Here is a 56,942-nt window from a genome sequence, read left to right on the forward strand (position 1 = left end):
GATGTGAACGATCTCGCCTCGACCTGCCACCGGTTGCCGCCCTCCGCTCGTTTCCGTCGAATCCACCTCAACAGCCTTCCCCCGACACCCCCGGATTAGACCTCTGCACCGCGACCCGGGGTGCGCCGGTCGGCTCAGGCTGTCGGTACCGGCTCGCCCCGGTGCCGCGCGACGTGTTCGACCAGGGAGATCAGCACGGTCTTGCCGGACTGCCGATCGCGGGCGTCGCAGAGCACCATCGGCACGTCCGGGTCCAGATCCAGGGCCCGGCGCACGGCCTCCAGGCTGAACCGCCGGGCGTCGTCGAAGCAGTTCACCCCCACCACGAACGGGATGCCCCGCTGCTCGAAGTAGTCGATCGAGGGGAAACAGTCGGCCAGCCGTCGGGTGTCGGCGAGCACCACCGCGCCGAGCGCCCCGAAGGCCAGTTCGTCCCAGAGGAACCAGAACCGGTCCTGTCCCGGGGTACCGAAGAGGTAGAGCTGGAGGTCGTCGTTGATGGTGATCCGTCCGAAGTCCATCGCCACCGTGGTGGTCGTCTTGGTCTCCACTCCGGAGAGATCGTCGGTGTCGATGCCGGCGTCCGTCAGGATCTCCTCGGTCTGCAACGGCCGGACCTCGCTCAACGCGCTCACCAGCGTCGTCTTGCCGGCACCGAAGCCGCCGGCGATGAGGATCTTCAGCGCGATGGGAACCCGGTTGCCCCGTCGCTCGCCGTCATAACGCACGGAGTCCATCGACCACCGCCTTGAGGATGTCGTTGTCGGGTAGGTACGTGGCGCGCGGTGGCTGGTGCACGGCGACCAGTCCGCGGGACAACAGATCACCGAGCAGCACCCGGACCACGCCGATCGCCAGGTCGAGGTCCGCGGCGAGCTCCACGACCGGGGTACCGCGGCCGGCCAGTTCCACCAGCAGCCGGTGCTCAGGATGCAGCTCCGGGTAGGCCGCGAGGTCCGGATCCGGCTTCGCCAACACGTACGCGACCAGATCGAGCCCGTCGGTGCTGGGGCGGGCCCGCCCGCCGGTCAGCGTGTACGGCCGCACCACCGGCCCGGCATCTTCATCGAGCCACTCATGCCGGTGCCCGGGTAGCTCAGTCCGCATCGGCGGTACCCGCAGCCGCCCGGGCCGGCGCCCCCAGGTTCTCGCCCACCCGGGTCACCAGCATCGCCATCTCGTACGCCACCAGACCGATGTCCGCGTCGGCGTCGCTGGCGACCGCCAGGCACGCGCCCTGGCCCGCCGCGGTGACGAAGAGGTACGCGGACTCCATCTCCACGACGGTCTGCCGCACCGGTCCACCGGTGAGGTGCCGGCTCGCGCCCCGGGCCAGGCTGGACAGGCCGGACGCCAGCGCACAGAGGTGCTCGGCATCGGCGGTGCCCAGGCCCGCGGAGGAGCCCAGCAGGAGTCCGTCGGCCGACAGCACCACGGCCTGCCGCGCGGTCGGCACCCGCTCCAGCAGATCGTCCAGCAACCAGTCGAGATCTGCGTTCTGCCTCGTCGACTGCATCAGGCGTCCCTCTCAGTCACGGTCGGGGAATTCGCCGGCGCCGATTCGGTGGCCGGCAGGGCGCCGGGCGGCGCGGTGCTGCTGTCTTGACCCACCGGGCCCGTTCCGGCCGGCTCGGGAGCCGGCACGGCGGAGCCGGCCCGGTCGGTCGGGTCAGCCGCAGCCGCACCGGACCGGTGGTTCGGCTGCGGCGGCGACGGCTCGGTCTGGTCGGTCCCGCTGCCGGGGACCGGTCCGCCCGGGTCAGGGTTCGGGGTTCGGGCGGCGGCCAGCCGACCCGCGCGGTGCCCGCCTGCAACGCCGACATGACCCGACGTGCCTCCTCCGGGCTGCGCGGCGCCGGATCACGCTGCGGCCGGGACAGGGTCCGGACGCGACCACCGGTTGTCGGACGGTCGGGCCGTCGATCGCGGCCGTCCGTGCGGGCCGGGCGGTCATCGCCGGCAGTTGCACGGTGGGCGCGTCCAGCGCGGGGTCGGCACCGGGCACGTCCCGGTGCCCGGAGACCGGTCCGGCCGGCGCGTCGGCACCGCTTCCGGGTGAATCGGTGCCCGACGGCCGCGCCGATGCGGGTTGAGGTTCCGGTCCGGCCCGGACGACGGGAGCCACCTCGGCGCTGGACGGGGCGCCGTTGCCGGAATCGGTGCTCGACGGCGCCGGCTCGGCGCTGGGCGATGCGGCGGCGGTGCCGCGGCTGCGGATCCGCCGGGGCAGGCCATCGGCCTCCGCCGGCCCGACCGTCGAGCTGCCGACCTGGGTCCGGGCCGTCGTGTCGCCGACCGGGCCGCCTCCGGCCGGGCCACCGGCGGATGCGGCCGCGTCGCGCGGGACGGTGCGGCTTCGGGGCCGGGGCACCGTGGTCAGTCGGGTCGCCCGGGCCAGTCTGCGCTGCTCCGGCGTGGCGCCCTTGTCGTCGCCCGCCAGCGCCTCCGGGCCGGGCAACGGCGACGGTTCCTCCGTGATCAGTTCGGTCGGGATGAGCACCACGGCGGTGAGGCCGGTTCCCTTCGACCGTCGCAAGCGGACCCGGACGTCATGCCGGGCGGCCAGTCGCGCCACCACGAACAGACCGAGCCGGACGGTCTCGCTGGGATCGAACTCCGGCGACCGGGCCAGCTTCCGGTTCGCCTCGTCGATGGCCGCCTCGCTCATGCCGAGACCCTCGTCGGTGACGGAGAGGGCATAGCCGTGCGCCACGTGTTCACCGGAGATCTCGACCCGGGAGTCGGGTGGGGAGAACGCGGTGGCGTTCTCGATCAACTCGGCGAGCAGGTGGATGATGTCCCCCACCACCCGGCCGACCGTGCCGGCGGGCTGCACCGTGGTGATGTCGACCCGGTCGTACGACTCGACCTCGGAGATCGCCCCTCGGATGAGGTCCACCATGGCGACCGGGTTGCGCCAGCCTCGACCCGGTGCGGCACCGGCGAGGATGACCAGATCCTCCGCGTGTCGACGCAGTCGGGTGGCGAGGTGGTCGACGCGGAACAGTTCGGCCAGGTGGTCGGGGTCCTCCGCGTCGCGTTCGAGCCGGTCAAGCAGCGCGATCTGCCGGTGCACCAGCCCCTGACTGCGGCGCGCGATGTTCAGGAAGACGTCGTTGAGACCACGCCGCAGGCTCACCTCGACCATGGCCGAACGGATGGCGACCTTGTGCACCTCGGTGAACGCCTGCGCGACCTGGCCGATCTCGTCGGCGCCCCGGTCGGCCACCGATGCCTCCCGAGCCAGGTCGACCTGCTCACCCTTGCGCAGCCGGTCCACCACCTCCGGCAGGCGCCGCTCGGCGTCGGCGAGCGTGCCGCGTACCAGGGTCAGCCGTTGGGCGAGAGAGCGGCCGACCCGGACCGCCACCACCAGCGAGAGCACGACGGCGATCAGGCCGAGCAGTCCCGCCGCGGCCAGCCGCACCAGGGTCCGTACCGCCATCGGCACCGACCGGTCGGCCAGGCCGTCCGCCTGGGTCAGTTCGAAGTCCCGCAGCGACTGCTGCACCGTGTCGTAGCTCGTCTGCCACACCTGCGGGTCGAGCCTGAGCCGGGCCGACGGATCCGCGGCGACGACGTCGTCCTGCATCTCCCGGAGCCGGCCGAACGCCTCCTGCTCGGTCAGCCGCTGGTACGCGGTCCGGTCCGCCTCGGGCAGGTCGGCCACCGCGGCCTCGGCCAGGAACCGCTGATTACCGATGCCCTGCACGAGCAGGGTGTGCTCACCCTCGGCGAACCGGCCGGCCGTCAACACACCGGCCAGCAGCGCGTCGGTCTGGCCCAGCAGTTCCCGCGAGCGACCGAGGCTGGTCAGCGCCAACGCCTCACGGTTGAGGTCGTGGTCCGGAAGGTTGGCCAGGGCGGTGAAGGTCTGGAAGGCGGAGGTGATCATTCCGCTGTAGAGGCCGACCGCACCGGCGCGGTCGAGATCCCGACGATCGATGAAGCCGCGCCCGGCCGGCAGCGCGTCCAGCTCGCCGATGAAGCGATCGAGCCGAGCTTCGAGCAGCTCTCCGGCGGCGTCCCGCAACTGCTCCCCACTGACCCGCCGACGCAACTCGGCGATTGCCGCGTCGGTGCGGGCCCGTTGTTCCACCAGGGCCGGTAGCACGCAGTTGGCCGGCGGCTGTCCACACTCGGTGCGCGGCGAGGCGAGATGGACCACGGAGAGCCGTCGTTCCCGTTGCAGCTCGGCCACCACGGTCTCACCCGGCCGGCCGAGGTCGTACAGGAGAGTACGGGCGGCGAGCAGGTCGAGCGCCGGCCCGAAAGTGAGCGTGGTCGCGAAGATCCACAGTGCCAGCAGCGCGGTCACCGGCACGACGACCAACGCGGTCAGTTTCGAGCGGATCGGCCAGTCGCGGGTGTTCAATCGGACCTCGCCCGGAAGGGTGGCTGGAAGGGCTCCGGCACAGCCGGGCAGCGCCGTCGCCGGGGCGCACCCCGGTTGTCCCGCCGGGACGCCGGCTCGGGCGCCTTGGGCAGGATACGTAATCCGCGCCGGTCGCACTACCGTCCGTCGAGACGACCGGTACGTTGCCGAACGTCCCGGCGACGAACCGCCTGTCGGTTTCCGCCCCGCCGGCCGCCAGGTCGGGCCAGGAAAGTGCTCCGAAACGGGATTGGCGATCAGTGCGTGGCGGGAATACCTGCAGGCGAAGGAGGAGCCATGTCGCCCACGCAGATAATCGTCATCGTCATCGTCATCCTGGTGGTCGCCGCCATCGCCGCCGCCGTCGTCGTGGCCGGCCGCCGCCGGGCGCTCCGGCAGCGTTTCGGCCCCGAGTACGACCACGTCGTCGCCGAGCAGGACAGCCGCAGCGCCGCCGAGCGCGAGTTGCGGGACCGGGAACGCCGGCACGCCGAACTCGAACTGGTCCCGCTCACGCCCGAGTCCCAGGCCCGGTACACCGAGGCGTGGGAGGAGCTTCAGGTACGTTTCGTCGACTCCCCTGCCGAGACCGTCGGGCAGGCCGACGAACTGGTCAGTCGACTCATCGCCGAACGCGGATACCCCACCGGTGAGTTCGACGACCAGATCGCCCATCTCTCCGTCGAACACGCGCGCACGCTGGGTCACTACCGCGACGCGCACGAGATCCATCTGCGCAACTCCCGGGGCGAGGCCAGCACCGAGGATCTCCGCCAGGCCGTCGTCCACTACCGCGCTCTCTTCAGCGACCTGCTCGGCGACGAGCCGCCGGTCGCTGCCGGGACGCCGGACCAACGCCACCCCGATGCCGCCCACGACGCCACCAACCGCTGAGGAGATCACCATGCGGCAGGAAGAGCAGCAGCTCAACAACGACCACCCGGAGGCCGTACGCTCCGCCCCGGTGGCGGTGCCGACCACCGAGGACGACCGGGAGCCGGGCGACGAGGTCGACACCGTCGACGAGCCGACGGATCGGGACCGGTCGGAGGCCGACCGCGGCCGCCCCTGGGACGGCCGTCCCGGCTCCGATGGCGAGCGCACCGAGTTCCACGAGCCCGGTCCGGTGCCGACCACCTTCGGCGCGACCACGGTCGGTGGCGCGGTCGCCGCGTCCGCGCTAGCCAGCCCGCGGCCCGAGGACGAGCGCGACCCGCGTGACGAGGACACCGCCCGACCTGGTGACGGCGCCGTCGACGGGGAGCGTGAGGGACGCCGGGCGGACCCGACGGCGGAGTTCGGCGGTACGGCCGACGAGGTCGACCGGACCGACCCGGTCGACGATTCCGCAGCCGATGTCGCCGACGACCGGGCTTCGGCCATCGGCGACGACCCGACGGACGACCGGCTCACCGACGACGACGTGGACGCGGCCGACAGCGACAACCGACCGACGGCGGTGACGGACGCTGACGGCACGGCGGCGGCGGGTGGTCCCGGCTACGGGAGTGCCGCCCCCGCGATGGTCGACCCCGACACCGAGACCTCGGGCGAGGGCCCGTCCGGTTCCGGGGCGGCGGTCCCGGCCGGCGCGGCGACCCTGTTCGACGACGCGACGGCGCAGGGCTTCCGGGACCGCTGGCGCGACGTCCAGCTGCGCTTCGTGGACGATCCCCGGGCGGCGGCGGGCGAGGCGCAGTCGCTGGTGGAGGAGGCCATGGAGGCGCTGTCCGCCGCCCTTGCCGCGCACCGCGACAAGCTCGGCGGCTGGCAGGAGGCCGGCTCGTCCGACACCGAGCAGTTGCGGGTGGCCGTGCGCGAGTACCGGGACTTCCTCGACCGGGTGCTCGGCCGCTGACTCCGCGCAGCCGTACCGCCCGAGGGCGGGTGTCTCCGATCCGGGGCACCCGCCCTCGGCGTACCACCGCCAGGCATGGCCACCGGTGAGGCGGGTACGCCCAACAGGGGCCGGAGATCGCCGCGGACAGGAGGGCAGCAACGATGACGGATCGTGATCGGCAACGACCGCTGGAGGAGCGCCCCGAGGCGGCTGCGGCGGTCGACGACGACAGCACCGTGCCGCAGCTGATGACCGGAGGTGGACCCGACCGGGACAATCCGGCGTTCGCCGAACCGGACGACCGGCCCGAAGGCGGGCCGACCGACGACATCATCGCCGACCCGTACGCCGCCGGCACCGGCGCGACGGGAACCGGTACCGGCGCGGGCGGGGACAACATCCGTACCGGCGCCGAGCAGCCCTGGGAGCCGGAGGATCTGGTGATGGCCCGAGGGCAGGACCTCACCGCCGAGAACATCGAGCGGGCCCGACGCGAACTGGCCGAGACCGGACGCGCGGCGATCGAGAAGACGGTTCCCTGATCCGCCCGCGCCCCGGTGCGCCCCCACCCGGACAGCGGTAGCCGGTTGCGGCGTTGCACCGCCGCCGGGCGGGTGACGGCAACCGTGGCGCAGGCGGCGCGAGGGGCCCCTGGTCCGACCGGTGCGGTCGGACCAGGGGCCCGGGTGACCTGCCGCCGCAGCGCCTCACCTACTGTCGGCGGCGGGTATGCCTGTGCCCGTCAGGACAGCGGCGGGTAGGCGTTGCGCATCAGCTCGGAAAGCTGCGCCGGGAACCAGGCACCCGAGATCGGTGCGTCCGGCAGGGCACCGCTCATGCTGTTGCCGTTGCGCGCGTTACCGGTGTAGGTCGGGTCGCACATCCGGTCGAAGCCCTTGCCGTCGTTGTTCGGGATCTCGCGGCTGGAGCCGTCCGACTCACCCGGGGGCTTGATCCAGACGTAGGCGTCGATACCCGACTCCGGCGCGGCCTTCGGCCGCTCGCCCAGACCCGCACCGGACTGGTTGCACCAGTTGCCCTTGTGGATGCGACGGTCGATCCGGCCACCGTCCACGTAGGTGTTCACGTTGGTCGTCGGGCCGGCAGCGGTGGGCCGGTTGGGGCCACCCCAGCCGTTACGGGAGGTGTCGATAAGCATGCCGATGCTGTTGGGGAAGCCCTGCCGGACCAGTTCCTGACGGAACGCCTGGGCGAAGCTCAGCTCGTCGTTGTACTGGTTCCAGTCGATCCACTTCGACTGCCGCACGGACTGCCCGTTCACCGAGTCGGTGACCTTCGCGTACGGCTCTCGCAGCGCCGAGTAGTTCGCGGTGTTGGTGATGAAGCCGTGCACGTGGTTGACGGTGGCACCGGAGGCGCCGGCCGCCTGCCGCAGGATCTGGGCGGTCGGGGTGAAGTTGCTGTCCCAACCGAGCCAGCCGTGGTGCCCGGCGTCGATGTAGTTGTAGACGTTCGAAATCGCGCCCAGCTTGGCCAGGGCGTAGCCGACACCGTTGACGTACGCGCCGTTGGCCTTGACCGTGTCGCACATCGCGGTGCCACCGGGGTTGCCCGAGGTGTTGGTCACCAGGTTCGGCAGTGAATCGATCTCGATGATGTTGATGATCCGCAGGTTGCGGTACTTCGGGTCCGCCTGGATCGCCGCGATCGGGTCGATGTACTGCGCCTTGTACTTCGGCAGCTCGTCGGCCTTCAGTTCGCCGTTGGAGGCGAGTGCGGCGCAGTCCCGGCCAGGCAGGTTGTAGATGACGACCTGGATGTACTGCGCGTTCTGCCGCAGCGCCTCGTCCAGGTGGTCACGCAGCCCCATCGGGCCGTTGGACTGGCTGTTGTCGGTACCCTCGATCGCCGCGATCCGGTCCAGCCACACGCCGGTCGGCGTGTTCGAGATGCGGTTGCCACCGCTTACCGACTCGGCCTTGGCCTTCCACTCCGGGTTCACATACCCCCGGGCGCCTACGTACGGGTTGTCCACCTTGGTGCCGGGCGGCGTCGTCGGCGGCGTCGTGGTGGGCGGCGGCGTCGTCGGCGGCGTCGTCGTCGGCGGCGTCGTGGTGGGCGGCGTCGTCGTCGGCGGCGTGGTGGTCGGCGGCGTGCCGCCGTTACAGGTCACCCCGTTGACTGCGAACGAGGTGGGCTTGGGGTTGCTGCCGCTCCACGAGCCGTTGAAGCCGATGCTCGTGCTGGCGCCGGTGGCCAGGTTGCCGTTCCAGGACTCGCTCTGCGCGGTCACGTTCCGGCCCGACTGGCTCCACCGCGCCGACCAGCCCTGCACGAGACGCTGGTTGGCGTCGGGGAACGTGAAGCCGAGCGTCCAACTACTGATCGCGTCGCCGACGTTCCTGATGGTGATGTTGGCGGTGAACCCACCCTGCCAGTCGTTGGTCGTGTACGTCACGTCGCACTGCGTCGCCGCGTGCGCCGCGGTCACCGGTAGCGTCACCAAACCGCCCGCGACCAGCGCGCTCGCGCCGGCCAGCGCGACGGCCCGGCGTCGACCGGACAGCCTTCTCCACACATTCATGCCACTGATCTCCTTGGGCGAGACCGGATCCGCGTACGGCCCGGCACGTGGCCCGAGGGACGTCCTGCGCGGACGGCCGCCGGTGCCAACGGGATTCTTCGGGAGCGCCCGACCCGGACGGGCGTTGGTGGTGGTGCGACGACCGGCGTCGCCGGTCGGCGGCTAGGTGGTCGTCCGGCGAACCGGATGCCCTCGACACCTGCCTACGCGGTGTGGCTCTGCTCACCGCGTCCTGCGATTCTTGCATGGGAGCGCTTCCATGGCAATGGTTCGATATTTTCGAAACGCTACCGGGCAAATGCTGCAACACCACTACAACGCGTGCAGCCCGCTCTGGCAAGCCCTGCTCCGCCCATCCCACCAGGGGCCGGACAGGCCGGCACGCCCCGCGCAGGCAGCCTGACAGAAGGCAACAGACCGAACGAATGCCAGAACACGAATTTTTCCCTGCATAAGTCATGAAACGGTCTAACGTCGGTTCTGGCTCGGTTTTTGCCGGCCGCAGGACAACAGGGATGGAGTGACACAGGTCATGGCTAAGAAGATGCTGGGGAAGGTCGTTGCGGGTGCTGCCCTCGGCAGCGCCTCCCTGCTGGTGTTCGCGCCAGGGGCCGCGTACGCCGACGGCCAAGCACAGACGGACGAGGGCAAGGTCTACGCCAAGCCGCACGCTGTCAAGGCTGGCGACGAGGTCAAGCTGGTGCAGATCTGCCCCGAGGAGCAGGAGCACCCCTTCGTCTGGTCCAAGGTCACCGGGAAGGTCAAGCTCGAACCGGCTCGGGGCGGCGACTCGCGTGGCGACCACAAGGACTGGCGCGAGGAGAACGGCGCCGCCGAAGGCGCGGACAGCGAGGGCTGGTCCGGCCACGAACGTTCGCAGCCTGCCGAAGCCGAGTCCGGCAGCGGTTGGGGCGGTGGCGCGGCTGACGCCCGCGACGACTGGAAGGGCGAGGAGCACGGCCAGGACGCCGAGGGCGGCGACGCGAAGGACCACGGCAAGAAGGACTGGAAGGGCCAGGCCGAGGAGAGCGACGCGGCCGCCGAGGAGTCCACCGGCGGCTGGTCCGGCCGGCACGAGAACGGCTCGGACTCCGCCGAGAGCGAATGGTCCGGCAAGGACGACCGGTCCGGCGAGTCGGGCGAGAGCGAATGGTCCGGCAAGGACGACCGGTCCGGCGAGTCGGGCGAGAGCGAATGGTCCGGCAAGCGCGACTGGGCCGCCGACGAGGCCGAGGAGGCCGAGGAGCGCGGCTGGGAGCACAAGAAGGACTTCGTCTACTACGGCGAGGCTCACGTCGCCCGGGACGCCAAGCCCGGCACGTACGAGTTGGAGGGCTCCTGTGGCACGGGCGAGTTGGTCGTCCTGCCGCACGGTGGGGTCGACGGCGGCGACGGTGGCATCGCCACCGGTGCCGACCGTGGCCTGGCCACCGCCGGCGCGAGCCTGGTCGGCGCGGCCGCCCTCGGTGGCCTCGTGCTGATGCGCCGTCGTCGGGTCGATGAGTTCGCGGCCTGACGCGACGACGAGACGGGCCGGCGGCCGCCACGGTAGACCGTGGCGTGCCGTCGGCGCCGCCGTCGTCGTCCTGCTCGCCATGATGGGTTCCGGACTCATCGGCGCGTCGCTGAAGACCACCGACGCCGCGCGCCCACCACAGCCCGTGGCCGGTACGAGCGACCGGTCCCCCCACGGCCCGTTCGCCGAAGCCGACCTCGACGCGCGGCGGGTACCCACCGGACTCCCCCGGGCCGCGCCCACCAGGATCGACATCCCCCGCATCGGAGTCCGCGCCGGCATCATGGCGCTCGGCACCAACCCCGACGGCACCGTCCAGGTGCCCCCGCTCGACCAGGCGCTGCTCGCCGGGTGGTACGAGCCCGGCCCTAGCCCGGGCGAGCCGGGCAACTCGGTCATCGTCGGACACGTCGACTCGGCCGCGATCGGTCCCGCCGTCTTCTTCTCCCTCGGGGCCCTGCAACCCGGCGACACCCTAAGCGTGGAACGCGCCGATGGCCGGACGGCCACCTTCCGGGTGGACTCGGTGGCCTCGTACCCGAAGGACGCCTTCCCCACCGAGCAGGTGTACGGCCCCAGCGACCGGCCGGGCCTGCGGGTGATCACTTGCGGCGGCCAGTTCGACGAGGCGACCGGCGACTATCCCGAAAACGTGATCGTCTTCGCCTCACTGATCCCCTGACCCTGACCCTGACCCGCCCCCCGCCACGCCACGCCACGCCGATCATGCAGTTGTGGCACCGAACATAAGCCGTGTCTCCACACGTTCGGGGCGCCACAACTGCATGATCGCGGTGGCGGGGTGGGTCAGGTGGCGGCGGAGGTGCGGACCAGGGTACGGATCTGGCGCAGCAGGACCGACAGAGCCGCCAGGTCCGCGCGGGACTCGTCGAACTCGCCCATCGCCCGTTCGGCGCGGTGGATCGAGGTGGCGTTCGACTGCTCCCACTGCTGTACCCGCTCCTGCGGCGACAGGTCGCCCGGCGTGGAGTCCAGCACCTCCGCGGTGAGCGCGGCGAGCGCGGCGTACAGGTCGTACCGCAGCGCCATCCGCGCGAGCGTCTGCCACCGGTCCTCGCGCGGCAGCAGGGAGATCTTCGACAGCAGCGAGTCCACCCGGAACCGGTCGGAGAGCACGAAGTAGACCGAGGCGACCTCGCCGACGTCCCGCCCGGTGCCGGTGGCGGTCTCCACCACGTCCAGCAGGCCGAAGCTGTACATCAGCCGGGTACTGCGCTCGGCCAGCTCACGCGGCACCCCACGCTCGGTCATGGAGTCGATGTGGGCCGCGATCGACTCACGCTCGCTGCCGTAGAAGAGCGTCTCCATCCGGGGCAGCAGCCGGGCGATCCCGTCCCGCAGTCGGGCGATCTCCGCCGGCACGTCGATCGGCGAGCGGCGGTTGGTCACCAGCCACCGGACCGCCCGGTCGAGCAGACGTCGGGTGTCCAGATAGACGTTCGTCTGCAACTCCGGATCGATCCGGTTGTCCAGCGCCTCGACCTCGTCCCACAGCTCGCGCAGTCCGAAGACCTCACGGACCACCACGTACGCCCGGATCACGTCCGCCGCCGTGGCGGCGGTCTCCTCCACCACCCGGAAGACGAAGGAGATCCCACCCCGGTTGATCGCCTCGTTGACCAGCACCGTGGTCACGATGTCGCGACGCAACCGGTGCCGCTCCATCCGGTCGGCGAACCCCTGCCGCATCGGCGTCGGGAAGTAGTTGACCAGCACCTCACCGGTCCACTCCTCGTCGGGCAGCGCGTCGGTGAGGATCTCCTTCTCCAGGGCGATCTTCACGTACGCCAACAGCACGGCGAACTCCGGCGCGGTCAGCCCGGACTCGGTGCGTACCGCCAGCTCCTCGTCCGGCGGCAGTGCCTCCAACGACCGGTCCAGCACCCCGGCGCGCTCCAGCTCCGTGATCATCCGGCGGTGCACCGGAAGCAGCGAGGTGGCCTGCGCCTGGGAGTTGTTGATCGCCCGGGCCTGGTCGTAGTTGTCCCGCAGCACCAGCTCCGCGACCTCGTCGGTCATCCGGGCGAGCAGCTCGTCCCGCTCGGGAATGGTCAGCTCGCCGTCGGCGACCGCGGTGTTCAGCAGGATCTTGATGTTCACCTCGTGGTCGGAGCAGTCCACCCCGGCCGCGTTGTCGATGAAGTCGGTGTACATCCGGCCGCCCGCCTGGGCGTACTCGATCCGGCCGTGCTGGGTGAAGCCGAGGTTGCCACCCTCACCGACCACCCGGCAGCGCAGGCTGCGACCATCCACCCGGATCGCGTCGTTGGACTTGTCGCCGACCTGGGCGTTGGTCTCGCTGGACGCCTTGACGTAGGTGCCGATGCCGCCGTTCCAGAACAGGTCGACAGGCGCGGTGAGGATGGCCTTCATCAGCTCCTGCGGGCTCAACTGGTCGACGTCGTCGTCGAGCCCGAGCACGGCACGGACCTGTGGTGAGATCGGCACCGACTTCGCCGTACGCGGATAGATCCCACCACCGGCCGAGATCAGCTCGGCGTTGTAGTCCTCCCAGGTGGACCGGGACAGCTCGAACAGCCGCTTCCGTTCCGCGTACGAGGTGGCCGGGTCCGGGTCCGGGTCCAGGAAGATGTGCCGGTGGTCGAAGGCGGCCACCAGCCGGATGTGCTCCGACAGCAGCATGCCGTTGCCGAACACGTCACCGGACATGTCGCCGACTCCGACCACGGTGAAGTCCTGGCTCTGGGTGTCGTGCCCCATCTCCCGGAAGTGCCGCTTGACCGACTCCCACGCGCCGCGGGCGGTGATGCCCATCTTCTTGTGGTCGTAGCCGGCCGAGCCGCCGGAGGCGAAGGCGTCGCCCAGCCAGAAGTTGTGTGCCGTCGAGATCTCGTTGGCGGTGTCGGAGAAGGTCGCGGTGCCCTTGTCCGCCGCCACCACCATGTACGGGTCGTCGCCGTCGTGGCGGACCACGTCGTCGGGCGGCACGATCTCACCGGCCACGATGTTGTCGGTGACGTCCAGCAGCGCCGAGACGAACTCCTGGTAGCAGGTCACCGCCTCGTCCCGGTCACCCGGCTTCTGCTTCAGCACGAAGCCGCCCTTGGCACCCACCGGCACGATGACGGCGTTCTTCACCATCTGTGCCTTGACCAGGCCGAGCACCTCGGTACGGAAGTCCTCCCGCCGGTCGGACCAGCGCAGGCCGCCCCGGGCCACCGGCCCGAACCGCAGGTGCACGCCCTCGAACCGGGGCGAGTACACGAAGATCTCGAACTTCGGTCGGGGCGCGGGCAGCTCGGGTATCGCCTGCGGATCGAGCTTGAACGCCACGTACGGCTTCGGTCGCCCACCCACCGGCCGCTGGTAGAAGCTGGTCCGCAGGGTGGCCTGGATCAACGAGAGGTACGAGCGCAGGATCCGGTCCTGGTCGAGGCTGGCCACGTCGTCGAGCGCGGTACGGATCTCGGCCACCAGCTCGGCACCACGTCGCTGGCGCTGCTCGGCGGCGACCGGGCCCGGCTCGAACCGCGCCTCGAACAACTGCACCAGCAGCGTGGCCAGGTGCGGGTACGCGATGAAGGTCGACTCCATGTAGTCCTGTGAGAAGACCGTGCCGGTCTGCCGCAGGTACTTCGCGTACGCCCGCAGCACCACCACCTGGCGCCAGGTCAGCCCGGCGAGCAGCACCAGCTCGTTGAAGCGGTCCACCTCGGCCTCGCCGCGCCACGCCGCCGCGAAGGCGTTCTCCACGTGCGGACGCACCTCGGCCAGTTCCTGGTGCCCCTCGGGCAGTCGTAGCCCGAAGTCGTACAGCCAGATCCGGCCGTCGACCCGCTCCACCTCGTACGGGTGCTCGTCGACCACCTTCACGCCGAGCGAGTGCAGCACCGGCAGCACCGCCGAGAGCATCATCGGCTCGCCGTAGCGGTACACCTTGAACCGCACGTCCATCGACTCGTCGACGTCCGGACCCCGGCCACCGGCACGCGGCGCCAGCTGCTTGCGGAACAGGTGCATCTCCAGCTGGCCGGGCTCCTCCAGCAGCTCCAGCTTGGCCAGGTCCTTCATCGCCTCGTACGGCGTGTGCCCGTCCTTGTAGCCCTCCGGGAACGCGTCGGCGTACCGGCCGAACAGGTGCTTGGCCTGCTCGTCGCCGAGCTTGCGTTCCAGCACCAGCCGGTAGTCGTCGTCCCACAACCGGGTGGCGTCGGCCAACTCCTCGGCCAGCAGGTCGGCGTCGATGTCGCCGGGCGGGCTCGTCGGATCGGTACGCACGATGAAGTGCACCCGGGCCAGCATCGACTCGGTCACCCGGGTGGTGTAGTCCACCCCGACACCGTTCAGCTCACGCAGCAGGATGTCCTGCATCCGCAGCCGGTTCTGGGTGGTGAACCGGTCCCGGGGCAGATAGATGAGGCAGGAGATGAACCGCCCGTACGCGTCCCGGCGCAGGAAGACCCGCAACTGCCGACGACCGGCCATCCGCAGCACCCCGATGACCGCGTGGTACAGGTCGTCGGTCTTGATCTGGAACAGCTCGTCGCGCGGGTACGTCTCCAGGATCTGCATCAGATCCTTGCCGGAGTGGCTGCGCAGGCTCAGGCCCGACCGGTCCAGCACCTCGGCGACCTTGCGCCGGACCACCGGCAACTCCTGGACGCTGGTCCGGTACGCGGCGGTGGAGAACAGGCCCAGGAAGCGACGTTCGCCCACCACCTCGCCGCTCTCGTCGAAGATCTTGAAGCCGATGTAGTCGAGGTACGCCGAGCGGTGCACGGTGGCCCGCGAGTTCGCCTTGGTGATGATCAGCAGACGCTTCTCGGTGACCTTCTCGTGCGCCTCCGGCGTCATCGAGGACAGCGCCCGCGCCTCCGGCGAGTCCTGCCGCAGGATGCCCAGCCCGGTGCCGAGCACCGCCTCCAACGCCGGCCCGTCCTCGGCCGAGTTCGGCACCAGCCGGTACTCCCGGTAGCCGAGGAAGGTGAAGTGGTCGTGCGCGAGCCAGCGCAGCAGCTCGACCGAGTCGGTGATGTCCTTCTCCGGCACCGGTGGCCGGTTGTCACTGGTCCGCGCGGCGGCCAACTCGTCGGCCAGGGCGAGGGCGCGCTGGCGCATCTTCGGCCAGTCCTCGACGGCCTCCCGCACGTCGGTCAGCACCCGCTGCAACTCCCGGCGCAGCTTGTCCCGCTCCTCCGGGTCACGGACCGGGTCGATCTCGATCCGCATCCAGCTCTCGACCAGGTCACCGGAGATCGCGTCGTCCGGTTCCACGTCGGCGGCGACCTCGACCAGCCGCCCCAACGGCTCCCGACGCACCACGACCAGCGGGTGCACGAGCAGGTGGACGTCCAGATGATGGGTGTTGAGCAGGGCGGTCACCGAATCGACCAGGAACGGCATGTCGTCGGTGACGATCTCGATGACGCTGTGGTGCTGCTCCGCGTCGGGCGAGTGGATCCGCAGCTTCAACTCGCCCGGCACCCGCTGCCGGGCGAGCTCCCGGTGCGCCCGGGCGGCGTCGAGCATCTCCTCGGCGGTGAACCCGATCAGTTCCTCGTCCGGCGCGAACCGCCAGAACCTGCCCACCAGGGTCGCCGCGTCGTGGTCGTCGCCGGCAAGCGACACGGCCTGGGCCACGAGTCGCTCGGCGTTGGGCACCGGCTCGTCGAACTCGGCGTCCTCCGCGTCGTCGGCGAGCGCCTCCGGCGGCAGTCCCAGATCGTAGAGGGTGTCGATGCTCGAACCGGTCATTCCGGTCGCACCTGTGTCTAGCCGACCGAAACCGTCCCCGTCGGTCGCCGTGTCGAAACTGTCGTCCCGGCCGGTGTCAACCTGCCGGAGGTCGGGTTCCGGTTTGATCGCCGGACGCCGGTCCATCGGTGCCACTCCCCTCGACCCACAACGCTGTGGGTCACTCTGCCGCCAAGCCTAGGCCGACCGATCGGTTCCTCCGTCGGCGGACCACCGGCCGGACGTCCGGATCTCCGACGCCGTCCTTTCACCCGTTGCGGTACGAGGTTCGACCGGGTTCGGAGTACCCCGCCTGATGTTGTTCATCACACCGTCACGAGACCGTCTTTTCACCTGACCAGGCCCGACCGGGACAGTGGCCGGTGCTTCGGCGTACTAGCGTGCGGAGCAGCCGACCAGGAGGAAGCACCAGATGTACGTTCCGCGCCGACACCGCCGCAGTCGGTCGTCACTGACCATCGCCGCCACCTGCCTGGTGGCAGCGGCCAGCCTGGTCGCCTGTTCCGGTGAGGACGGCCCGCAGCGCACCGTCGACGCCTTCCTCGACGGTTGGCGCAAGGGCGACCTGAACGCGGTCGGCTTCGTCGACCCGACCGGCGCGAAGATCCCCGCCGGCACGGTCGTCCAGGAGATCCGGGAGCTTTCCGGCGAACTCGTCGACGCGCCGCTCGCGCTGACCCGCCAGGGTGATCCCGAGGTGGTCCGGAACACCGCCACCGCCAGCATCCGGGCGGAGTGGACGCTACCGGGCGGGACGACCTGGGCGTACGACCGGCCGGTGCGCCTGACCCAGGGCCGCGACGACCAGTGGCAGGTCATCTGGGAGCCGCAGATCGTCCAGGAACAGCTCACCCGTGGCGACCGGCTGGGGCTGCGGCGGGACCGGGCGAGCAGGGCCACCGTGCTCGACGGTGCCGGCGAGCCGATCGTGGCGCCCCGCGACGTGGTCCGGGTGGGCTTGCGGCCCAGCGAGGTGACCGACGTCAAGGCCACGGTCCGCGAGTTGGACGCCGCGTTCCGCGCCATCCGGCCGGTGATCACCCCGCCGGTCGACCTGTCGGATCTGCCGAAGCGGCTGAAGGAGGCGAAACCGGACGCGTTCGTCGAGGTGGTCACCCTGCGCGACGAGGCGTACCGACAGATCAAGTCCCGGATCCACCCCCTGCCCGGGACGAAGTTCCCGACCGACAAGCTGGACCTCGCACCCACCCGCGAGTTCGCCAGGGCGGTGCTCGGCACCGTCGACCCCGCGTACGCCGAGGACCTCGCCAACCATCCCGACCGCTACTCCCCCGGGGACCTCGTCGGTCACGGTGGGCTGCAGGGCCGCTGGGACGAACGGTTGCGCGGCGTACCGGGTCTGACCGTCGTCGTGAACCGGGCCGGGCCGGACGGCACCGTCGAGTCGACCGGCACCGAGGTGTTCCGCAGCGAACCCCGCCCCGGCCAGCCGGTTCGTACCACCCTCGACGTGGCCACCCAGAACGCCGCGGACCGGGCGCTGCGCGCGGAACGCCGGCGGGCCGCCCTGGTGGCCGTACGGATCACCGACGGTGCCGTGCTCGCCGCGGCCAACGGTCCCGGTGCGGCCGGGGAGAACCTGGCCTTCACCGCGCAGGTACCACCCGGCTCGACCTTCAAGATGGTCAGCGCGTTCGGGCTGATCGAGCGAGGCGCGGTCACCCCCGACACCACCGTCGCCTGCCCGAAGCGGTTCGTCGTGGACGGGCGTTCCTTCAAGAACTCCGACGACTTCGCCCTCGGCGAGGTGCCGTTCCGCACCGACTTCGCCAAGTCGTGCAACACCGCCTTCGCCGCGCTCGCCCCCCAACTGGGCGCGGACGGTCTGGCCGCCGCCGGACGCACCCTGGGTCTGGAAGGCGAGTGGGGCGACCTGGGCCTCGACGCGTTCACCGGCAAGGTCTCGGCGAACGGCGGCGCCACCGAACAGGCCGCCGCGGCGATCGGCCAGGGCACCACTGTGGTCAGCCCGCTGGCCATGGCGGCGGCGACCGCGGCGGTGGCCCGGGGCAGGTTCCTGCCACCGCAGCTGCTCGTGGAACCCGCGCCGGAACGGGCCGCCGAGCCAGGGCCACAGTTGAAGCCCGAGGCGGTCACGGCCGTCCAGGACATGATGCGCGAGGTGGTCACCAGCGGCTCCGGCACCGCCCTGCGGGACGTGCCGGGTGAGCCGGTGCACGGCAAGACCGGCACCGCCGAGTACGACGACAACCCGGAGAACACCCACGCCTGGTTCGTCGGCTGGCAGGACGACGTCGCGTTCGCCGTCTTCGTCGAGAAGGGCGGCTCGGGCAGCGGCACCGCGGTACCGATCGCCGAGCGCTTCCTCCGTGCCCTGGCCGACTGAGCGGCTGAGAGCGCGCCGGCCGGCGGCGGTCGTGCGGGGTCAGGCGGCCGGCCCGCCAGTGGCGGTCGCCGGACGAGTGGTCTCCGTCGAGACACCTGAGCCGCCCAGGTCGTCATCGGCGAGGTCATAGTCAGCCGGGCCACCGTCGGCCACGTCTGCGCCGCTCGCGGCCCCGTCGTGGACCTGACCGTGGTCGACCGGTGCCGGTGAGTCCGGTGGTCCGAACTGATCGGTGCTCCGGCGCGGGCCGGGAGTGGGAGTGGAAGCAGGCGTCCGCTCGGCACGCAGCCGGGAGGGCGCCGAGCCGGGGGCGGTCACCGGGCGCAGGCCGGACACCACGGTGTTGACGATCTCCGCGGCGTACGCGCCGTCCGGGTCGTAGTCGGGGTCGAAGACGGTCAGCTCGACGCCGAGGCAGTGCGGGGTGTCGACCAGACCGGCGAGCAGGATCTCCAGCTCGGCGAAGGCGATGCCACCCGGGTCGGGCGCGTCGACCGCCGGCATCACGGCGGGGTCGAGCACGTCCACGTCGACGTGCACCCAGTAGCCGGCGCAGTCGGCCAGTTGCTCGTGCGCCCACTGGGCGGTACGCGCCGCGCCCTCGGCGCGCAGCGCCGGCACCGGTCGGGTGATGATCCCGGCGGCCTGCAGGTCGAGCCGGTACTCGTCCTGGGCACGGATGCCGAGCACCACCACGTCGACGTCCCGGAAGTAGGGTCGCCGTCCCTCGATGCCCGCCAGGTCGGCCTGGCCCCGACCGGTGACCAGAGCTAGATCCTCACCGGCCGCCGCACCCACGTACGAGGCGTTGCCGGGGTGCCGGAAGTCGGAGTGGCCGTCGACGAAGACCAGCCCGATCCGGCCACCCACCGCCTCGCCGAGGCGGTGCATGGCCAGCGCCGAGCCGAGCAGGATCGAGCAGTCACCGCCGAGGACCACCGGAAACTCGCCCCGGTCGATGATCGCGCCGATCCGGTCGGCCAGTGCCGCCGAGTAGTCGGCGATCTCCCGCGCGTGGCAGACGCCGTCGCCGGGTCGCCAGTCACCGGCGTCGTAGCGGGGCGGGGTCAGGCAACCAGCGTCACGGGCACGCAACCGGGGCAGCAGCCCCTGGTCCCGGAGCGCACCGGGTGCCTTTCCGCAGCCTGGCACGGAGGTGGGCGTCGGCGGGCGCAGGCCGAGGTTGCTCGGCGCGTCGAGGACGGCGATCCGGCGCAATATGGGCTCCCGTCCTCTCGGTGTGGAGGCGGGCCGGCGACACGCCGGCCCGCGCTGGCGTGGCAGGTACTCAGAACAGGGCGCTGGCCAGCGCCCGGCGGGCCGAGGCGACGGCCGGGTCGTCCGGCCCGGCGATGGCGAACAGGCCGACCAGGTGCTGGCGTACCTTCTCCCGGTCGTCACCACCGGTGCGGCGGACCAACCCGACCAGGCGCTGGTACGCCTGGTCGGCCTGACCGCTGAGCACCTCGATGTCGGCGGCGAGCAGTTGGGCGTCGACATCGTCGGGTTTGGCCGCCGCGGCGGTGAGCGCGGCCTGCGGATCGGCGCCGGCCACCCGGCGGGCGAGTCCCACCTGGGCCAGCCCGGCCTCGGCGGCGGCGTCCGCCGGGGTTTCCGCGAGGATCTTCCGGTACGCCTGCTCGGCGGCGTCCAGGTCGCCACTCATCAGCGCGTCGTCCGCCTCGTCGAGCCGTGGATCCTCCGGCTCGGCCACGCTCACCCCGCCGGCCTTGAGTACGGCCTGGAGCCACTGGCGCAGCTGTGCCTCGGGCACCACGCCGGAGAAGGCGTCGACGGGCTGCCCGCCGACCACCGCGTACACCATCGGAATGCCCTGGACCCGGAACATCTGCGCGAGCCTCGGGTTGGCATCCACGTCGACCTTGGCGAGCACCCAGGCGCCGCCACCCTCCACCGCCAGCCGCTCCAGCACCGGGGAGAGCTGCTTGCAGGGCTGACACCACTCGGCCCAGAAGTCGATCACGACGGGTGTGGTCAGCGAGCGCTCCAGGACCTCGGACTGGAAGGTCGCCTCGGTCACGTCGATGACGGTGACCCCGCCGACGGCGCCGCCGGGTGCCCCGGCGGGCGGGCCGGCCTGGACCGGAGCCGGTGTGGAACTGGGGGCAGGGGTGCGCAGCGCGCTGAGGTCGACCGCGCCGCGGGTGAAGATCGACGAGGTGATCCGTGGGTCGCTCATGGTTATCTAGTCTCGCACGCAGTCCGCCGAACTCGGATCAACCTCGGCCCGCGCAGTTGCCACTGTCACCCCTGCCCAGCCGCCCTGGTGGGCCGAAGGTCAGAACCGTGCGGGCTCGCGGTAAACGCCCCATTCGGCCCGCAGCGCGTCGCAGATCTCGCCGAGAGTCGCCTCCGCCCGGACGGCGTCGAGCATCGCCGGGATCATGTTCCCCCCGGTACGGCTCACCGCCACCATCGCCTCGACCGCGGCACGTACCCGGGAATCGTCCCGACCGCGCTTGCGTTCGGCCAGCGTCCGGCGCTGTTCCAACTCCACCTCGTGCGAGATGCGCAGGATCTCCAGCTCCTTGGCGACCGTCCCGGTGTGGCAGTTGACGCCGACGATCTTCTTGTCACCCTTCTCCAGCGCCTGCTGGTACGCGAACGCGGCCTCGGCGATCTGTCCGGTGAACCAGCCGTCCTCGATGCCCCGCAGGATCCCGGAGGTCATCGGCCCGATCTGGTGCGGTCCGTCGCCACCGAGCGCGCGGATCCGGGCGAAGATCTCCTCCGCCTCGGCCTCGATCCGGTCGGTGAGCGCCTCGACGTACCAGGAGCCGCCCAGCGGGTCGGCCACGTTGGTCACCCCGATCTCCTCCATCAGCACCTGCTGGGTACGCAGGGCGATCTCGGCGGAGGAGTCGGTGGGCAGGGCGAGGGTCTCGTCCAGGGCGTTGGTGTGCAGCGAGTTGGTGCCACCGAGCACCGCGGCGAGCGCCTCGACGGCGGTGCGTACCACGTTGTTGACCGGCTGCTGCGCGGTCAGCGACACGCCGGCGGTCTGGGTGTGGAAACGCAGCCAGAGCGCCTTCTCGCTGGTGGCGCCGTAGACGTCACGCAGCCAGCGGGCCCAGATCCGGCGGGCGGCCCGGAACTTGGCGATCTCCTCGAAGAAGTCGACGTGCGAGTCGAAGAAGAAGCTCAGGCCGGGGGCGAAGACGTTGACGTCGAGCCCGCGCGACAGCCCCAGCTCGACGTAGCCGAAGCCGTCGGCCAACGTGTACGCCAGCTCCTGCGCGGCCGTCGAGCCGGCCTCGCGGATGTGGTACCCGGAGACCGACAGCGGCTTGTAGCGCGGGATCTCGGCCGCGCAGTACTCCATCAGGTCGCCGATCAGGCGCAGGTGCGGCTCCGGGTCGAACAGCCACTCCTTCTGCGCGATGTACTCCTTGAAGATGTCGGTCTGCAACGTCCCGTCGAGGCTCGACAGGTCGGCGCCCTGCCGCTCGGCGGCGACCAGGTACATGCAGAACACCGGCACCGCCGGGCCGGAGATGGTCATGCTCGTGGTGACCCCGGCCAGGTCGATGCCGTCGAAGAGCACCTCCATGTCGGCGGCGCTGTCCACCGCCACCCCGCAGTGGCCCACCTCGCCGAGCGACTGCGGGTCGTCGGAGTCGCGCCCCATCAGGGTGGGCATGTCGAAGGCGACCGAGAGCCCGCCGCCGCCGGCGCCCAGGATCATCTTGTAGCGCTCGTTGGTCTGCCGGGCGTTGCCGAACCCGGCGAACTGGCGGATGGTCCAGGTCCGCCCCCGGTAGCCGGTCGGGTGCAGGCCCCGGGTGTAGGGGAACTCCCCGGGCCAGCCGATCCGCTCGAAGCCCGGGTACGCGACGCCCTCGGGCGGGCCGTAGACCGGCTCGACAGGCATTCCGGAGAGCGTGGTGAAGTCGGCGTCCCGCTTGCGCGCGGAGTCGTAGCGGGCCTGCCAGCGGGCCCGCCCGGCCGCGATGTCGTCGGCGTTCATCTCCGGGCTCCTCCTCGAGTCCTCGACTGCGATCGAGTGTAGAGCCCTCACCTGAACGATCGATAAGGTAGTTCGTACCGGCCGGTAACCGAGCTGCCCGAACTCAACCGGCGGGATTGTCGATGGCCACGTCGTCGACCCGGATGTTGATCTCGTCGACCCGCAGTCCGTACGCCTCGACCGCCCTGGTCACCTCGACCCGCACCGCCGTGGTCACCTCGGGCACCGGATGCCCGGCGTCGGTCACGATCACCAGGTTGATCACGGCACCGCCGTTCGTCACGTGCGCCGAGCACCCCCGCCGCGCGTCACCGACCTGGTCGAGCCCGACCCGGTCCAGCACCGCGTTGAAGAACCGGGCGATGTCGCCACCCAGCTCGACCACGCCCGGCACCGCCTTGGCCGCGGCCACCGCGATCTTCTCCACCACCTCGTCCGAGATGTGGGTACGCCCGCCCGCGACCGCGTCCGGCGTCATCGCCAACTCCTGCGTCATCTCGTGATCCATAAGTCCCCCAGCGGCCGTCGCGGCATCCGCGCAACCGCGCGGCGGTGCGAGCCTAACCGTCTCCGGCGGTCCGCAGTGGACTCGGTCATCCGGAGAGCTGAGCGAGCAACGCCTCGGCCGCCGCGTACGGATCGGTGGCACCGGACGCCACCTCGGCGGCGAGCGCGGGCAGCTGCGTACCGTCGCGCAGCGAACCGATCCGGGCGCGGAGCACGCCCAGCGCGATCGCCTCGACCTCGGCGGCGGCCCGCGCCTCGCGCCGCCGCCGCAGCTCGTCGTGCTCGACCAGCCAGGCGCGGTGCTTGTCGATCGCGGCGGCGACGTCGTCGATGCCCTCACCACGCGCGGCGATCGTCCGCACCACCTGCGGACGCCACTGACCCGGCCCGCGCTCGCCGAGGGCGATCATGCCCTGGATGTCGCGGACCGTGGCGTCGGCACCGTCCCGGTCGGCCTTGTTGACCACGAAGACGTCGGCGATCTCCAGGATGCCGGCCTTCACCGCCTGGATCGCGTCGCCCATCCCGGGCGCGAGCAGCACCAGCGTGGTGTCGGCCAGGGAGGCCACCTCGACCTCCGCCTGCCCGACGCCGACGGTCTCCACGAGCACCACGTCGCAACCGGCGCCCTCCAGCACCCGCACCGCCTGCGGGGTGGCCGCCGAGAGCCCACCGAGATGCCCCCGGCTGGACATCGAGCGGATGTAGACGCCCGGGTCGGTGGCATGGTCCTGCATCCGCACCCGGTCACCGAGGATCGCACCGCCGGTGAACGGGCTGGACGGGTCGATGGCCAGCACCCCCACCCGGTGACCGTGGGCCCGCAGGGCCCGGACCAACTCGTTCGTGGTGGTGGACTTGCCCACCCCTGGCGAGCCGGTCAGGCCGACCACCTGGGCCCGTCCGGTGTACGGGGCGAGCGCCGCGGCGATGGCCGGCACCGTGTCGTCGCCCGACTCGACCAGGGTGATCAGCCGGGCGACCGCGCGGGGGTCACCGTCGCGGGCCCGTTCGACGAGCATCGGTACGTCCCGGCTGCGGCGCACCGAGCCGGTGGCCGCCGTCGGGACGCGGGTGTTCGACTCGCTCACAGATCGGTTTCGCTGGGGTCGGGAACGTGGATGATGAGCGCGTCGCCCTGGCCCCCGCCGCCGCACAGCGCGGCCGCGCCGGTGCCGCCGCCACGCCGCTTGAGTTCCAGCGCGAGGGTCAGCACGAGCCGGGCGCCGGACATGCCGATCGGGTGGCCGAGCGCGATCGCGCCGCCGTTGACGTTGACCTTGTCCGGGCTGACGCCGAGGTCGCGGATCGACTGGATGCCGACCTGGGCGAACGCCTCGTTGATCTCGATCAGGTCGAGGTCGGAGACGGCCAGGCCACCCTTGCGCAGGGCGTGCTGGATGGCGTTGGACGGCTGCGAGTGCAGGGAGTTGTCCGGACCCGCCACGTTGCCGTGCGCGCCCACCTCGGCCAGCCAGGGCAGGCCCAGCTCCTTGGCCTTCGCCTTGCTCATCACCACCACGGCGGCGGCGCCGTCGGAGATCGGCGAGGAACTGCCGGCGGTGATGGTGCCGTCGGAGGCGAACGCCGGACGGAGCTTGGCCAGGGACTCCGCGGTGGTGTCCGGCCGGATGCCCTCGTCCTCGCTGATCACCAGCGGGTCACCCTTGCGCTGCGGGATGACCACCGGGGTGATCTCCTCGGCGAAGTGGCCGTTCTTCTGGGCGGCGGCGGCACGCTGGTGGCTGCCGGCCGCGAACTCGTCCTGCTCCTGGCGGGTGATGCCGCGGGCGCCGCCGTGCCGCTCGGTGGACGCACCCATCGAGCAGCAGTCCCAGGCGTCGGTCAGCCCGTCGAGCGCCATGTGGTCCTTGATCACCACGTCGCCGTACTTGTAGCCGGCACGCTGACCGAGCAGCAGGTGCGGGGCGTTGGTCATCGACTCCATGCCGCCGGCCACCACGATGTCGAACTCGCCGGCCCGGATCAGCTGGTCGGCAAGGGCGATCGCGTCGAGGCCGGAGAGGCAGACCTTGTTGATCGTCAGGGCCGGTACGGACATCGGGATGCCGGCCTCGACGGCCGCCTGCCGGGCGGGGATCTGCCCGGTGCCGGCCTGGAGCACCTGACCCATGATCACGTACTGCACCTGGTCGGGTGCGACTCCCGCCCGTTCGAGCGCGGCGGAGATGGCGATGCCGCCGAGTTTGGTCGCCGGTAGGTCCTTGAGGTTGCCCAGCAGGCGCCCCATCGGGGTCCGCGCGCCGCTGACGATCACCGAAGCCATACCTGCCTCCGAGGGGATGCCGCACTGTACGCCTTAACGAATGTTCGGCCAGACTAACGTCATGCCTGAGAACTCCCCCGCCGAGCCCGCTGCCGACTATGTCACAGACATCGGGCTGCGCCGCATCGACCATGTCGGGATCGCGGTGCCCGACCTCGACGTCGCCATCGACTTCTACCAGCGCACCTTCGGAATGCGCTGCGTGCACACCGAGACCAACACCGAGCAGGGTGTCCGGGAGGCGATGTTGACGGTCGGGCCGAGTGCCGAGGGCGGTTGCGTGCAACTGCTCGCACCGCTGACCCCGCAGTCGACGATCGCGAAGTTCCTGGACCGCAACGGCCCGGGCGTTCAGCAGGTGGCGTACACCGTGGCCGACATCGACGCGGCCTGCGCGGCGCTGCGCGAGCGTGGCGTACGGCTGCTCTACGAGACCCCGAAGCGCGGCACCGCCGACTCCCGGATCAACTTCGTGCACCCGAAGGACGCCGGCGGCGTGCTGATCGAACTGGTGCAACCGGCCGCGTCCCACTGACCCGACCCCCGCCCACCCGACCTGACGAGCCGCGAGCCCGGAGGTGTGCGCTTGCCCGGGCAGGCATGCACCTCCGCGCAGTGGCCGATGCACTTTCTCACAGGAGGCTTTCCAGCCTTAGCTACCGTTCAGTAACCTCCGGCCTCACAGGTAGCCCGATGGCGCGGTATGTGGCGGCGGCCGACATGGTGACGGCCGCCGAACGGCGTCGACGATGGCAGCCCAGGCCCGCCGCTGGCGCGGCGAGAACCGGAGGTCACCGTGCAGGAGATTCTCGAAGCCATCATGGCCGCGGACGGGTCGGCCGACCCGGCGCGCGAGTTGGCCGGCGTCGCCGGGCTGCCGGTACCGGAGAGCTACCGGGGCGTGGTCGTCCGGGCCGAGGAGACCGGGATGTTCGACGGCATGGCCACCCGGGACAAGGACCCCCGCAAGGCTCTGCACCTACAGGAGGTGCCGACGCCGGAACTCGGCCCGGGGGAGGCACTTGTCGCGGTGATGGCCAGCGCCATCAACTACAACACCGTCTGGACCAGCATCTTCGAGCCGCTGTCCACCTTCAGGTTTCTCACCCGCTACGGCCGCACCTCGGAGCTGGCCCGTCGGCACGACCTGCCGTACCACGTGGTCGGTTCCGACGCGGCGGGGGTGGTGCTCCGGGTCGGTGCCGGGGTGAGCCGCTGGCGTCCGGGCGACGAGGTGGTGGCCCACTGCCTGTCGGTCGAGCTGGAGGACGCGGCCGGCCACGACGACACGATGCTCGACCCGCAGCAGCGGATCTGGGGGTTCGAGACCAACTTCGGTGGCCTGGCCGAGCTGGCCGTGGTCAAGGCCAACCAGCTGATGCCCAAGCCGGCGCACCTGAGCTGGGAGGAGGCGGCCAGCCCCGGGCTGGTCAACTCGACCGCGTACCGGCAGTTGGTGTCACACCACGGCGCGAACATGAAGCAGGGCGACGTGGTGCTGATCTGGGGCGCCTCGGGCGGCCTGGGCGGCTACGCCACCCAGCTGGCGCTCAACGGCGGCGCCATCCCGGTCTGTGTCGTCTCCTCTCCGGAGAAGGCGGAGCTGTGTCGACGGATGGGCGCCGAGCTGGTCATCGACCGCTCCGCCGAGGGCTTCCGGTTCTGGTCGGACGAGGAGACCCAGAACCCGGACGAGTGGCGCCGCTTCGGCGAGCGGATCCGGGAACTCACCGGCGGCGAGGACCCGGACATCGTCTTCGAGCACCCGGGCCGGGAGACCTTCGGTGCCAGCGTCTACGTCGCCAAGCGCGGTGGCACCGTCGCCACCTGCGCCTCCACCAGTGGCTTCCTGCACCAGTACGACAACCGCTACCTGTGGATGCACCTGAAGCGGATCGTGGGCAGTCACTTCGCCAACTACCGCGAGGCGTGGGAGGCCAACCGGCTGGTGGCGCTGGGGAGGATCCACCCCACCGTGTCCAGGACGTACCCGCTGGAGCGGACCGGCCAGGCCGCGTACGAGGTGCACCGCAACGCCCACCAGGGCAAGGTCGGTGTGCGCTGTCTGGCCCCTGCGGACGGACTCGGTGTCCGCGACCCCGAGCTACGCGCCCGCCACGTCGAGGCCATCAACCGGTTCCGTGGGCGCTGACCTGACGGCCGAGGCGCCGGTGGCCATTCGGTGATCGCCGATTGGCTTTACACACGGGCGGCCTGAGGCCCATTCGTGTGAGAGAGCGACGCGGAAACAAAGGGGCCGTGCGCGATCCCGCCACGGTCCTTTTCCACGTCACGCTCCGTACCATCCGGCTCGCCCCGGAGCTGGCAAGATCGCCTGTCGCCCGGGTGGTCGATCACCGCCCGGAGTTGACCATGTAATGCGGACGGCAAAGGGCGGCACGCTCTTGCGAAGCACCCCAGGGGGTCTGCCAGTATGTCCCAATGCCCCAGCAGCAGTCCTCCCCTCTCGCGTTCTTCGATAACGCGAACTCGCAGCCAGATTTCACGGTTGGCCTGCGCGGATACAACACCGGTCAGGTCGACGACTTCATCGGCCGGCTCAACGCCGCGCTGAGCCAGGCCAACAAGGACCGCGCCGACGCCGAGCAGGCGCTCAACGACGCGCAGCGCCGGCTCCGGCAGTCCGAGCAGCGGCTCACCGCCCTTGAGCAGAAGCTCACCGACACCAGCAAGCAGCTGGAGGAGAACAGCCGGCCCACGCTGTCCGGCCTCGGCACCCGTGTCGAGCAGATCCTCCGGCTCGCCGAGGAGCAGGCCAACGACCACCGCAACGAGGCCAAGCGCGAGTCGGAGGGCATCCTCTCCGCCGCCCGCCTCGAGGCGCGGGAGATCACCGACAAGGCGCGTGCCGAGGCCGCGGCCATGAAGGCGACCGCCGAGCGGGAGGCGGGCAACGTCCGGACCGCCGCCGAGCGCGAGGCCGCCGAGGTGCGCGTCCAGGCCCGACGCGAGGCCGACACGCTGCGCGCCGACGCGGATCGGGAGACCAAGCAGCTGCGTACGGTGACCGCCCACGAGGTCGCCGAGCTGAAGTCCACCGTGGAGCGCGAGGTCGCCACCCTGCGGGCCACCGCCGAGCGCGAGATCACCCAGCAGCGGGCCAAGGCCGCCCGCGAGGCCGAGGAGAAGCGCGCCGAGGCGACCAAGCTGCTCACCGACGCCCGCGACAAGCGCGACAAGGATCTCCAGGCCCTGGAGCTGCAGCTCGCGGAGCGCCGGGAGAAGGCCGAGCGCGAGGAGTCGGAGCGGCATGCCGCCCAGGTCGCGCAAACCCAGAAGCTGGTCAACGAGGCCGAGCAGCGGGCCCGCGCCGCGCAGGACCGGGCCAAGGAGATCGAGCAGCGCGCCGAGGCCCGCCGGGTCGAGTCGGAGCGCAACGCCACCGAGACGGTGGAGAAGGCCAAGGCCCTGGCCGAGCGGACGCTCAACGAGGCGCGCGCCGAGTCGCAGCGGTTGCTCAGCGAGGCCCGCACCGAGGCCGAGCTGACCACCCAGGCGGCCAGCCGCGAGGTCGAGGACCTGACCCGGCAGAAGGACGCCGTCACCGCCCAGCTCGTCCAGATCCGCTCCAGCCTCGCCGGCCTCGCCGGTCTGGTGCCGGGTGTGGCCGACGCGGTGGTCGCCAAGGTCGAGGCCACGAAGGCGGAGGACACCAAGGCGGAGGGCTCCGAGAAGCCCGTCGCCGCCGAGTCGGCCAGCTGAGCCGCCTCCCGTACCGGGGCATGATTTACGGCGTGAGGTGACACCGGGACACCGGTGGCACCTCACGCCGTCATGCGTCCCACACCCGCTGCGATCCGTGTGAAGTACCTCCAATCCACGGCGTCCGTATCGCCCCAGGAGGGCCCGATGCGTGTGAGGATGGGAGCATGTCGCACGGCGAGGAACTGTTCGCGCTCGGCGGGGACGTGACCACGGAGCCCAGCTTCGAGTCCGCCCTGCGGGGGTACGAGAAACGACAGGTCGACCGATACGTCGCTCGTGCGGAGCACGAGATCGCCGCGCTCGCGGCCGAACGGGAACAGGCGTACACCCAGATCCACAAGCTGGCCGGTCAGGTCGAGGTGCTGCAACGCGACCTGGCCCAGCTGCGCAAGCATGCGCCGGTCGTCGACCGGGCGGCCTTCCGGCATCTCGGCCCCCGGGTGGAGCAGATCCTCACGCTGGCCGAGGAGCAGGCCGAGGACATCCTCTCCGCCGCCAACGAGGAGATCGAGGCCCGCCGCGCCGCCGCCGAGCACATCATCGAGGAGGCCCGCGTCTCGGCGGCCACCGCGCTCAAGGACTTCGAGATCGCCCTGGCCGCCCGCCGGGCCGAGGAGGAGCGGCAGGCCACCGCTCGCCGGGCCGAGTCGGAAGCCGCCGCGAAGTCGGCGAAGGAGGAGGCCGCCCGGCTGCGCAAGGCCGCCCAGGAATCCCTGGACCGGGCCCAGCAGGAGGCCACCCAGCTCCGGGACGCGGCCAAGGAGATCCACAGTCGGGCCCAGCAGGAGGCGACCAAGCTGCGCGACGCGGCCCGCGAGGCGCTCGCCACCGCCCAGCAGGAGGCGACCCAGCTGCGCGACGCCGCCAAAGAGGTGCACGCGAAGGCCCAGCAGGAGGCGCGACGGCTGGTCGACCAGGCCACCGAGGCCGGCCGGGCCACCCATGCCAAGGCCCAGCAGGAGGCCAAGCAGATCATCGACGACGCCGCCGAGGCCGGCCGGGCCGCCCGCAACAAGGCCCGCCAGGAGGCCGAGCGGCTGAGCACCCAGGCGACCGAGGCGGCGAAGCGCACCCGCGCCGAGACCGAGGCGTACGCCCAGCGGATGCGCGGCGAGACCGAGGCGTACGTGCAGCACGCCCGGGCGCAGGCGCAGCAGGAGCTGGGCGCCTGGCGGGCCGGGGTGGAGCAGGAGGTGAACAGCCGCCGCGAGGCGGCCGACAGGGAGCTGACCGAGCGCAAGGCCACCGTCGAACGCGAGTTCACCGCCCGCCGCGATCAGCTCGAGAAGCAGTACAAGACCCGCAACGCCGAGCTGGACGAGCGGATCCGCACCCGTACCGCCGAGCTGGAGTCCGGCTTCGAGGCCCGGCGATCCCAGCTGGAGTCCGAGTACACCGCGCGGAAGAACGAGATCGAGCAGGGCGCCGACCAGATCCGCCAGGCCGCCGAGCAGGAGGCCGCCACGGTCCGAGGGCAGGCCGAGGAGCAGGCCGGCGAGCTGCTGCGCCAGGCGGAGACCGAGACGTCCGCGAAGCGACGCGAGGCCGACGAGTACGTCGCCACCGTCCGACGCGACGCCGACGAGTACGCCGACACCACCCGGCGGGAGGCCGACGAGCACGTCACCGCCGTGCGGCGCGAGGCGGACGAGCACGTCGCGGCGTCCCGCCGCCAGTTCGAGGAGTACGCGGCCACCACGCAGCAGCACCTGGCCACCACCCAGCAGCACCTCGCTGCCACCCAGCAGGAGGCGGCGGCCAGCCGGCAGCAGCTCGCCCAGGTGATGTTGGAGATCGCCAAGGCCCAGCAGCAGCTCGCCGACCTGCGCCAGGAGACGTGGAAGTCCCGGCAGGAGTCCGACGAGCTGGAGCGCAAGCTGCTCGGCCTGCGGCTCCAGGCCACCTCGGCTCCCGCCGCGTCGGCCGCGCCTGCGGTGGCAGCTTCGGCCACGAACGGGGCACGCCCCGTCGGCGTCTCAGCGAACGGTGCTCGACCCTCCGGCGACGATGCCCCGGCGGCGGGCGGCCGGACCGGTGACCGTCCGGGCGAGGACGATGCCCGGCCGGCGACGAAGCCGGTGGCGGAGCCGGTCACCACTGTGGAGGATCCCGCCCCGACCCGCCCGGCGGCCGAGCCGACGAGCGCCGACGGCGGCACGGCGAGCGAAGGGTTGGACGGCGAGCCGACGGTGGCTGCGGTTCCCGGCGAGGGCGGCCGAGGTGCCACCCCGACGAAGATCACCAGCACCGGCGAGAACGGTAAGCGCCCCACCAAGCCGACCACCGACGAGCGGACCGCCAAGCCCAGCAAAGTCACCTCCGACTGACGCCGCCCAGCCGACCCCAGCGGCGATCAGGCAGTTGTGGCCGCTACAAAGCGGTCCACAGCGGACAAATCAACTGCTATGACTGCATGATCGGCGTGTGGGTGTGGGGTGGTGGCGGGGTCTGGTCCAGGCGAGGAAGCGGGCGAAGAGGGCCTGCGGCGCGGGGGCGTCGTACGGGTTGAGGTGATAGAGGTCGCGCATGGCCTCGTACATCAGGCCGGCGAGGTAGACGGACAGACCGGTCGGGTTGTGTTCGTACTCCGCCCGCAGCACCAGTCGCGCCTCCCCGCAGGGCCAGGGCTGCCCGTCGGTACGGCAGCACCAGGTCGGCCGCAACGGCGTGTGTGGCGGTCGACCTGGTCGGACCGCGCGCTCAGGTGACACAGCAAGCTCCGCAAGGACGGCTCCCGGGTGCGTCTGTCGCTGCCCTGGCGACGACAGACGCACCCGGAGCGGGTTCGGTAGGGCCGCCCGCAGGGGGATTGCGGGCGGCCCCCGCCTGAACCCGTCCGCGCCCTCCGGGCAACGAACGAATCCGGCATGGCTGACAGTTTGGTGACGGGACCACTACTGTCGGAAGGCATCGAGGCTGGTGGTGGCCCTGGTGCGGGATGCGGAGGCCGCCGAGGAATGCCGAGTGGTTCTCGGCCGGCGATTGTGGAGGCAGTGTGGAGCAGACCACGGCGGACCTGATCCGGTCCCAGCTACGCCGGCTACGCGTCACCGCCGGGTTGAGCCAGGAGGAGTTCGGGAAACTGGTGCACTACTCGGCGTCGATGGTCTCCGCCGTGGAGACCGGCGCCCGGCCGTACGATCGCCAGCTCCTGGCCCGGGCCGACGAGGTGCTGACCTCGGACGGGCTGCTGGGGTCGCTGCTGCGGATCGCCGAGCGGGAGGGGCAGCCGTCCTGGTTTCTGCCCTGGCTGGACGCCGAACGCCAGGCCCGGCAGCTACGGGTCTTCCAGCCGACGCTGGTCCCCGCGCTGCTCCAGACCGAGGGCTACGCCCGCGCGGTGATCCGCTGCGACGACCTGCTCAGCGACGACGAGGTGGAGCAGCGGGTGGCCGCCCGGCTGGACCGGCAGGCCATCCTCGACCAGCCCGACCCGCCGCAGCTCATCGCGGTCGTCGACGAGGCGATCCTGCACCGGCGGGACGAGCGCTTCCGGACGCTCATGGGGCACCAGATCGAGCACCTGATCGCCTGCGCCGAGCGCCCCAGCGTGAGCGTCCACGTCGTACCGCTCAGCGTCGGGCTGCATATCGGCCTGTCCGGGCCGTTCTCGCTGGCCAGGGGCGCGGACGGCGGCTGGGTGGCGAGCCAGGAGACCCAACTGACCGCTGCGCCGACCGACAACGAGGCGAATCTGGCTACCCTGTTGGCGCGCTGGGAGACGGTGCGCAACGAGGCACTGTCCCGCCAGCAGTCGATCGCACTCCTCAACGAGATGGTGAAGTCATGGCCCTGAACGGCGCGACCTGGCGCACCTCCACCCGCAGCGGCAACACCGACTGCGTGGAGGTGGCCGACAACCTGCCCGGCCTGGTGGCCGTCCGGGACAGCAAGGACCGGCGGGGCCCGGTGCTGGCGTTCACCCCGTCGACCTGGCGGTCCTTCGTCGCAACGCTCAAGCGGACCTGACTCGCCGCGGCGGCTCGCGCTGAACCACCCACGCCCTCAGCTCGACAGCGTGCCCGCATCATCACCACGAGGCAACGGCACTACCCTGCCGAACAGGGCCGCCGGCTCGCCGGCCCGGCGGGCTCATTTCGACCCGGCGGCACCGCCGGAACAGCCGACGGGGAGACCGGATGGCGCAACACGAACCCGATGAGGCCGCGCCGAGACCTGCCGAGCGGGAACAGCACGACTCGAAGCCGCCAGGGGCAGCGCCGGGAGCCGACGACGCGACCGACGCGACGCAGCAGCGTCCGGCAGGTGCCGACGTCGGCCGCTTCGGCATCCCCGGGCGACCGCTGCGGCGCAACAGCTTCCTGGTCGGCTTCACCGGTGCGCTCGGCGTACTGCTCGCGTACGCGGTCTACCTGGGGGTGCGCAACGCCGCGGGGATCCTGGTCCTGGTGGTGATCGCGCTCTTCCTCGCGGTGGGCCTGCACCCGGCGGTGGTCCGGTTACGGTCCTGGGGGTTTCCGCGCGGGCTGGCCGTGGCGACGGTCGTGCTGATCGTGCTGGCGCTGCTGGCGGCCGGGGTGCTGGCGCTGGTGCCACCGATCGTGACCCAGTCCGGGCAGTTCGTCGAGCAGTTGCCGAGCTACCTGGAGTCGCTGCGCCGCAACGAGACGGTCAACGACCTGGTCGAGCAGTTCGACCTGATGCGCCGCGCCCAGGAGGCGACCAGCGCGGACATGGTCGGCCGGGCGTTGGGCGGGGTGCTCGGCGGTGCCCAACTGGTGTTCGGCACCGTCTTCCGGGTGCTCACCGTGCTGGTGCTGACCATCTACTTCCTGGTCTACTTCGACCGGCTCCGCAACCTGGCGTACGCGTTGGTGCCGCGTTCCCGTCGGCAGCGGGTGCAGCTGATCGGTGACGAGGTCCTGACCAAGGTCGGGGCGTACATGGTCGGCGCGCTCGCCATCGCCGTGCTGGCCGGAGCGAGCACCTTCGTGTTCGCGCTGATCGTCGGCCTGCCGTACCCGTTCGCCCTGGCCGTGGTCGTCGCGGTGACCGACCTCATCCCGCAGATCGGCGCCACCCTCGGCGCAGTGATCGTCAGCCTGGTCGGCTTCGCCACCGATCCCTCGGTCGGCATCGCCTGCGTGATCTTCTTCGTGGTCTACCAGCAGGTCGAGAACTACCTCATCTACCCCAAGATCATGCGGCGGTCGGTGCAGGTGAACGAGGTCGCCGCGCTGGTGGCCGCGCTGCTCGGGGTTTCGCTGGTGGGGGTGATCGGCGCACTGATCGCCATCCCGACGGTCGCCGCCATCCAGCTCATCCTCCGTGAGGTGGTCCTCCCCCGCCAGGACGCCCGCTGACCTGCCGGGCCAGGGCGGACCGGCAGAGGCCCGCCAGCGCGGTTCAGTCGGCCTGGCGCTGCGGTGGGCCCGACACCGGGACGTCGGCGAACGCGGCGACCGTCCGGTCGGCGTACGCGCTGGCGTCGCCGGTCTCCATCGGGCCGTCCCAGGTGGTCGGCAGCGGCACCGGCACCGCCGGGTTGACCCGCCGCACCACCTCGTCCAGCGCGGTCTCGGCGTCACCGACCCAGAGGTGCTTGGCGCCGGGCACACCGACCACCTCCGCCTGCGGGATCGCCGCGAACCGCTCGCGGGCCTGCTCCGGGCGCAGGTAGTCGTCGAACTCCGGCACCAGGGCGGTGACCGGCTTTCCCGACTCGGCCCACTGGGCCAGATCGGCCGGGCCGGAATAGCGCAGCGGCGGGGAGAGCAGGATCGCGCCGGTCACCGCCGGGTCGCAGCCGTAGCGCAGCGCCAGGTCGGTGCCGAACGACCAACCCAGCAACCAGACGTTCGGCAGTTCGTGGAACTCGGCGTACTCGATGGCGGCGGCGACGTCGAAGCGCTCGCCGACGGCGGAGTCGAAGCTGCCCTCGCTGGTGCCGCGCACGCTGCTGGTGCCCCGGGTGTTGAACCTGAGCACGGCCAGGTCGGCCAGGGCGGGCAGACGCCAGGCCGCCTTGCGGAACAGGTGGCTGTCCATCATTCCGCCGTGGGTGGGCAACGGATGCAGGCAGACCAGGGTCGCGGCCGGTTCCCGGTCGACCGGGCGGGCCAACTCGCCGACCAACCGCAGGTCGTCCGCGGTGTGCAGCTCGATGTCCTCTCGATGCCCGGGCAGGATCGAGGAGGCACGGATCGGTGCGCTCATGCCTCCAGTCTCCCGTTTCGCCGACCCCGCTGGATCACCGGGGCCCGTCGGTCGCGGGCACGCCAGCAACCGGTGTGCCAGTGCCGACGGTCGGTGAGATCGCCCCGGCCGTCCGCCGGCCAGGCCACGACGTGCGCCACACCGGGCCGGATCTCCTGGTCGCAACCGGGGCAGCGGTACGTCTTGGTGGACGCGCCGCCGCTGATGCCGCGCACCTGCCACTCCCCGTCCCGCCACTGCTGGACCGCGGCGACGCCGTGCCGGGCGCGCTCGGCGTCGAGGCGCACCGCGTCGTCGCGGCGGGGACGGTTACGACGGGGACTCACGTCGTCAAGCGTACGGTCGAGCCGTCGCGACCCGGTCAGCGGCGGGTGTGGTCGCGGAACCCCCGACCGGTCTTGCGGCCCAGGTAGCCGGCGGTGACCAGGTGCTCCAGCAGCGGTGCCGGGGCGAACCCGGGCTCGCGCAGCTCCAGGTACAGCTCCCGCTGGATGGCCAGCGCCACGTCCAGGCCCACCACGTCGAGCAGCTCGAACGGCCCCATCGGGTAGCCGCAGCCCAGCTTCATCGCGTGGTCGATGTCGTCGGCGGTGGAGTAGCTGGCCTCCAGCATCCGCACCGCGTCGTTGAGATACGGGAACAGCAGCGCGTTGACGATGAAACCGGACCGGTCGCCGCAGACCACGCCGGTCTTGCCCAGCGTGGCGCTGACGACCTGCGCGGTGGTGACGGTCTCGGCGGAGGTACGGATCGTCCGGACGATCTCCACCAGCGGCATCGCCGGGGCCGGGTTGAAGAAGTGCAGACCCACCACGTCGGCCGGGCGCTGGGTGGCCATCGCCATCTCGATCACCGGCAGCGACGAGGTGGTGGTCGCCAGCACCACACCCGGCTTGCAGATCTCGTCCAGGCTGGCGAAGAGGGCCTTCTTGACGCTGAGTTCCTCGACCACCGCCTCGACCACCAGGTCCACGTCGGCCAGGTGGTCCAGCGTCGCCGACCAGTTGATCCGACCGAGCGCGGCATCCCGGTCGACCTCGCTGAGCCGGCCCCGGACCACGCCCTTGTTGAGCGACGTCCGCACCGCCTCGAAGACCTTGGCCGACTGCTCCGCGCCCCGGGTCACCGACACGACCTCGTAGCCGGCGTTGGCGAAGACCTCGATGATCCCGGTCGCCATGGTCCCGGAACCCACGATGCCGACCTTGGTCACGACTGCGGGGCTCGCAAGCTCACTCCTCGCGCTCCCGATGCCAACCTTGGTCAGGGTCGCGCCGGTCACCGCCGGTTCCGTCGTGGTCGGCGTCTGCTCGTCCGGTACGACCTTCGGCGAGCCGGGCCGCTCGTAGGTGTAGAAACCCCGGCCGGACTTCCGCCCGAGCAGTCCTGCGGTCACCATCTGCTTGAGCAACGGCACCGGGGCGTGCCGGCGGTCCCGGCCACCACGCCGGTACATGGTGTCCAGGATCTCGTACGCGGTGTCCAGGCCGATCAGGTCCATCAGCGCCAGCGGACCCATGGGCAGTCCGCAGCCGAGCTTCATGGCCGCGTCGATGTCCTCGCGGGTGGCGTACCGGGACTCGAACAGGTCCACGGCGTGGTTGAGGTAGCCGAACAGCAGGGCGTTGGCGATGAACCCGGCCCGGTCGCTGATGGTGACGTCGACCTTGCCGAGCCGCTTGCAGAGCGCCTCCACGTCGGCCACCACGTCGGCGGAGGTGACCACCGTGCGTACCACCTCGACCAGCTTCATCACCGGCGCCGGGTTGAAGAAGTGGATGCCGACGACCTGGTTGGGGCGCGCGGTGGCCACGGAAATCTCGGTCACGCTCAGCGACGAGGTGTTGGTGGCGAGGATGGCCTCGGGCTTGCAGACCCGATCCAGCTCGGCGAAGAGCCGCTGCTTCAGGTCGAGGTGCTCGGGTACCGCCTCGATCACCAGGTCCACCGAGTGCAGCGCGTCCAGCCCGACGGCGAAGGTGACCCGGCCCAGCAGCGCGTCCCGGTCGGCCTCGGCGAGCTTGCCCCGGGCCACCGCCCGGTCGGTCGAGCCGGTCAGATTCGCCCGCCCCCGGTCGAGTGCGCCGTCGGAGATCTCCACGGCCACCACGTCGATGCCGTTGCGGGCGAAGACCTCGACGATGCCGGCACCCATGGTGCCCAGACCCACCACACCCACGCTGGTGAACTCGCGCGTCACGACCCCGGCCTCCCCTGTGCGCAACGACACGGCCGGACATTAACGGCCGCTAAGGTTATGCGCGCGAGTCTGCCATGTGACGCACCGTTGTCGAGGCGTCGTGGCACATGTCACCGATGTCCCGGTTTACCCGCCCGACCCGGTCAGCGGTCGACCGGCGGGTCGGGAGCGGACCCGGCTCAGTCGGGAGCGACCCCGGCGAGGGCGAGCAGTTCGGCGACGAACTCCGCCGGGCGCTCCAGGTGTGGGCTGTGCCCGCAGCCGGACAGCACCACCTCCCGGTAGCTGCCGCCGGTCTCGGCGTACCGGTCGAGCACAGCGCGGGTCTGTCCGATCATCGGCTGCGGTGGGCACTCCTGCACCCCGGGCCAGCCGGGCACCACGCCCAGCGCCCCCAACTGCGCCAGGTCGAACAGTGAGGTGTCCGAGACGATCACGTCGGAGTCGCCGCGGATCCAGGTGACCGGAGGCTTCGGTGTCACGGCCACCAGTTCCTCGGCGACCCGGAACCGCGCCAGCGCGTTGAGCACGCCACGGTCGCCCGGCGCGCTACCCGGCCAGTTCGGCGAACTCGCCGCGTCACCGGGGTAGTTGTCCGGGCCGGTGGCGGTGGAGAGCACGCTGTCGAGCAGCGGTTCCTCGTCGTCGCCGAGGCAGGCGGGGTCCGCCACGTAGGCCGCCCGCAGCACGCTGCGCGGGCTGGTCCGGCCTCCGCGCCGCGGTCACCGGCGGCCAGCCGCGCGACGAAGTCACCGTTCGCCGTGCCGCCGCCGGAGCCAGCGAGGTCGGGCGTGGTCGGCGTGCCGGCCAGGTCGCGGGTGGCGCCGAAGCCGTACGGGGACACCGGTGCCGCGAGCAGCAGCCCGGCGATCCGGTCGGGGTGGTCCACCAGCATTCGCATCGCCACTCCGCCGCCGAGCGAGTGGCCGACCACCACGGGCCGGGCGCCGTCGGCGAAGAGCGACGGCTCGTCGAGCAACGCCGCCACGTCGTCGGCGAAGTCGGTCAGGCCCCGGGTGGCGTCGACCGGGGCGGTCTGCGTGGCGCCGTAGCCACGCAGGTCCGGCGCGACCACCCGCAGAGTCGGCGGCAGGCGGCGCACCAGCGGCTCCCAGAAGGCGGCCGAGGAGCAGTTGCCGTGCACGAGCAGCACCGGCACGCCGTCGACAGGTCCGGCCACCCGGACGGCCTGGGTGATTCCGTTCGCGGTGACGTTGCGCTGCTGGCTCTCCATCCGCGGCATGCTGCCACGATCGACACCGCCGGTCCATGTGGCCGGCACCCACGGGGCCGGGCCCCCTTGGGTGGCGGACACCCACGCGTCCTGGCCGGAACTGTGGCCGGAAACCACGGATGCAGGCCGGCACGCGACTTCCGGGCCCCCGGCACGGGGACCGAGACTCGGTCGTCAGCGGTGGACGCCGACCACCACCCCGTCCGGCACGCCGGCCTGCCCGGGCACCACCGGTGTCGGGACCGTCGCGGGCAGCGGGCGGATCGGTCGTCGCTCCTGGCGCGGCAGTTCGAAGCTCAGGCCCACCGGATCCGTGCGGGCCACGCCCGGGTCGAAGAACCTCAGCTCGGTACCGCCGATCCGGATCACGTCGCCGTCGCTGAGCCGGACGACCTCGGTTGCCCGGAGGTCGTTCACCCAGGTGCCGTTCGTGGATCCGAGATCCACCAGAGAGGCACCCTCACCGCCCCGCCAGATCTCGACATGCCGCCGGCTCAGGTGCGGGTCGTGCACCACGATGTCGACCGCCGGATCACGGCCGATCACCTGCGGCCGGCGCGGCAGCCGGAAGCGCCACCCCCGCATCGGCCCGGCAGCCACCGTCAGCAGCGGCATCAGTTGCGGATGTTCCTCCATGGACGGTCAGCCCCTCCACCCGTGTGACGATCCCGGGTCAGCGTTTCACCACGGGGCGTCCACCTCCACCATCCAGCCGGATGCGTACCGGTAACCGTCCGGGTGCTTTGTGTTCACATATTCCACGGCGCCCGGCGACGGAACTACCGGGCGGGACGAGCGGTTCGTCCGATTCAACCGGCCGGACGGCTGGGAGGATTCGCCCGTTTCCCCACCCCTACCGGCGAGTAATTCTCGCGTCTAGACTTCCGCCATGACGGCTGTGCTACCCCCCGGCACCCCAGCGGTCCAGGGCAACCACCTGATCTCGACCAGCCCGGCGTCCGGCGACGAAGCCGGGCGCGTCCCGGTCGCCACCGCGGTCGACGTCGAACGCGCCGTCGAGCGGGCCCGCGCCGCCGGCCAGTGGTGGGCGGGGCTCGGTTTCACCGGGCGACGGGAGCGGCTGCTGCGCTGGCGGCGGCTGCTCGCCCAGCGGATGGAGCAGTTGGCCGCCCTGATGCACGCCGAGGGTGGCAAGCCGGTCGCCGACGCACTCGTCGAGATCGTGACCACGGTGGAGCACGTGGACTGGGCGGCCCGTAACGCCCGGCGGGTGCTGGGCCCCCGGCGGGTCCGCTCGCGGCTCGTGCTCGCCGAGTTCTCGGCCCACCTGGAGTACCAGCCGCACGGCGTGGTCGGCGTGATCGGTCCGTGGAACTATCCCGTCTTCACCCCGATCGGCTCCATCGCGTACGCGTTGGCGGCCGGGAACGCGGTGGTCTTCAAGCCCAGCGAGTACACCCCGGTCGTCGGTCAGTGGCTCGTCGACAGCTTCGCCGAGGTGGTGCCCGAACATCCGGTCCTCACCGCGGTGCACGGACTCGGTGACGTCGGCGCCGCCCTGTGCCGGGCCGGCGTCGACAAGCTCGCCTTCACCGGCTCGACGGCCACCGCCAAGAAGGTGATGGCGGCGTGCGCCGAGTCGTTGACCCCGGTGCTGGTGGAGGCCGGCGGCAAGGACGCCATGATCGTGGACGCCGACGCCGACCTGGACGCCGCCGCCGACGCCTGCGTCTGGGGAGCGATGACCAACGCCGGGCAGACCTGCATCGGCATCGAACGGGTCTACGCCGTGGAGCCGGTCTTCGACGCGTTCGTCGACAAGGTCGTCGAGCGCGCCGGCCGGCTCACCGTCGGCCCCGACCACGCCGACATCGGCCCGATCACCATGCCGAGCCAACTCGACGTGATCCGACGGCACATCGAGGACGCGGTGGCCCGTGGTGGTCGGGCGGTGCTCGGCGGGCCGGACGCGGTACGCCCGCCGTACGCGCACCCGACCGTGCTGGTCGAGGTGCCGGAGGAGGCTGCCGCCGTACGCGAGGAGACCTTCGGCCCCACCCTGACCATCAACCGGGTCCGCACCGCCGACGAGGCACTCGCCCGGGCCAACGCCCTGCCGTACGGGCTGGGTGGTTCGGTCTTCGGTCAGCGGCGCGCGGTCGCGATCGCCCGGCGGTTGCGCTCCGGGATGGCCTCGGTCAACTCGACGCTCACCTTCGCCGGCATGTCCACCCTGCCGTTCGGCGGGGTCGGCGAGTCCGGCTTCGGCCGCATCCACGGCGAGGACGGGCTGCGCGAGTTCGCCCGGGCCAAGGCCGTCACCCGCCGCCGGGGGCGTTCGCTGCTGCCGTCGACCACCTTCGAGCGCACCGAGGCCGACGTGAGCCGGCTGGTGAAGGCGGTCAAGCTGATCTACGGCCGGTGACCGGCTAGAAGAGCGTCAGTTCGTCGCGCTCGATGCCCCGCAGCCGGTCGTAGTCGACCACCACGCAGCGGATTCCCCGGTCGGTGGCGAGCACCCGGGCCTGCGGCTTGATCTCCTGCGCGGCGAAGACCCCGGCAACCGGGGCGAGCAACGGATCACGGTTGAGCAGTTCCAGGTAGCGGGTGAGCTGCTCCACCCCGTCGATCTCGCCCCGGCGCTTCACCTCGACGGCCACCGTGCCCTGGTTGGCGTCGCGGCAGAGCAGATCGACCGGGCCGATCGCGGTCATGTACTCCCTACGGACCAGGGTGTACCCGTCGCCCAGCGTCTCGGGATTGGCCGCCAGCAACTCCTGGAGGTGGGCCTCCACGCCGTCCTTGCGCAGCCCGGGATCGACACCCAGCTCGTACGAGGTGTCCTGGAAGATCTCCTCCAGGGTGATCCGCAGTTCCTCGCCGGCCTTGTTCACCACCCGCCAGACGCCCGGGGCCTCCTCCAGCCGGCACGGTGGGCTCATCCAGTTCAACGGCTTGTACGCCCGGTCGTCGGCGTGGATGGAGACCGATCCGTCCGCCTTCACCATCAGCAGCCGGGTGGCCGGCGGCAGGTGGGCCGAGAGGCGTCCGACATAGTCCACCGAGCATTTCGCAATCACCAACCGCACCCGAGCAGGGTAGCGGAGTCACCGGCCGTCGCCACCGAGCGGCGCTGGCGTGCCGGTGCCATGCTGGGCTGGTGCTCGAAGTGCTCACCGGTACCGGCCTCGCCGCCTCGGCGGGGCTGAACGCCTACATTCCGTTGCTGGTGACGGGCCTGCTGGCCCGCTACACCAGCGTGATAGACCTGCCTGGCGGGTGGCAGTGGCTCGGCAACGAGTGGGTGCTGGGCATCCTCGCGGTGCTGCTCGTGGTCGAGGTCGTGGCGGACAAGGTGCCCGTGGTGGACCACGTCAACGACATGGTGCAGACGGTCGTCCGGCCGACGGCCGGCGGGCTGGCGTTCGGGGCCGGTTCGGCGTCCGAGACGGTGACGGTCAGCGACCCGGACAGCTTCTTCGCCAGTGGCGGCCAGTGGTTGCCGGTGCTGGTCGGGGTGCTCATCGCGCTCGGCGTCCACCTGCTGAAGTCGACCGCGCGGCCGGTCATCAACGCCACCACGGCGGGCCTGGGGGCGCCGGTGGCGAGCACCGCCGAGGACGCCACGAGCGTGGTCATGTCGCTCGTCGCGATCATCCTGCCGGTGCTGGTGCTGGCGTTCCTGGTCGGCCTCGTGCTCGTCCTGCCGTGGCTGCTGCGCCGCCGGGCGGACCGGCGTCGGGAGCGGCAGGCGGCACGCGAGGCGGGCTTCCGCGTCTGAGCCCGGGTCACCGGCTCGACCGAATCACCACCTCAACCCGCCCTAAAGCCTAAAATTGGGGCAATCAACGGAGGAGGTTGGGTCATGACCGCAGCAATGGAGATGCCCCGGGTCCAGGAGTGCGTGGTTGCCGCGTGCGCGTACAACCACACCGGCGACTGCCACGCCTTCGCCATCACCATCGGCAGCCTGGACCACGCCCACTGCCACACCTTCATCGAGATGCCCGCCGTCCGGGCCGGTCTCGACGGGCAGATCGCCCAGGTCGGGGCGTGCCAGCGCGCCGACTGCCGGCACAACGAGCAACTGGAGTGCCAGGCACCGGCGATCCGGGTCGGTCCCGACGCCGACATGGCCGACTGCATGACCTACGACCACCGCTGAGCGCGCCGTCCGCGCGGATCCCGGCCACCCGCCGGGGTCCGCGCGTCACAGCTCGTTCGCCTGCCGGATGACGGTGACCAGCTCGTCGATGATCTCGGTGAGCGCGAAGTCCTTCGGGGTGAACACCCGGGCCACCCCGGCCGCGCGCAGCTGATCGGCGTCCCGGGTGGGAATGATGCCGCCGACCACCACCGGCAGATCCGGTCGGCCGGCGGCCCGCAACCCGTCGAGCACCGCCGGCACCGCCGCCAGGTGCGAGCCGGAGAGCACGGAGAGCCCGACCAGGTCCACGTCCTCCTCCACCGCGGCGGCCACGATCTGCCCGGCGGTGAGCCGAATGCCCTGGTAGACCACCTCGAAGCCGGCGTCGCGGGCGCGGACCGCGATCTGCTCCGCGCCGTTGGAGTGCCCGTCCAGGCCGGGCTTGCCGACGAGCAGTCGCAGCCGCGCGTTGCCCAGTTCGCGGGCGGTGGTGGCGACCCGGGCGCGGACCTCGGCCAGCCCGTCGTCACCGCCGCTCGCGGACCCGCCCACCAGACCGGTGGGTGCCCGGTACTCGCCGAAGACCTGGCGCAGGGCCGCCGCCCACTCCCCCGTGGTCACTCCCACCCGAACGCACTCGAGCGTGGCCGTCATCAGGTTCGCCCTGGTCGCGGCGTCCGCGCTCAGCCGGGCCAGGGCGGCGTCCACCGCCGCCGCGTCGCGGTCGGCCCGCCAGGCGCGTACGGCCGCCGAGGCGGCGATCTCCACGGCGGGATCGACCTGTTCGACCGCCTCGGCACCGGCGGCGGTCAGCGGCGACGGCTCGGTCTCGGTGAACCGGTTGACGCCGACCACCACATCGCTGCCGGCCTCGATCCGTCGCCGCCGCTCGGCCAGGGAGGCCACCAGGGCGCTCTTGAGGTAACCGGTCTCCACGGCGGCGACCACGCCACCCATCTCCAGCACCGTCGTCAGCTCGGCCCGGGCACCGGTGACGATCTCGTCGACCAGCGCGGTCATCACGTGCGAGCCGTCGAACAGGTCCGGGTACTCCAGCAGGTCCGACTCGTAGGCGAGCACCTGCTGCATGCGCAGCGACCACTGCTGGTCCCACGGTCGGGGCAGGCCGAGCGCCTCGTTCCAGGCCGGCAGCTGCACCGCCCGCGCCCGTGCCTGCCGGGAGAGGGTGACCCCGAGCATCTCCAGCACGATCCGCGGCACGTTGTTCTCCGGCTGCGCCTCGGTCAGGCCGAGGGAGTTGACCTGCACGCCGTACCGGAAGCGGCGCTGCCGCGGGTCCGTCACGCCGTACCGGTCGCGGGTGAGCTGGTCCCACAGCGCGCCGAACGCGCGCATCTTGGCGATCTCCTCGACGAACCGCACCCCGGCGTTGACGAAGAACGACATCCGCTGCACCACGTCGCCCATCCGCCGCGCCGGCACCTGGCCGCCCTCGCGCACCGCGTCGAGCACCGCCACCGCCGTGGCCAGCGCGAACGCCACCTCCTGCACCGGCGTGGCCCCGGCCTCCTGGAGGTGGTACGAGCAGATGTTCACCGGGTTCCAGCGCGGCATCTCGCGCAGCGTGTACGCGATCACGTCGGCGGTCAGTCGCAGCGAGGCGGCCGGCGGGAAGATGTGCGTTCCCCGGGACAGGTACTCCTTGATGATGTCGTTCTGGGTGGTGCCGGCGCAGCGGGCCGGTTCGGCACCCTGTTCGCTGGCGACCGTGCCGTAGAGGCCGAGCAGCCACATCGCCGGCGCGTTGATGGTCATCGAGGTGTTCATGTCGGCCAGTGGAATGCCGTCGAACAGCGCCCGCATGTCGCCCAGGTGCGACACCGGGACGCCGACCCGGCCGACCTCGCCGGTGGCGAGTTCGTGGTCGGGGTCGTACCCGGTCTGGGTGGGCAGGTCGAAGGCGACCGACAGGCCGGTCTGCCCCTTGGCCAGGTTGCGACGGAAGAGGGCGTTCGTCGCGGCGGCCGAGGAGTGCCCCGCGTACGTCCGCATCACCCAGGGACGGTCCCGCTCCGGCAGCCGGCCCATGAGTGCCTTCTCGTCCATGGCCGGAGTCTAAGTTACCGTTCAGTAGAACGGGTTGTGCAAAACCACACAACCTCCACCACCCCCGGTGCGGACGCCGGGTCACGGCGGGCCGCACACTTGACGGCATGAGTGACGACGTCGCGATCCGCGTCCGAGGGCTGCGCAAGACGTACGGCGGCAGCCCCGCGGTCGCCGGGCTGGAGCTGGACGTCCACCGGGGCGAGGTGTTCGCCCTGCTCGGGCCGAACGGCGCCGGCAAGACCACCACCGTGGAGATCCTGGAGGGCTACCGCCAGCGCGACGCCGGCGAGGTACGCGTTCTCGACGTCGACCCGGCCAACCCGACGCGCGACTGGCGGGGGCGGGTCGGCATCGTCTTTCAGGGCACCGGTGAGTTCGACGAACTCTCCGTCGCCGAGGTGGTGCACCACTTCGCCGGCTTCTACCCCGACGCCGACGACCCCGACAAGGTGATCGAACGGGTCGGGCTGACCGGCAAGGCCCGCGCCCGGACGCACACCCTCTCCGGCGGACAGAAGCGCCGGCTCGACGTGGCGCTCGGCATCATCGGCCGCCCGGAACTGCTCTTCCTGGACGAGCCGACCACCGGCTTCGACCCGGAGGCCCGGCGGGAGTTCTGGGAGTTGATCCGTGATCTCGCCGCCGCCGGCACCACGATCGTGCTGACCACGCACTACCTGGACGAGGCCGAGGCGCTCGCCGACCGGGTGGGCGTGATCACCGGCGGCCGGCTGGTCGAGGTCGCCGCACCGAACCAGCTCGGCAACCGGCAGGAGGCGCTGGCCACGGTCTCCTGGCGTACTCCGGACGGCACGCTGGACAGCGCGCAGAGCGCGACGCCGACGGCGCTGGTGGCGGACCTCGCCGCGCGTTTCGGCGGCGAGGTGCCCGGCCTGACCGTCACCCGGCCCACCCTCGAAGACATCTACCTGACGATGATCGGACACCGATGACCACCACGACGAGACCGGCGGAGCCGGTCACCGCGGCAGCTCCGGCCCGGCGGAGCGGTCCGGCCGGCCTCGCCCTGCGGCAGGGGCGGCTGGAGATCCGGCAGTTCCTGCGCAGCCGCGAGTCCGTCGTGTTCACGCTTGGCTTCCCCCTCATCATGGTGCTGATCTTCGCGTCGATCTTCGACGAGGAGATCGCCCCCGGGGTGAGCTACACGCAGTACTTCATCACCGGCATGATCGCGACCGGCCTGATGACGGTCAGCTTCCAGAACCTCGGCATCTGGATCCCGATCGAGCGGGACCGGGGGGTGCTCAAGCGCTACCGGGGCACGCCGATGCCGAAGTGGGTCTGGTTCGCCGGCAAGGTGATCATGGTGCTGGTGACCGGTGTCGTGATGACCGCGCTGCTGCTCGCGGTGTCGGTGACGCTGTTCGACCTGGAGCTGCCGACCACCACCACGGCCTGGGTGACCTTCGGCTGGGTCAGCGCCCTTGGGGTGACCGCCTGCACGCTCTGCGGCATCGCCATCTCGTCGCTGGCCCGGACCGCCCGCAGCGGCTCGGCGGTGGTCACCCCGGTCGCGCTGGTGCTCCAGTTCATCTCCGGGGTGTTCTTCGTCTTCACCAACCTGCCGAGCTGGATGCAGCAGGTGGCGGCGCTGTTCCCACTCAAGTGGATGTGCCAGGGGCTACGGGCGGTCTTCCTGCCGGAGAGCTTCGGCGCGGACGAGCCCGGCGGCTCGTTCGAGCTGACCCGCGTCGCCGTGGTGCTGGGCGTCTGGTGCGTGATCGGCCTGGTGCTCTGCCTGACCACCTTCCGGTGGACCACCCGCCGCGACGGCTGAGCCACGGGGAGGGCCCGCCGGGCCCTCCCCCACGGCGGCGTCAGTACGAGTAGAAGCCCTGGCCGGTCTTGCGGCCCAGATCGCCCGCGGTGGCCATGCGCTGCAACAGCTCCGGCGGGAAGAACTTCTCGTCGGCGGTGTCGGTGTAGATGTTGCGGGTGGCGTTCAACAGCACGTCGACACCGGTCAGGTCGACCGTGGCCAGCGGACCCATCGCGTGCCCGAAGCCGAGCCGGCAGGCGATGTCCAGGTCCTCGGCGGAGATCACGCCGGCCTCGACCAGCTTGACCGCCTCCATGGCCAGGGCGCAGATCAACCGGGTGGTGACGAAGCCGGCGATGTCGCGGTTCACCACCACGACGGTCTTGCCGATCTCCTCGGCGAAGGACTTCGCCCGCTCCAGGGTGGCGTCGCTGGTCTTGTAGCCACGCACCAGCTCACAGAGCTTCATCATCGGCACCGGCGAGAAGAAGTGGGTGCCGACGACCGCCTCCGGGCGCTCGGTGGCCGTCGCGATCTGGGTCACCGGGATCGCCGAGGTGTTGGTGGCCAGCACCGCGTCCGCCTTGCAGATCTTGTCCAGCGCGCGGAACACCTCGTGCTTGATCTCCAGCTTCTCGAAGACCGCCTCGACGACGATGTCCGCGTCGCCGGCCGCCTCCAGCTCGGTGGTGGTGGTGATCCGCCCGAGCGTCGCCTCGACCTCGTCGTCGGAGAGCTTGCCCTTCTCCGCGAACTTCGCCAGCGACCGCCGGATGCCGTCCAGACCACGCGTCGTCGCCGTCTCGTCCAGATCCCGCAGCACCACCTGCCAGCCGGCCTGCGCCGCCACCTGGGCGATGCCCGAACCCATCAGACCGGCACCGATGACCGCGAGTCGACCCGCCATGCTGCTACTCCCTCGCTGCGAATGAGTGTCTGCCTGCACCCTAGTCGGCGAGCCTGAACGATGGCTAAGTCGCTCAGATGGTCAGCTCGGGTTCCTCCGGCGCGGTCGCCCGCTCCACCTCGATGCCCAGCGCCCGCAGGTCGGCCACGAAGTCGGGATAGCCCCGGTCCACGTGGTGCACGTGGGACACCTCGGTCACCCCGTCGGCGCAGAGCCCGGCGATGATGAGCCCGGCGCCGGCCCGGATGTCGGTCGCGCGGACCGGCGCGCCGGAGAGCCGCTCCCGGCCGCGTACCACCGCGTGATGCCCGTCGGTCTTGATGTCCGCGCCCAGCCGCATCATCTCGTTGGCGAACATGAACCGGCCGTCGAAGATGTTCTCGGTGATCAGCGAGGCGCCCTCGCTGAGCGCGGCGAGCCCGATCGCCATCGGCAACAGGTCGGTGGCGAAGCCCGGATAGGGCAACGTGACCACGTCCACCGCGCGGGGCCGGTCGTCCATGCGTACCCGGAAGCTGTCCGCCCGGGTCTCCACCATGCCGCCGGCCGTGACCACCTTGTCGAGCGCGACCTCCAGGAACGCGGGGTCGAGGCCGGTCACGGTCACGTCGCCACGGGTCATCGCCGCGCCGAACGCCCAGGTTCCCGCGACGATCCGGTCCCCCACCGTGGCGTGCCGGACCGGACTCAGCCGGGGTACGCCGACGATGGTGATCGTCGAGGTGCCCTCACCGTCGATGAGCGCACCCATCCGCTGGAGCATCGTGCAGATGTCGACGATCTCGGGCTCCCGGGCCGCGTTGTCGATCACGGTGGTGCCCTCCGCCAGCACCGCCGCCATGACGAGGTTCTCGGTCGCCCCGACGCTGGGGAAGTCCAGCATGATCTCCGCGCCCCGCAGCCCGTCCGGGGCCGAGGCGATCACGAAGCCGTGCTCGCCGGAGATGTCGGCACCCATCCGGGTCAACCCGGAGATGTGCATGTCCAGACCCCGGGAGCCGATCGCGTCACCACCCGGATGGGCCACCCGCACGTACCCGCGTCGGGCCAGCAACGGCCCCAGCACGCAGATCGACGCCCGCAGCCGGCGGACCAGGTCGTAGTCTGCCTCGACGCCGGGCTGCTCCGGCACGTCGATGGTGACCGAACGGGACCGGGCCACCCCGCCGACCGCCACCATCGGGTCCACCGGATCGTCGGCGTCGAACCGTACGCCGCAACCGAGGCGGCGCAGCACCTCACCCATGATCGCGATGTCGGTGATCCGGGGCACATTCGTGATCACCGTACGACCGGGCGCGAGCAGCGCGGCGGCCATCAGCTTCAACGCCGAGTTCTTCGCACCGACCACGTGCACGGTGCCGGCGAGCCGGGCGCCACCGCGCACCCGGATGACGTCGACGTCGGCGAGCGCGGCGTCACCGGCGTCACCCGGGCCGACGCCCGCCGGCCAACCCGCGCCGTCGTCCGGTCGGGCCGGGATCGTCAGGTCCGGTATCCGTAGGCTGTGCGTCATGGCCGTCCACCTCACGCGCATCTACACCAAGGCCGGCGACGCCGGCATGACCAGGCTGAGCAACAACGAGCAGGTGCCGAAGAACGACCCGCGGATCGCCGCGTACGCCGACGTCGACGAGTGCAACGCCGCACTCGGCGTGGCACTCGCCCTGGGCCAGCTACCCGACGGGCTCCGCGCGGTGCTGGCGTCGATCCAGAACGACCTGTTCGACGTGGGCGCCGACCTGTCCACGCCCGTCGAACCGGACCCGAAGTACCCGCCGCTGCGGGTCACCGAGGAGTACGTCGAGCGCCTCGAGGGCTGGTGCGACGAGTACAACGCGCGCCTGAGCAAGCTCGACTCCTTCATCCTCCCCGGCGGCACCGCGGGCGCGGCGCTGCTGCACGCGGCGCGGACGATCGCCCGGCGCGCCGAGCGGTCGGCGTGGGCCCTCATCACCCACGACCCCGACCGGACCAGCCACCTCCCGGCAAAGTATCTCAACCGGCTGTCGGATCTGCTCTTTATCCTGTCAAGAACGGCAAATCCGGACGGAGACGTGCTATGGGTGCCCGGCGGAGGCCGGTGACCTTCGGTGCACTGCACCACGTGGAGGTCTGGATACCCGACCTGAACGCCGCAATGCGTAGCTGGGGCTGGCTGCTCGGCGAGTTGGGCTGGACGTCGTTCCAGCAGTGGCCGGTCGGCCACTCCTGGCGACTCGGCCCGACATACCTGGTGCTGGAGGCATCACCCGCACTCACCGGCACCCGGCACGACCGGCGCGCGCCGGGCCTCAACCACCTGGCCTTCCACGCCGGCCCGGCCGCCGCCGTGGACCGGCTGGTCGAGCAGGCGCCGGCGTACGGCTGGGAGCTGCTCTTCGCCGACCGGCACCCGTACGCCGGCGGGCCCGACACGTACGCCGGGTATCTGGCGGACGGGCAGGGGTACGAGGTGGAGTTGGTGGCCTCGGGCTGAGCTTGTCTTCGGGTTTGGTTGCTGTTTGGGGGCTGGGGGCGACCGTGCCCGGCTTCGGGCGGTCAGGCTTGATCCCTGCGCCGGGCACGGTCGCCCCCAGCCTGACCTGGTCGGCCCTCGTCCGGGCGGAGGCCAGCCCGGGGTGGGTCTGCTGCGGTGGGTCTGTGGTCTGTGGTCGGTTGCTTCGGTGTGCGGATACGCCGCTGGCCGGCACCCGGGTTCGGGTGCCGGCCAGCGGTTTTCTGCTCCCCCTTGTGGAGGAATGTCTTCGGTTGTCGCCTGGTCGGTTGTCAGCTGGTCCAGTGCTGGGCGACGAGGTCGGCGGCCTGCTGTTCCCACTGGGCGTAGTGGTCGGGGTACGCCGACACCTGCACGGTCTGGGCGGCCTGGGTCAGGGGCATGTCCTGCCAGCCGTCGACCTGCTTCAACCCCTTGAGGAAGGCCAGGGTCGAGTACTCGGGGTCGGTGATCTGCTCCACCGTGCCCCAGCCGGAGGACGGGCGCTGCTGGAACAGGCCCTGCGAGTCGTGGTCGTTGCGGTCACCCAGGTGACCCAGGTTCTCCAGCTTCGACTCCTGCAACGCGGTCGCGATCGACACCACGGCGGCACGCTCGTCCATGCCGGCCTTCTTCGTCGCGGCGATGATCGCCTTGACGTTGTCGATCTGCTCGTCGTTCAGCTCGACGTGCGACTGGTTGGACGGGGTGCCGTGCGGCAGCAGCTTGCCCATGTCCGGCTTGTCGGCCCGCACCACGTCGGCCTGCACCGCCGCGACCGGGGCGGTCGTGACCGGGGTGGTGTCGGCGTGAGCGGCCACCGGACCGGCGAACAGACCACCGGTGAACGCCAGACCCGCGATACCCAGCACGCTCTTCCGCAGCATCGTGTTCATCACAGAAGCTCCATTCGGGGGTCGACGCACACACACCCACAGGGGGGACGGGGCGCGCACACGCAAGCACCACAAAGGCGCCCAAACAAAAAAGGGGGAAAGTCCTTCCGGCACGCGGGGCGTATCGCCGCTTCGCATCGCCGGGACCATGTCCAACGACCGCCGGCCCGCCATCATTCCCGGGGGCCCGCACCCACCCTGGCGGGCGGTGTCCTCCACGGTCGTTCGGGCATGTCCAACGACCACCGGCCCGCCATCATTCCAGGGCCCGCACCCACCCTGGCGGGCGGTGTCTTCCTCGGCCGTTCACCCGTACACAACGCCCCCGGGCCCGCACCCATTCCACCCCGAGCCACGCCCAGAACCCGACACCCACCCCCAAACCCCGACAACCCGCAATCTTGGTCCGACAACGCCCACCAAAGGGCACAACCGCACCAAGATCCACACCAAACGCTGACCCCTCCCGCACGACAAGGAAGGGTGTGACCCGCACCCGCCGCACCCGCCGCACCCGGCCCCGGGGCCAAGCCTGACCGCCCAAAGCCGGGCACAATAGCCAAACTTCCCCCCGGCAGCGCCCCACACCCCACAGCACCCACAGTGTTGACCATGAGGTTAGCGGCAGTTTTGGAGATCAATAACGCCGCCAACCTCATGATCAACAGGGAAGGCGGCGAGCTGCGGGGAGCGGGGGTGAGTAGCGGGAAGCGGCGGGGGTGGGGCTGGGGTTAGGCGGCGGGCCAATCTTGGGAGGCCATACGTGGCGAGACCGCCCCCGGAGGGGCGGCCTCGAGCCAGGAGAGGAACCCGGTGACGGTGGATCGTGCCATGGCGATCTCGACCGGGGCGTGTCGACTGGTACAGCGGAGGATGATCCAGTCGGCCGGCATGGACATTCGTTCCTGCCCCTCGGGCAGTCGCCGTCGTTCGACCGCCAGCCCTTCACGGGACAGCACCCGCTTGGGGCGTACAGCGAAACTGAACATCCGGTACCAGCGGAGTTCGTCGCCGACGAAGCGGCCGAAACCGGGTGACCAGCCGCGACCGTCGAGCATGGTGGAGGTCCGGACACTCAGCCGGATTATGCCTCCGCTACGGGTGACCAGAGCCCGCCGGACGAAGAGAAACAGGAACGCGCCGAGGAGCACGGCGACGCCGATCCCGACCCCTTCGACGATCTCCATCGGCGGGTCGGCTCAGTTGCCGGAAGCCGCGGCGGCCGGAGTGGCGGTCTCGGCCAGTACGGTCACGCCCTGCTCGCTGACCGACAGGAAGCCGCCAGCCACGTCGTAGCTGAGCTGCTCACCCCCGGGGAGCTTGATGCGTACCTGGCCGGGCTCGGCGAGCTGGCCGAGCAGGGGCGCGTGCCCCGGCAGCACACCCAGCTCACCCTCGGTCGTCCGGGCCATGACCATCTCGGCCGTGCCGGACCAGACCTTTTCCTCGACGGCCACGAGCTGGACGTTAAGCTGCTCTGCCACGCTGTCTCCTTGCTGAGGCGGCGGATTGGGGAAATTCTAGTCGCGCCCGGGACCTGTTCTTCAGGCGGGTGCCAAGACCCGCGGCCACGATCAGCTCCTGTTCACCAGCTTCGGATGTTCGAGCAGGAACGGGTCCAACAGGTCCCGCTCCAGAGCGACGAAGAAGTCGTCCACCTCGGGCGCGAACTGTTCACCGAGGTACTTGCCGTTCTCCTTGATTCCGCCACCCGGCAGCTTGATCATCTGGATGTTGCCGGGCCGGATGTCCTTGAGCGCGACGGCGAAGTCGACCACGCTGTGCCCCCGGCCGCTGAAGATCAGCGACTCGCCGGCCGCACGGAGCACCTTGTCCAGCTTCACCGGGTTGGTCACCACGTCGGCGCTCAGCGCCTGACCGGCCATCGCCTTGACGAACTGCTGCTGGTGCCGCTGCCGGCCGTAGTCGCCGTCGGGGACACCGTTCTCCGGGTACCGCTGGCGGACGTAGTCCAGCGCCTGCCAACCGCTCAGGTGCTGCTTACCCTTCGGGTAGACCGCCTGCGGCCCGATGTAACCCTCGCCGTTGGGGTTGCCCTGGCGGTGCTTGCCGTTCGGCTCCCGGTGCTCCGAGCGGACCTCCCGCTCGATCTTCATCGTGACGCCGCCCATGGCGTCGACGATCTTCTGGAAGCCGGAGAAGTTGATGATCGCGCCGGCGTCGAACCGCTTGATGCCGGTGACCCGCTGCACCGTGATGGCGAGCAGTTCGAAGCCCTTTGCCGCGTCCGGCTTCCCACCGGGCACCCGGCTGCCGTACGACATCGCGGCGTTCAGCTTTGTGGTGTCGCCGGGAAAGTCGGCCTTCTCGAACGGCGGGATCTCCACGTAGAGATCGCGCGGCAGGGAGAAGAGGTACGCCCGGTCCATCTCCTTCGGCACGTGAAGCACCATGATCGCGTCGGACAGCGGCGGGGTGTCCTTGTCGCGCGGGTCGATGCCGACCAGCAGGATGTTGAGCGGGCCCTTGATGTCGCTCTTGGCAGTGGCGCCGGCCGCCTGGTCGCCGAAGAGGTCCGCCTTGCCGACTGCGCCCTCGTAGCGGGCCATCAGCGCTTCCGCGCCCACCAGGCTGGTCCCGCTGAGCACCATCAGGACAACGCCGAAGATGGTGCAGAGCTGCGCCCAGCGGGGCACGCCCCGCCACACCGACGAGCGCCCACCACGCTTGCCGCGTCTGCCGGCCTTACCCACAAGCATCTCCGTTCGTCACGCCCCCGGGGGGAAGTACGGGCGCGCGGGGCCGAATGGTTTAACCAATCAACGCTCATCGGCGCATGAGCGTGGCTGTGCGGTGTCCGACGACATGCGCCGGGCCGTGCCTCGGCCCGGCTCGGGTTGCCTTCCTGGACATCGCACCGACGGTATCTCGCAGTCGGCGTGATCGCCGAGCACGGGAAACCGGCAGCGGCGATGGTACGTCGCGAAGATGAACAGAAGGCCGCCCCGGGGTTACCGGGACGGCCTTCTTTTTCGTGTCTCGCGGAGGAAACGAAGGTTCAGCCCTTCATCAGCTCGGCGGCCTTCTTCTCCAGGTCGTCGAGCCCACCGCACATGAAGAACGCCTGCTCGGGGAAGTGGTCGTACTCCCCCTCGCTGATCTTGCGGAACGCCTCGATGGTCTCCTTGATCGGGACCGTCGAGCCCGGCACGCCGGTGAACTGCTCCGCCGCGTAGGTGTTCTGCGACAGGAAGCGCTCGATCCGCCGGGCCCGCTGGACCGTGATCTTGTCTTCCTCGGAGAGTTCCTCGATACCGAGGATGGCGATGATGTCCTGCAGGTCCTTGTAGCGCTGGAGGATCCGCTTCACCTCGCTGGCCACCTGGAAGTGCTCCTGGCCGACGAACTCGGGGGCCAGGATCCGGGAGGAGGAGGCCAGCGGGTCCACCGCCGGGTAGATGCCCTTGTCGGAGATGGACCGCTCCAGGTTGGTGGTCGCGTCCAGGTGGGCGAACGTGGTGGCCGGGGCCGGGTCGGTGTAGTCGTCCGCCGGCACGTAGATCGCCTGCATCGAGGTGATGGCCTGGCCCCGGACGGAGGTGATCCGCTCCTGCAGCTCACCCATCTCGTCGGCCAGGGTCGGCTGGTAACCCACCGCGCTGGGCATCCGGCCCAGCAGGGTGGAGACCTCCGATCCGGCCTGGGTGAAGCGGAAGATGTTGTCGATGAAGAGCAGCACCTCCTGCTTCTTCACGTCCCGGAAGTACTCCGCCATGGTCAGCGCGGACAGCGCGACCCGCAGCCGGGTGCCCGGCGGCTCGTCCATCTGGCCGTAGACCAGAGCGGTCTTGTCGATGACGCCGGAGTCGGTCATCTCGTGGATGAGGTCGTTGCCCTCACGGGTGCGCTCGCCCACGCCGGCGAAGACCGAGGTACCACCGAAGTTACGGGCGACCCGGGTGATCATCTCCTGGATGAGCACCGTCTTGCCCACACCGGCACCGCCGAACAGGCCGATCTTGCCGCCCTTGACATACGGGGCGAGCAGGTCGATGACCTTGATGCCGGTCTCCAGCATCTCGGTCTTCGGCTCCAGGTCCGCGAAGGCCGGTGCCTTGCGGTGGATGCCCCAGTGGTCGTCGGCCTGGATGGTCTCGCCCTCGGCCAGGTTGAGGCACTCACCGATGGCGTTGAAGACGTGGCCCTTGACCGCGTCGCCGACCGGCACCCGGATCGGGAAGCCGGTGTCCCGCACGTCGGCACCGCGCACCAGGCCGTCGGTCGGCTGCATCGAGATGGCGCGGACCAGGTTGTCACCCAGGTGCTGGGCAACCTCCAGGGTCAGCGTCTTCTCGCCACCGGACAGCGTCACGTTCACGTTGAGCGCGTTGTAGAGGTCCGGCATGGCGTCGCGCGGGAACTCGGCGTCGACGACCGGGCCGATGACCCGGACCACGCGACCCGTGGCCGTCTTGGTCTCGGCTGGTCCTCCAGCAGCGGTGGAAACAGTCATCACACTTCACTTCCCGACGCGGCCAGCGCGTTCGCGCCGCCGACGATCTCACTGATCTCCTGGGTGATCCCGGCCTGGCGGGCCGAGTTCATCTCACGCGTGTACTTGTCGATCATCTCTTCGGCGTTGTCGGTGGCGCTCTTCATCGCCCGCCGCCGGGCGGCCGACTCGCTGGCCGCCGACTCCAGCAACGCCGCGTAGATCCGCGTGTTGATGTACTTCGGCAGCAGCGCGTCGAGCAGCGCCTCCGCGTCCGGCTCGAACTCGTACGCGGGCAGTACGCCCTCCGAGCGGGGCCGTTCCTCGATCTGCAACGGGCCGATGATGCGGGTGACCGGGTTCTGGGTCATCAGGGACTTGAACTCGGTGTAGACGATGTGCAACTCGTCCACGCCGCGTACCCCGTCCGGGCCCGGATCGCCGTCGGTGTCGTCCGCACCGGCGGTGAACGCCTTGATCAAGGTCTCACCGACCTCGCGGGCGTCGGCGAAGGACGGCTGCTCCGAGAAGCCGGTCCAGCTGGCCTCGATCGGCCGGTTGCGGAACCGGTAGAACGACACGCCCTTGCGCCCGATGACGTAGAGCACCGGCTCCTTGCCGTCGGCCTGGAGCCGGGCGATCAACGACTCCGCCGTCCGGATGGCGTTGGAGCTGTAGCCGCCGGCCAGGCCCCGGTCGGAGGTCACCAGCAGCACGCCCGCCCGCCGCACCCGCTCGCGCGGGGTGAGCAGCGGGTGGTCGACCGAGGCGTTGGACGCCAGCGCGGTGAGCACGCCGGTGACGGCCTGGGCGTACGGCAGGGACGCCTCCACCCGGGCCTGGGCCTTGGCGATCCGGCTCGTCGCCACGAGCTCCATCGCCTTGGTGATCTTCTTCATCCCCTTCGCCGAGCGGATCCGTTGACGAAGAACACGTACCTGCGCCGCCATGGCCCGGCCCTACTGCTTCTCGGCCGGAGCCTCGCCGCTGTAGCGGGTGACCGTCTCGTGCTCGGCCTCGCCCTCCAGCGGCGCCGCCGGCGCCTCGTTGATCGTGCGCTCGTCCTCACGGCCGAGGAAGCCCTGCTTGAACTCCGTGACGGCCGAATCGAGGGTGGCGATGATCTCGTCGTCCCACTTGTTGTCGGCGATCGCCTGGAGCGTGGCGTTGTGCTTGCGCCGCAGGTGCTCCAGGAACTGGGTCTCGAAGCGCCGCACGTCGCCGACCGGGACGTCGTCCAGCTTGCCCTCGGTGCCGGCCCAGACGGCCACCACCTGCTCCTGCACCGGGTACGGCGAGTAGTTCGGCTGCTTGAGCAGCTCCACCAGGCGGGCACCGCGGTCCAGCTGGGCGCGGGAGGCCCTGTCCAGGTCGGATGCGAAGGCGGCGAACGCCTCCAGCTCACGGAACTGGGCCAGGTTCAGCCGCAGCGAACCGGAGACCTTCTTCATCGGCTTCACCTGGGCGGCACCGCCGACCCGGGAGACCGAGGTACCGACGTTGATCGCCGGCCGGACGCCCTGGTTGAACAGGTCGGTCTCCAGGAAGATCTGGCCGTCGGTGATCGAGATGACGTTCGTCGGGATGAAGGCCGAGATGTCGTTGGCCTTCGTCTCGATGATCGGCAGGCCGGTCATCGAGCCGCCACCCATCTCGTCGGAGAGCTTCGCGCAGCGCTCCAGCAGCCGGGAGTGCAGGTAGAAGACGTCACCCGGGTACGCCTCGCGGCCCGGCGGGCGGCGCAGCAGCAGCG

General features: G+C 71.0%; 50 protein-coding genes and 2 pseudogenes (2 of these 52 running past the window's edge). 20 read left to right on the forward strand and 32 right to left on the reverse strand.

Annotated elements, in window-relative coordinates; translation table 11 throughout:
- The 5 genes from ENC19_RS13825 to ENC19_RS13845 all read right to left on the reverse strand — a co-directional run.
- Positions 1-30 carry the beginning of a lactonase family protein gene (locus ENC19_RS13825; protein ID WP_164447598.1) on the reverse strand. 1,005 nt of this gene lie to the left of the window's left edge, so 30 of the gene's 1,035 nt are visible here — the first part of the coding sequence; it begins with the start codon at positions 28-30; the stop codon falls past the left edge of the window.
- A 104-nt stretch (positions 31-134) separates the two neighbouring features.
- Positions 135-737, reverse strand: coding sequence for a GTP-binding protein (locus ENC19_RS13830; RefSeq protein WP_164447599.1), 603 nt, complete (start codon positions 735-737; stop codon positions 135-137).
- Positions 718-1,107, reverse strand: a complete 390-nt coding sequence (locus tag ENC19_RS13835; protein ID WP_164447600.1) for a DUF742 domain-containing protein — start codon at positions 1,105-1,107, stop codon at positions 718-720. Before ENC19_RS13835 ends, ENC19_RS13830 begins: the two co-directional genes overlap by 20 nt.
- The gene (locus tag ENC19_RS13840; RefSeq protein WP_208020898.1) at positions 1,097-1,516 is read right to left on the reverse strand and encodes a roadblock/LC7 domain-containing protein; all 420 of its coding nucleotides are present in this window, start codon (positions 1,514-1,516) and stop codon (positions 1,097-1,099) included. Before ENC19_RS13840 ends, ENC19_RS13835 begins: the two co-directional genes overlap by 11 nt.
- A gap of 243 nt (positions 1,517-1,759) precedes the next feature.
- Complete coding sequence (locus ENC19_RS13845; protein WP_164447601.1) at positions 1,760-4,375, reverse strand: sensor histidine kinase; 2,616 nt, start codon at positions 4,373-4,375, stop codon at positions 1,760-1,762.
- 297 nt (positions 4,376-4,672) lie between these two features.
- Here ENC19_RS13845 and ENC19_RS13850 point away from each other — a divergent pair, with 297 nt between their 5' ends.
- The 3 genes from ENC19_RS13850 (at position 4,673) to ENC19_RS13860 (ending at position 6,757) form a co-directional block, all read left to right on the forward strand.
- Positions 4,673-5,269 carry a hypothetical protein gene (locus ENC19_RS13850; protein WP_164447602.1) on the forward strand — a complete coding sequence of 199 codons (597 nt, stop codon included), beginning with the start codon at positions 4,673-4,675 and terminating at the stop codon, positions 5,267-5,269.
- A 10-nt stretch (positions 5,270-5,279) separates the two neighbouring features.
- Entirely contained in the window at positions 5,280-6,233 is a 954-nt protein-coding gene (locus tag ENC19_RS13855) for a hypothetical protein (protein ID WP_164447603.1), read from the forward strand.
- Positions 6,234-6,376: 143 nt separating this feature from the next.
- The gene (locus ENC19_RS13860) at positions 6,377-6,757 is read left to right on the forward strand and encodes a hypothetical protein (protein WP_164447604.1); all 381 of its coding nucleotides are present in this window, start codon (positions 6,377-6,379) and stop codon (positions 6,755-6,757) included.
- Between the two features lie 200 nt (positions 6,758-6,957).
- Here the strand turns inward: ENC19_RS13860 and ENC19_RS13865 are convergent, their stop codons facing one another.
- The gene (locus ENC19_RS13865; RefSeq protein ID WP_164447605.1) at positions 6,958-8,760 is read right to left on the reverse strand and encodes a glycoside hydrolase family 6 protein; all 1,803 of its coding nucleotides are present in this window, start codon (positions 8,758-8,760) and stop codon (positions 6,958-6,960) included.
- A gap of 532 nt (positions 8,761-9,292) precedes the next feature.
- On the opposite strand from ENC19_RS13865, the gene ENC19_RS13870 reads away from it, so the two are divergent.
- Together ENC19_RS13870 and ENC19_RS13875 are read left to right on the forward strand one after the other, a co-directional pair.
- Complete coding sequence (locus ENC19_RS13870; RefSeq protein ID WP_164447606.1) at positions 9,293-10,276, forward strand: hypothetical protein; 984 nt, start codon at positions 9,293-9,295, stop codon at positions 10,274-10,276.
- Positions 10,260-10,958, forward strand: a complete 699-nt coding sequence (locus ENC19_RS13875) for a class F sortase (RefSeq protein WP_164447607.1) — start codon at positions 10,260-10,262, stop codon at positions 10,956-10,958. Before ENC19_RS13870 ends, ENC19_RS13875 begins: the two co-directional genes overlap by 17 nt.
- Before the next feature lie 125 nt (positions 10,959-11,083).
- Here the strand turns inward: ENC19_RS13875 and ENC19_RS13880 are convergent, their stop codons facing one another.
- Positions 11,084-16,138 (reverse strand): NAD-glutamate dehydrogenase, encoded by a 5,055-nt coding sequence (locus ENC19_RS13880; protein WP_164447608.1) that lies wholly within the window; start codon positions 16,136-16,138, stop codon positions 11,084-11,086.
- A 286-nt stretch (positions 16,139-16,424) separates the two neighbouring features.
- Here ENC19_RS13880 and ENC19_RS13885 point away from each other — a divergent pair, with 286 nt between their 5' ends.
- Positions 16,425-18,380 (forward strand): penicillin-binding transpeptidase domain-containing protein, encoded by a 1,956-nt coding sequence (locus ENC19_RS13885; RefSeq protein WP_164447609.1) that lies wholly within the window; start codon positions 16,425-16,427, stop codon positions 18,378-18,380.
- A gap of 39 nt (positions 18,381-18,419) precedes the next feature.
- On the opposite strand, the gene ENC19_RS13890 is transcribed toward ENC19_RS13885, so the two are convergent.
- The 6 genes from ENC19_RS13890 to ENC19_RS13915 form a co-directional block, all read right to left on the reverse strand.
- Complete coding sequence (locus ENC19_RS13890; RefSeq protein ID WP_164447917.1) at positions 18,420-19,601, reverse strand: arginase family protein; 1,182 nt, start codon at positions 19,599-19,601, stop codon at positions 18,420-18,422.
- Between the two features lie 67 nt (positions 19,602-19,668).
- A complete protein-coding gene (locus tag ENC19_RS13895; protein WP_164447610.1) occupies positions 19,669-20,580 on the reverse strand; it encodes a tetratricopeptide repeat protein in 912 nt (303 codons plus the stop codon).
- Between the two features lie 99 nt (positions 20,581-20,679).
- Complete coding sequence (locus tag ENC19_RS13900) at positions 20,680-22,368, reverse strand: acyl-CoA mutase large subunit family protein (RefSeq protein ID WP_164447611.1); 1,689 nt, start codon at positions 22,366-22,368, stop codon at positions 20,680-20,682.
- A gap of 103 nt (positions 22,369-22,471) precedes the next feature.
- Positions 22,472-22,864 (reverse strand): Asp23/Gls24 family envelope stress response protein, encoded by a 393-nt coding sequence (locus tag ENC19_RS13905; RefSeq protein ID WP_235944784.1) that lies wholly within the window; start codon positions 22,862-22,864, stop codon positions 22,472-22,474.
- A 97-nt stretch (positions 22,865-22,961) separates the two neighbouring features.
- Entirely contained in the window at positions 22,962-23,897 is a 936-nt protein-coding gene (gene meaB, locus ENC19_RS13910; protein WP_166458620.1) for a methylmalonyl Co-A mutase-associated GTPase MeaB, read from the reverse strand.
- A 65-nt stretch (positions 23,898-23,962) separates the two neighbouring features.
- Positions 23,963-25,162, reverse strand: coding sequence for an acetyl-CoA C-acetyltransferase (locus tag ENC19_RS13915; protein WP_164447614.1), 1,200 nt, complete (start codon positions 25,160-25,162; stop codon positions 23,963-23,965).
- 61 nt (positions 25,163-25,223) lie between these two features.
- On the opposite strand from ENC19_RS13915, the gene mce reads away from it, so the two are divergent.
- The 4 genes from mce (at position 25,224) to ENC19_RS13935 (ending at position 31,215) form a co-directional block, all read left to right on the forward strand.
- The gene (gene mce / locus ENC19_RS13920; protein ID WP_164447615.1) at positions 25,224-25,697 is read left to right on the forward strand and encodes a methylmalonyl-CoA epimerase; all 474 of its coding nucleotides are present in this window, start codon (positions 25,224-25,226) and stop codon (positions 25,695-25,697) included.
- A 261-nt stretch (positions 25,698-25,958) separates the two neighbouring features.
- A complete protein-coding gene (ccrA, locus tag ENC19_RS13925) occupies positions 25,959-27,314 on the forward strand; it encodes a crotonyl-CoA carboxylase/reductase (protein WP_164447616.1) in 1,356 nt (451 codons plus the stop codon).
- 290 nt (positions 27,315-27,604) lie between these two features.
- The gene (locus ENC19_RS13930; RefSeq protein WP_164447617.1) at positions 27,605-28,885 is read left to right on the forward strand and encodes a DivIVA domain-containing protein; all 1,281 of its coding nucleotides are present in this window, start codon (positions 27,605-27,607) and stop codon (positions 28,883-28,885) included.
- Positions 28,886-29,052: 167 nt separating this feature from the next.
- On the forward strand, positions 29,053-31,215 hold the full coding sequence (locus tag ENC19_RS13935; protein WP_164447618.1) for a coiled-coil domain-containing protein: 2,163 nt from the start codon (positions 29,053-29,055) through the stop codon (positions 31,213-31,215).
- A gap of 69 nt (positions 31,216-31,284) precedes the next feature.
- Here the strand turns inward: ENC19_RS13935 and ENC19_RS13940 are convergent, their stop codons facing one another.
- Positions 31,285-31,599 (reverse strand): hypothetical protein, encoded by a 315-nt coding sequence (locus ENC19_RS13940; protein WP_164447619.1) that lies wholly within the window; start codon positions 31,597-31,599, stop codon positions 31,285-31,287.
- A gap of 284 nt (positions 31,600-31,883) precedes the next feature.
- Between ENC19_RS13940 and ENC19_RS13945 the strand changes: the two genes are divergently transcribed.
- The 3 genes from ENC19_RS13945 to ENC19_RS13955 all read left to right on the forward strand — a co-directional run bounded on the left by ENC19_RS13945 (position 31,884) and on the right by ENC19_RS13955 (position 34,212).
- The gene (locus ENC19_RS13945) at positions 31,884-32,684 is read left to right on the forward strand and encodes a helix-turn-helix domain-containing protein (protein WP_281603148.1); all 801 of its coding nucleotides are present in this window, start codon (positions 31,884-31,886) and stop codon (positions 32,682-32,684) included.
- The gene (locus ENC19_RS13950) at positions 32,675-32,857 is read left to right on the forward strand and encodes a DUF397 domain-containing protein (RefSeq protein ID WP_164447621.1); all 183 of its coding nucleotides are present in this window, start codon (positions 32,675-32,677) and stop codon (positions 32,855-32,857) included. The genes ENC19_RS13945 and ENC19_RS13950 overlap by 10 nt, the downstream gene beginning before the upstream one ends.
- A 170-nt stretch (positions 32,858-33,027) precedes the next feature.
- Positions 33,028-34,212: an AI-2E family transporter gene (locus ENC19_RS13955; RefSeq protein ID WP_164447622.1), complete on the forward strand. Its 1,185-nt coding sequence runs from the start codon at positions 33,028-33,030 to the stop codon at positions 34,210-34,212.
- Between the two features lie 43 nt (positions 34,213-34,255).
- On the opposite strand, the gene ENC19_RS13960 is transcribed toward ENC19_RS13955, so the two are convergent.
- From ENC19_RS13960 to ENC19_RS13980, 7 genes and pseudogenes are all read right to left on the reverse strand, one after another.
- Positions 34,256-35,065, reverse strand: a complete 810-nt coding sequence (locus ENC19_RS13960) for an alpha/beta hydrolase (RefSeq protein WP_164447623.1) — start codon at positions 35,063-35,065, stop codon at positions 34,256-34,258.
- Complete coding sequence (locus ENC19_RS13965; protein ID WP_164447918.1) at positions 35,062-35,352, reverse strand: hypothetical protein; 291 nt, start codon at positions 35,350-35,352, stop codon at positions 35,062-35,064. The genes ENC19_RS13960 and ENC19_RS13965 overlap by 4 nt, the downstream gene beginning before the upstream one ends.
- 74 nt (positions 35,353-35,426) lie before the next feature.
- Positions 35,427-36,275: pseudogene (locus ENC19_RS31820) on the reverse strand (3-hydroxyacyl-CoA dehydrogenase family protein); the annotation flags it as partial.
- A gap of 83 nt (positions 36,276-36,358) precedes the next feature.
- A pseudogene (locus tag ENC19_RS31825) lies at positions 36,359-37,265 on the reverse strand (3-hydroxyacyl-CoA dehydrogenase family protein); the annotation flags it as partial.
- A 179-nt stretch (positions 37,266-37,444) separates the two neighbouring features.
- The gene (locus tag ENC19_RS30250) at positions 37,445-37,795 is read right to left on the reverse strand and encodes an alpha/beta fold hydrolase (protein WP_328824242.1); all 351 of its coding nucleotides are present in this window, start codon (positions 37,793-37,795) and stop codon (positions 37,445-37,447) included.
- Positions 37,744-38,499: an alpha/beta fold hydrolase gene (locus ENC19_RS30255; protein WP_328824243.1), complete on the reverse strand. Its 756-nt coding sequence runs from the start codon at positions 38,497-38,499 to the stop codon at positions 37,744-37,746. Before ENC19_RS30255 ends, ENC19_RS30250 begins: the two co-directional genes overlap by 52 nt.
- Positions 38,500-38,673: 174 nt before the next feature.
- Entirely contained in the window at positions 38,674-39,135 is a 462-nt protein-coding gene (locus ENC19_RS13980; RefSeq protein ID WP_164447625.1) for an FHA domain-containing protein, read from the reverse strand.
- A gap of 253 nt (positions 39,136-39,388) precedes the next feature.
- Between ENC19_RS13980 and ENC19_RS13985 the strand changes: the two genes are divergently transcribed.
- Entirely contained in the window at positions 39,389-40,885 is a 1,497-nt protein-coding gene (locus ENC19_RS13985) for an aldehyde dehydrogenase family protein (RefSeq protein ID WP_164447626.1), read from the forward strand.
- 4 nt (positions 40,886-40,889) lie between these two features.
- On the opposite strand, the gene nucS is transcribed toward ENC19_RS13985, so the two are convergent.
- Complete coding sequence (gene nucS / locus ENC19_RS13990; protein ID WP_164447627.1) at positions 40,890-41,549, reverse strand: endonuclease NucS; 660 nt, start codon at positions 41,547-41,549, stop codon at positions 40,890-40,892.
- A 71-nt stretch (positions 41,550-41,620) separates the two neighbouring features.
- Here nucS and ENC19_RS13995 point away from each other — a divergent pair, with 71 nt between their 5' ends.
- Positions 41,621-42,241: a DUF4126 domain-containing protein gene (locus tag ENC19_RS13995; RefSeq protein WP_164447628.1), complete on the forward strand. Its 621-nt coding sequence runs from the start codon at positions 41,621-41,623 to the stop codon at positions 42,239-42,241.
- A gap of 84 nt (positions 42,242-42,325) precedes the next feature.
- A complete protein-coding gene (locus tag ENC19_RS14000; RefSeq protein ID WP_164447629.1) occupies positions 42,326-42,625 on the forward strand; it encodes a DUF1540 domain-containing protein in 300 nt (99 codons plus the stop codon).
- Positions 42,626-42,670: 45 nt separating this feature from the next.
- Here the strand turns inward: ENC19_RS14000 and ENC19_RS14005 are convergent, their stop codons facing one another.
- A complete protein-coding gene (locus tag ENC19_RS14005; protein ID WP_164447630.1) occupies positions 42,671-44,674 on the reverse strand; it encodes a protein meaA in 2,004 nt (667 codons plus the stop codon).
- A 107-nt stretch (positions 44,675-44,781) separates the two neighbouring features.
- Here ENC19_RS14005 and ENC19_RS14010 point away from each other — a divergent pair, with 107 nt between their 5' ends.
- The gene (locus tag ENC19_RS14010) at positions 44,782-45,630 is read left to right on the forward strand and encodes an ABC transporter ATP-binding protein (protein WP_164447631.1); all 849 of its coding nucleotides are present in this window, start codon (positions 44,782-44,784) and stop codon (positions 45,628-45,630) included.
- Positions 45,627-46,475: an ABC transporter permease gene (locus ENC19_RS14015; protein WP_164447632.1), complete on the forward strand. Its 849-nt coding sequence runs from the start codon at positions 45,627-45,629 to the stop codon at positions 46,473-46,475. The genes ENC19_RS14010 and ENC19_RS14015 overlap by 4 nt, the downstream gene beginning before the upstream one ends.
- 40 nt (positions 46,476-46,515) lie before the next feature.
- Here ENC19_RS14015 and ENC19_RS14020 read toward each other — a convergent pair whose 3' ends face one another.
- Entirely contained in the window at positions 46,516-47,364 is an 849-nt protein-coding gene (locus ENC19_RS14020; protein WP_164447633.1) for a 3-hydroxyacyl-CoA dehydrogenase family protein, read from the reverse strand.
- Positions 47,365-47,437: 73 nt separating this feature from the next.
- Positions 47,438-48,880 (reverse strand): UDP-N-acetylglucosamine 1-carboxyvinyltransferase, encoded by a 1,443-nt coding sequence (gene murA / locus ENC19_RS14025; RefSeq protein ID WP_164447634.1) that lies wholly within the window; start codon positions 48,878-48,880, stop codon positions 47,438-47,440.
- Between murA and ENC19_RS14030 the strand changes: the two genes are divergently transcribed.
- Positions 48,879-49,451 (forward strand): cob(I)yrinic acid a,c-diamide adenosyltransferase, encoded by a 573-nt coding sequence (locus ENC19_RS14030; RefSeq protein ID WP_164447635.1) that lies wholly within the window; start codon positions 48,879-48,881, stop codon positions 49,449-49,451. The genes murA and ENC19_RS14030 overlap by 2 nt on opposite strands.
- Positions 49,427-49,843: a VOC family protein gene (locus tag ENC19_RS14035; RefSeq protein WP_164447636.1), complete on the forward strand. Its 417-nt coding sequence runs from the start codon at positions 49,427-49,429 to the stop codon at positions 49,841-49,843. The genes ENC19_RS14030 and ENC19_RS14035 overlap by 25 nt, the downstream gene beginning before the upstream one ends.
- Positions 49,844-50,133: 290 nt before the next feature.
- Here ENC19_RS14035 and ENC19_RS14040 read toward each other — a convergent pair whose 3' ends face one another.
- The 7 genes from ENC19_RS14040 to atpA all read right to left on the reverse strand — a co-directional run.
- A complete protein-coding gene (locus tag ENC19_RS14040; protein ID WP_164447637.1) occupies positions 50,134-50,736 on the reverse strand; it encodes a hypothetical protein in 603 nt (200 codons plus the stop codon).
- A gap of 731 nt (positions 50,737-51,467) precedes the next feature.
- Positions 51,468-51,923, reverse strand: a complete 456-nt coding sequence (locus ENC19_RS14045; protein ID WP_164447638.1) for a DUF2550 domain-containing protein — start codon at positions 51,921-51,923, stop codon at positions 51,468-51,470.
- Between the two features lie 12 nt (positions 51,924-51,935).
- The gene (locus ENC19_RS14050; protein WP_164447639.1) at positions 51,936-52,220 is read right to left on the reverse strand and encodes a F0F1 ATP synthase subunit epsilon; all 285 of its coding nucleotides are present in this window, start codon (positions 52,218-52,220) and stop codon (positions 51,936-51,938) included.
- Positions 52,221-52,310: 90 nt separating this feature from the next.
- Complete coding sequence (locus ENC19_RS14055) at positions 52,311-53,456, reverse strand: LCP family protein (protein WP_164447640.1); 1,146 nt, start codon at positions 53,454-53,456, stop codon at positions 52,311-52,313.
- A 299-nt stretch (positions 53,457-53,755) separates the two neighbouring features.
- Entirely contained in the window at positions 53,756-55,210 is a 1,455-nt protein-coding gene (atpD, locus tag ENC19_RS14060) for a F0F1 ATP synthase subunit beta (RefSeq protein ID WP_164447641.1), read from the reverse strand.
- Positions 55,210-56,139, reverse strand: coding sequence for a F0F1 ATP synthase subunit gamma (locus ENC19_RS14065; protein WP_164447642.1), 930 nt, complete (start codon positions 56,137-56,139; stop codon positions 55,210-55,212). Before ENC19_RS14065 ends, atpD begins: the two co-directional genes overlap by 1 nt.
- 9 nt (positions 56,140-56,148) lie before the next feature.
- Positions 56,149-56,942: the end of a F0F1 ATP synthase subunit alpha gene (gene atpA / locus ENC19_RS14070; protein WP_164447643.1), read on the reverse strand. 853 nt of this gene lie beyond the right edge of the window; the window shows 794 of its 1,647 coding nt (coding positions 854-1,647); its start codon lies off the right edge, out of view; its stop codon occupies positions 56,149-56,151.

This window comes from Verrucosispora sioxanthis, from assembly GCF_010560025.1.
GTDB classification, from domain to species: Bacteria; Actinomycetota; Actinomycetes; order Mycobacteriales; family Micromonosporaceae; genus Micromonospora; species Micromonospora palythoicola.

Excerpts from the sequence above, each read along its gene's own strand:
- ENC19_RS14030 (WP_164447635.1), top strand. The coding sequence starts at position 48,879 with ATGGCCGTCCACCTCACGCGCATCTACACCAAGGCCGGCGACGCCGGC.
- ENC19_RS13875 (WP_164447607.1), top strand. The coding sequence starts at position 10,260 with ATGAGTTCGCGGCCTGACGCGACGACGAGACGGGCCGGCGGCCGCCAC.
- ENC19_RS13855 (WP_164447603.1), top strand. The coding sequence starts at position 5,280 with ATGCGGCAGGAAGAGCAGCAGCTCAACAACGACCACCCGGAGGCCGTA.
- ENC19_RS13900 (WP_164447611.1), bottom strand. The coding sequence starts at position 22,368 with ATGAACGCCGACGACATCGCGGCCGGGCGGGCCCGCTGGCAGGCCCGC.
- ENC19_RS13850 (WP_164447602.1), top strand. The coding sequence starts at position 4,673 with ATGTCGCCCACGCAGATAATCGTCATCGTCATCGTCATCCTGGTGGTC.
- ENC19_RS13905 (WP_235944784.1), bottom strand. The coding sequence starts at position 22,864 with ATGACGCAGGAGTTGGCGATGACGCCGGACGCGGTCGCGGGCGGGCGT.
- ENC19_RS13835 (WP_164447600.1), bottom strand. The coding sequence starts at position 1,107 with ATGCGGACTGAGCTACCCGGGCACCGGCATGAGTGGCTCGATGAAGAT.
- ENC19_RS13865 (WP_164447605.1), bottom strand. The coding sequence starts at position 8,760 with ATGAATGTGTGGAGAAGGCTGTCCGGTCGACGCCGGGCCGTCGCGCTG.
- ENC19_RS13840 (WP_208020898.1), bottom strand. The coding sequence starts at position 1,516 with ATGCAGTCGACGAGGCAGAACGCAGATCTCGACTGGTTGCTGGACGAT.
- ENC19_RS14000 (WP_164447629.1), top strand. The coding sequence starts at position 42,326 with ATGACCGCAGCAATGGAGATGCCCCGGGTCCAGGAGTGCGTGGTTGCC.
- ENC19_RS14005 (WP_164447630.1), bottom strand. The coding sequence starts at position 44,674 with ATGGACGAGAAGGCACTCATGGGCCGGCTGCCGGAGCGGGACCGTCCC.
- ENC19_RS14020 (WP_164447633.1), bottom strand. The coding sequence starts at position 47,364 with ATGGCGGGTCGACTCGCGGTCATCGGTGCCGGTCTGATGGGTTCGGGC.
- ENC19_RS13860 (WP_164447604.1), top strand. The coding sequence starts at position 6,377 with ATGACGGATCGTGATCGGCAACGACCGCTGGAGGAGCGCCCCGAGGCG.
- ENC19_RS14015 (WP_164447632.1), top strand. The coding sequence starts at position 45,627 with ATGACCACCACGACGAGACCGGCGGAGCCGGTCACCGCGGCAGCTCCG.
- ENC19_RS30255 (WP_328824243.1), bottom strand. The coding sequence starts at position 38,499 with ATGGAGAGCCAGCAGCGCAACGTCACCGCGAACGGAATCACCCAGGCC.
- ENC19_RS14065 (WP_164447642.1), bottom strand. The coding sequence starts at position 56,139 with ATGGCGGCGCAGGTACGTGTTCTTCGTCAACGGATCCGCTCGGCGAAG.
- murA (WP_164447634.1), bottom strand. The coding sequence starts at position 48,880 with ATGACGCACAGCCTACGGATACCGGACCTGACGATCCCGGCCCGACCG.
- ENC19_RS13985 (WP_164447626.1), top strand. The coding sequence starts at position 39,389 with ATGACGGCTGTGCTACCCCCCGGCACCCCAGCGGTCCAGGGCAACCAC.
- ENC19_RS13935 (WP_164447618.1), top strand. The coding sequence starts at position 29,053 with ATGTCGCACGGCGAGGAACTGTTCGCGCTCGGCGGGGACGTGACCACG.
- ENC19_RS13930 (WP_164447617.1), top strand. The coding sequence starts at position 27,605 with ATGCCCCAGCAGCAGTCCTCCCCTCTCGCGTTCTTCGATAACGCGAAC.
- ENC19_RS13880 (WP_164447608.1), bottom strand. The coding sequence starts at position 16,138 with ATGGACCGGCGTCCGGCGATCAAACCGGAACCCGACCTCCGGCAGGTT.
- ENC19_RS14045 (WP_164447638.1), bottom strand. The coding sequence starts at position 51,923 with ATGGAGATCGTCGAAGGGGTCGGGATCGGCGTCGCCGTGCTCCTCGGC.
- atpD (WP_164447641.1), bottom strand. The coding sequence starts at position 55,210 with ATGACTGTTTCCACCGCTGCTGGAGGACCAGCCGAGACCAAGACGGCC.
- meaB (WP_166458620.1), bottom strand. The coding sequence starts at position 23,897 with ATGCTCGTCGAACGGGCCCGCGACGGTGACCCCCGCGCGGTCGCCCGG.
- ENC19_RS13915 (WP_164447614.1), bottom strand. The coding sequence starts at position 25,162 with ATGGCTTCGGTGATCGTCAGCGGCGCGCGGACCCCGATGGGGCGCCTG.
- mce (WP_164447615.1), top strand. The coding sequence starts at position 25,224 with ATGCCTGAGAACTCCCCCGCCGAGCCCGCTGCCGACTATGTCACAGAC.
- ENC19_RS13950 (WP_164447621.1), top strand. The coding sequence starts at position 32,675 with ATGGCCCTGAACGGCGCGACCTGGCGCACCTCCACCCGCAGCGGCAAC.
- ENC19_RS13885 (WP_164447609.1), top strand. The coding sequence starts at position 16,425 with ATGTACGTTCCGCGCCGACACCGCCGCAGTCGGTCGTCACTGACCATC.
- ENC19_RS13955 (WP_164447622.1), top strand. The coding sequence starts at position 33,028 with ATGGCGCAACACGAACCCGATGAGGCCGCGCCGAGACCTGCCGAGCGG.
- ENC19_RS13830 (WP_164447599.1), bottom strand. The coding sequence starts at position 737 with ATGGACTCCGTGCGTTATGACGGCGAGCGACGGGGCAACCGGGTTCCC.
- ENC19_RS13895 (WP_164447610.1), bottom strand. The coding sequence starts at position 20,580 with ATGAGCGACCCACGGATCACCTCGTCGATCTTCACCCGCGGCGCGGTC.
- ENC19_RS13980 (WP_164447625.1), bottom strand. The coding sequence starts at position 39,135 with ATGGAGGAACATCCGCAACTGATGCCGCTGCTGACGGTGGCTGCCGGG.
- ENC19_RS14010 (WP_164447631.1), top strand. The coding sequence starts at position 44,782 with ATGAGTGACGACGTCGCGATCCGCGTCCGAGGGCTGCGCAAGACGTAC.
- ENC19_RS13960 (WP_164447623.1), bottom strand. The coding sequence starts at position 35,065 with ATGAGCGCACCGATCCGTGCCTCCTCGATCCTGCCCGGGCATCGAGAG.
- ENC19_RS13870 (WP_164447606.1), top strand. The coding sequence starts at position 9,293 with ATGGCTAAGAAGATGCTGGGGAAGGTCGTTGCGGGTGCTGCCCTCGGC.
- ENC19_RS14040 (WP_164447637.1), bottom strand. The coding sequence starts at position 50,736 with ATGAACACGATGCTGCGGAAGAGCGTGCTGGGTATCGCGGGTCTGGCG.
- ENC19_RS14035 (WP_164447636.1), top strand. The coding sequence starts at position 49,427 with ATGGGTGCCCGGCGGAGGCCGGTGACCTTCGGTGCACTGCACCACGTG.
- ENC19_RS14055 (WP_164447640.1), bottom strand. The coding sequence starts at position 53,456 with ATGCTTGTGGGTAAGGCCGGCAGACGCGGCAAGCGTGGTGGGCGCTCG.